General features: G+C 72.7%; 48 protein-coding genes (2 of these 48 only partly in view). 27 read left to right on the forward strand and 21 right to left on the reverse strand.

The genetic code is table 11. The features are described 5' to 3' along the window. Together QSK45_RS14155 and QSK45_RS14160 are read left to right on the forward strand one after the other, a co-directional pair. Window positions 1–965, forward strand: the 3' portion of a protein-coding gene (locus QSK45_RS14155) for an HTTM domain-containing protein (protein ID WP_285556658.1). The gene continues 349 nt to the left of window position 1, outside the view; only the last 965 of its 1,314 coding nucleotides appear in the window; its start codon lies beyond the left edge, outside the window; its stop codon occupies window positions 963–965. After that, window positions 962–1,714, forward strand: a complete 753-nt coding sequence (locus QSK45_RS14160) for a TrmH family RNA methyltransferase (RefSeq protein ID WP_285556660.1) — start codon at window positions 962–964, stop codon at window positions 1,712–1,714. Before QSK45_RS14155 ends, QSK45_RS14160 begins: the two co-directional genes overlap by 4 nt. 72 nt (window positions 1,715–1,786) lie before the next feature. Here the strand turns inward: QSK45_RS14160 and paaN are convergent, their stop codons facing one another. Further along, complete coding sequence (paaN, locus tag QSK45_RS14165; protein ID WP_285556661.1) at window positions 1,787–3,478, reverse strand: phenylacetic acid degradation protein PaaN; 1,692 nt, start codon at window positions 3,476–3,478, stop codon at window positions 1,787–1,789. Between the two features lie 159 nt (window positions 3,479–3,637). On the opposite strand from paaN, the gene QSK45_RS14170 reads away from it, so the two are divergent. Both QSK45_RS14170 and QSK45_RS14175 read left to right on the forward strand, forming a co-directional pair. After that, entirely contained in the window at window positions 3,638–5,152 is a 1,515-nt protein-coding gene (locus QSK45_RS14170) for a 3-hydroxyacyl-CoA dehydrogenase (protein ID WP_285556663.1), read from the forward strand. After that, entirely contained in the window at window positions 5,149–5,748 is a 600-nt protein-coding gene (locus tag QSK45_RS14175) for a TetR/AcrR family transcriptional regulator (protein WP_285556665.1), read from the forward strand. Before QSK45_RS14170 ends, QSK45_RS14175 begins: the two co-directional genes overlap by 4 nt. A 61-nt stretch (window positions 5,749–5,809) precedes the next feature. Here QSK45_RS14175 and QSK45_RS14180 read toward each other — a convergent pair whose 3' ends face one another. After that, window positions 5,810–6,307, reverse strand: coding sequence for an Lrp/AsnC family transcriptional regulator (locus QSK45_RS14180; protein ID WP_285556666.1), 498 nt, complete (start codon window positions 6,305–6,307; stop codon window positions 5,810–5,812). A 175-nt stretch (window positions 6,308–6,482) separates the two neighbouring features. On the opposite strand from QSK45_RS14180, the gene pdhA (QSK45_RS14185) reads away from it, so the two are divergent. Genes pdhA (QSK45_RS14185) through QSK45_RS14215 form a run of 7 tightly spaced genes read left to right on the forward strand, consistent with a single transcriptional unit; the run spans window position 6,483 to window position 14,553 of the window. Continuing rightward, window positions 6,483–7,637, forward strand: a complete 1,155-nt coding sequence (gene pdhA, locus QSK45_RS14185; protein WP_285556668.1) for a pyruvate dehydrogenase (acetyl-transferring) E1 component subunit alpha — start codon at window positions 6,483–6,485, stop codon at window positions 7,635–7,637. Further along, window positions 7,634–8,638: an alpha-ketoacid dehydrogenase subunit beta gene (locus tag QSK45_RS14190; protein WP_285556669.1), complete on the forward strand. Its 1,005-nt coding sequence runs from the start codon at window positions 7,634–7,636 to the stop codon at window positions 8,636–8,638. Before pdhA (QSK45_RS14185) ends, QSK45_RS14190 begins: the two co-directional genes overlap by 4 nt. Beyond that, window positions 8,638–9,966, forward strand: coding sequence for a dihydrolipoamide acetyltransferase family protein (locus tag QSK45_RS14195; protein ID WP_285556671.1), 1,329 nt, complete (start codon window positions 8,638–8,640; stop codon window positions 9,964–9,966). Before QSK45_RS14190 ends, QSK45_RS14195 begins: the two co-directional genes overlap by 1 nt. Before the next feature lie 60 nt (window positions 9,967–10,026). Beyond that, complete coding sequence (locus QSK45_RS14200) at window positions 10,027–10,974, forward strand: NTP transferase domain-containing protein (RefSeq protein ID WP_490993566.1); 948 nt, start codon at window positions 10,027–10,029, stop codon at window positions 10,972–10,974. Continuing rightward, window positions 10,971–12,398 carry a molybdopterin molybdotransferase MoeA gene (locus QSK45_RS14205; protein ID WP_285556673.1) on the forward strand — a complete coding sequence of 476 codons (1,428 nt, stop codon included), beginning with the start codon at window positions 10,971–10,973 and terminating at the stop codon, window positions 12,396–12,398. Before QSK45_RS14200 ends, QSK45_RS14205 begins: the two co-directional genes overlap by 4 nt. Next, a complete protein-coding gene (locus tag QSK45_RS14210) occupies window positions 12,386–13,516 on the forward strand; it encodes a potassium channel family protein (RefSeq protein ID WP_490993567.1) in 1,131 nt (376 codons plus the stop codon). Before QSK45_RS14205 ends, QSK45_RS14210 begins: the two co-directional genes overlap by 13 nt. A gap of 56 nt (window positions 13,517–13,572) precedes the next feature. After that, window positions 13,573–14,553 (forward strand): NAD(P)H-quinone oxidoreductase, encoded by a 981-nt coding sequence (locus QSK45_RS14215; protein WP_285556677.1) that lies wholly within the window; start codon window positions 13,573–13,575, stop codon window positions 14,551–14,553. Window positions 14,554–14,572: 19 nt separating this feature from the next. Here the strand turns inward: QSK45_RS14215 and QSK45_RS14220 are convergent, their stop codons facing one another. Next, window positions 14,573–15,271: a hypothetical protein gene (locus QSK45_RS14220; protein WP_285556680.1), complete on the reverse strand. Its 699-nt coding sequence runs from the start codon at window positions 15,269–15,271 to the stop codon at window positions 14,573–14,575. A 180-nt stretch (window positions 15,272–15,451) separates the two neighbouring features. Here QSK45_RS14220 and QSK45_RS14225 point away from each other — a divergent pair, with 180 nt between their 5' ends. After that, window positions 15,452–15,994, forward strand: a complete 543-nt coding sequence (locus tag QSK45_RS14225; RefSeq protein ID WP_285556683.1) for a bacterial proteasome activator family protein — start codon at window positions 15,452–15,454, stop codon at window positions 15,992–15,994. Between the two features lie 59 nt (window positions 15,995–16,053). Here the strand turns inward: QSK45_RS14225 and QSK45_RS14230 are convergent, their stop codons facing one another. Then, complete coding sequence (locus QSK45_RS14230) at window positions 16,054–17,694, reverse strand: protein kinase domain-containing protein (protein WP_285556685.1); 1,641 nt, start codon at window positions 17,692–17,694, stop codon at window positions 16,054–16,056. A gap of 344 nt (window positions 17,695–18,038) precedes the next feature. Between QSK45_RS14230 and QSK45_RS14235 the strand changes: the two genes are divergently transcribed. Further along, window positions 18,039–19,676: a protein kinase domain-containing protein gene (locus QSK45_RS14235; protein WP_285556688.1), complete on the forward strand. Its 1,638-nt coding sequence runs from the start codon at window positions 18,039–18,041 to the stop codon at window positions 19,674–19,676. A gap of 98 nt (window positions 19,677–19,774) precedes the next feature. Here QSK45_RS14235 and QSK45_RS14240 read toward each other — a convergent pair whose 3' ends face one another. Next, entirely contained in the window at window positions 19,775–20,821 is a 1,047-nt protein-coding gene (locus QSK45_RS14240; protein WP_285556689.1) for a phosphotransferase, read from the reverse strand. A gap of 569 nt (window positions 20,822–21,390) precedes the next feature. Between QSK45_RS14240 and pdhA (QSK45_RS14245) the strand changes: the two genes are divergently transcribed. From pdhA (QSK45_RS14245) to QSK45_RS14255, 3 genes are read left to right on the forward strand one after another with little or no spacing between them, the layout of a single operon-like run. Beyond that, on the forward strand, window positions 21,391–22,632 hold the full coding sequence (gene pdhA, locus QSK45_RS14245) for a pyruvate dehydrogenase (acetyl-transferring) E1 component subunit alpha (protein WP_285556691.1): 1,242 nt from the start codon (window positions 21,391–21,393) through the stop codon (window positions 22,630–22,632). Between the two features lies 1 nt (window position 22,633). After that, the gene (locus QSK45_RS14250) at window positions 22,634–23,611 is read left to right on the forward strand and encodes an alpha-ketoacid dehydrogenase subunit beta (RefSeq protein WP_285556693.1); all 978 of its coding nucleotides are present in this window, start codon (window positions 22,634–22,636) and stop codon (window positions 23,609–23,611) included. A gap of 11 nt (window positions 23,612–23,622) precedes the next feature. Continuing rightward, window positions 23,623–25,008 carry a dihydrolipoamide acetyltransferase family protein gene (locus tag QSK45_RS14255; protein WP_285556697.1) on the forward strand — a complete coding sequence of 462 codons (1,386 nt, stop codon included), beginning with the start codon at window positions 23,623–23,625 and terminating at the stop codon, window positions 25,006–25,008. 180 nt (window positions 25,009–25,188) lie between these two features. Here QSK45_RS14255 and QSK45_RS14260 read toward each other — a convergent pair whose 3' ends face one another. Further along, complete coding sequence (locus tag QSK45_RS14260) at window positions 25,189–26,034, reverse strand: calcium-binding protein (protein WP_285556699.1); 846 nt, start codon at window positions 26,032–26,034, stop codon at window positions 25,189–25,191. A gap of 357 nt (window positions 26,035–26,391) precedes the next feature. Here QSK45_RS14260 and QSK45_RS14265 point away from each other — a divergent pair, with 357 nt between their 5' ends. Beyond that, complete coding sequence (locus tag QSK45_RS14265; RefSeq protein WP_285556701.1) at window positions 26,392–27,195, forward strand: hypothetical protein; 804 nt, start codon at window positions 26,392–26,394, stop codon at window positions 27,193–27,195. A gap of 101 nt (window positions 27,196–27,296) precedes the next feature. Here the strand turns inward: QSK45_RS14265 and QSK45_RS14270 are convergent, their stop codons facing one another. Next, window positions 27,297–28,199: a D-alanyl-D-alanine carboxypeptidase family protein gene (locus QSK45_RS14270; RefSeq protein ID WP_285556702.1), complete on the reverse strand. Its 903-nt coding sequence runs from the start codon at window positions 28,197–28,199 to the stop codon at window positions 27,297–27,299. Between the two features lie 190 nt (window positions 28,200–28,389). Between QSK45_RS14270 and QSK45_RS14275 the strand changes: the two genes are divergently transcribed. Both QSK45_RS14275 and QSK45_RS14280 read left to right on the forward strand, forming a co-directional pair. Further along, entirely contained in the window at window positions 28,390–29,061 is a 672-nt protein-coding gene (locus tag QSK45_RS14275) for a GntR family transcriptional regulator (protein ID WP_285556703.1), read from the forward strand. Continuing rightward, complete coding sequence (locus QSK45_RS14280) at window positions 29,058–30,353, forward strand: MFS transporter (protein ID WP_285556705.1); 1,296 nt, start codon at window positions 29,058–29,060, stop codon at window positions 30,351–30,353. Before QSK45_RS14275 ends, QSK45_RS14280 begins: the two co-directional genes overlap by 4 nt. A gap of 25 nt (window positions 30,354–30,378) precedes the next feature. Here QSK45_RS14280 and QSK45_RS14285 read toward each other — a convergent pair whose 3' ends face one another. Together QSK45_RS14285 and QSK45_RS14290 are read right to left on the reverse strand one after the other, a co-directional pair. Then, window positions 30,379–31,131 (reverse strand): SAM-dependent methyltransferase, encoded by a 753-nt coding sequence (locus tag QSK45_RS14285; RefSeq protein ID WP_285556707.1) that lies wholly within the window; start codon window positions 31,129–31,131, stop codon window positions 30,379–30,381. A gap of 148 nt (window positions 31,132–31,279) precedes the next feature. After that, the gene (locus tag QSK45_RS14290) at window positions 31,280–32,104 is read right to left on the reverse strand and encodes a maleylpyruvate isomerase family mycothiol-dependent enzyme (RefSeq protein ID WP_285556709.1); all 825 of its coding nucleotides are present in this window, start codon (window positions 32,102–32,104) and stop codon (window positions 31,280–31,282) included. Window positions 32,105–32,286: 182 nt separating this feature from the next. On the opposite strand from QSK45_RS14290, the gene QSK45_RS14295 reads away from it, so the two are divergent. Continuing rightward, window positions 32,287–33,105, forward strand: a complete 819-nt coding sequence (locus tag QSK45_RS14295) for a carbon-nitrogen family hydrolase (RefSeq protein ID WP_285556711.1) — start codon at window positions 32,287–32,289, stop codon at window positions 33,103–33,105. A gap of 36 nt (window positions 33,106–33,141) precedes the next feature. Here the strand turns inward: QSK45_RS14295 and QSK45_RS14300 are convergent, their stop codons facing one another. The 4 genes from QSK45_RS14300 to QSK45_RS14315 form a co-directional block, all read right to left on the reverse strand. Continuing rightward, complete coding sequence (locus QSK45_RS14300) at window positions 33,142–33,636, reverse strand: LURP-one-related/scramblase family protein (RefSeq protein WP_285556713.1); 495 nt, start codon at window positions 33,634–33,636, stop codon at window positions 33,142–33,144. A 239-nt stretch (window positions 33,637–33,875) separates the two neighbouring features. Continuing rightward, window positions 33,876–34,136: a DUF6458 family protein gene (locus QSK45_RS14305; RefSeq protein ID WP_285556715.1), complete on the reverse strand. Its 261-nt coding sequence runs from the start codon at window positions 34,134–34,136 to the stop codon at window positions 33,876–33,878. A gap of 179 nt (window positions 34,137–34,315) precedes the next feature. Next, window positions 34,316–35,665 (reverse strand): M18 family aminopeptidase, encoded by a 1,350-nt coding sequence (locus tag QSK45_RS14310; RefSeq protein WP_285556717.1) that lies wholly within the window; start codon window positions 35,663–35,665, stop codon window positions 34,316–34,318. 123 nt (window positions 35,666–35,788) lie between these two features. Further along, the gene (locus QSK45_RS14315; RefSeq protein ID WP_285557094.1) at window positions 35,789–37,615 is read right to left on the reverse strand and encodes an acyl-CoA dehydrogenase; all 1,827 of its coding nucleotides are present in this window, start codon (window positions 37,613–37,615) and stop codon (window positions 35,789–35,791) included. A gap of 195 nt (window positions 37,616–37,810) precedes the next feature. On the opposite strand from QSK45_RS14315, the gene QSK45_RS14320 reads away from it, so the two are divergent. From QSK45_RS14320 to QSK45_RS14330, 3 genes are all read left to right on the forward strand, one after another. Then, the gene (locus QSK45_RS14320) at window positions 37,811–38,293 is read left to right on the forward strand and encodes an SseB family protein (protein WP_111583275.1); all 483 of its coding nucleotides are present in this window, start codon (window positions 37,811–37,813) and stop codon (window positions 38,291–38,293) included. Between the two features lie 130 nt (window positions 38,294–38,423). Continuing rightward, window positions 38,424–39,401, forward strand: coding sequence for a pirin family protein (locus QSK45_RS14325; protein WP_285556721.1), 978 nt, complete (start codon window positions 38,424–38,426; stop codon window positions 39,399–39,401). 138 nt (window positions 39,402–39,539) lie between these two features. Beyond that, entirely contained in the window at window positions 39,540–40,640 is a 1,101-nt protein-coding gene (locus QSK45_RS14330; protein ID WP_285556723.1) for an AI-2E family transporter, read from the forward strand. Here QSK45_RS14330 and QSK45_RS14335 read toward each other — a convergent pair. Continuing rightward, window positions 40,556–42,724 (reverse strand): SpoIIE family protein phosphatase, encoded by a 2,169-nt coding sequence (locus QSK45_RS14335; RefSeq protein ID WP_285556725.1) that lies wholly within the window; start codon window positions 42,722–42,724, stop codon window positions 40,556–40,558. The genes QSK45_RS14330 and QSK45_RS14335 overlap by 85 nt on opposite strands. 178 nt (window positions 42,725–42,902) lie before the next feature. Between QSK45_RS14335 and aspS the strand changes: the two genes are divergently transcribed. Further along, on the forward strand, window positions 42,903–44,666 hold the full coding sequence (gene aspS / locus QSK45_RS14340; protein WP_285556727.1) for an aspartate--tRNA ligase: 1,764 nt from the start codon (window positions 42,903–42,905) through the stop codon (window positions 44,664–44,666). Window positions 44,667–44,721: 55 nt separating this feature from the next. Here aspS and QSK45_RS14345 read toward each other — a convergent pair whose 3' ends face one another. From QSK45_RS14345 to QSK45_RS14360, 4 genes are all read right to left on the reverse strand, one after another. Then, window positions 44,722–45,441 carry a nucleotidyl transferase AbiEii/AbiGii toxin family protein gene (locus QSK45_RS14345; RefSeq protein WP_285556729.1) on the reverse strand — a complete coding sequence of 240 codons (720 nt, stop codon included), beginning with the start codon at window positions 45,439–45,441 and terminating at the stop codon, window positions 44,722–44,724. A 103-nt stretch (window positions 45,442–45,544) separates the two neighbouring features. Beyond that, window positions 45,545–47,161, reverse strand: a complete 1,617-nt coding sequence (gene metG, locus QSK45_RS14350; RefSeq protein WP_285556730.1) for a methionine--tRNA ligase — start codon at window positions 47,159–47,161, stop codon at window positions 45,545–45,547. A 109-nt stretch (window positions 47,162–47,270) separates the two neighbouring features. Continuing rightward, window positions 47,271–49,658: a VWA domain-containing protein gene (locus QSK45_RS14355; protein WP_490993568.1), complete on the reverse strand. Its 2,388-nt coding sequence runs from the start codon at window positions 49,656–49,658 to the stop codon at window positions 47,271–47,273. 99 nt (window positions 49,659–49,757) lie between these two features. Next, the gene (locus tag QSK45_RS14360) at window positions 49,758–50,546 is read right to left on the reverse strand and encodes an alpha/beta fold hydrolase (RefSeq protein WP_285556733.1); all 789 of its coding nucleotides are present in this window, start codon (window positions 50,544–50,546) and stop codon (window positions 49,758–49,760) included. A 100-nt stretch (window positions 50,547–50,646) separates the two neighbouring features. Between QSK45_RS14360 and QSK45_RS14365 the strand changes: the two genes are divergently transcribed. Then, entirely contained in the window at window positions 50,647–52,053 is a 1,407-nt protein-coding gene (locus QSK45_RS14365) for an aminotransferase-like domain-containing protein (RefSeq protein WP_285556736.1), read from the forward strand. Here the strand turns inward: QSK45_RS14365 and QSK45_RS14370 are convergent. Together QSK45_RS14370 and QSK45_RS14375 are read right to left on the reverse strand one after the other, a co-directional pair. Beyond that, the gene (locus QSK45_RS14370) at window positions 51,941–52,876 is read right to left on the reverse strand and encodes a hypothetical protein (RefSeq protein ID WP_285556738.1); all 936 of its coding nucleotides are present in this window, start codon (window positions 52,874–52,876) and stop codon (window positions 51,941–51,943) included. The genes QSK45_RS14365 and QSK45_RS14370 overlap by 113 nt on opposite strands. Window positions 52,877–52,954: 78 nt before the next feature. Next, complete coding sequence (locus QSK45_RS14375; RefSeq protein ID WP_285556740.1) at window positions 52,955–53,437, reverse strand: hypothetical protein; 483 nt, start codon at window positions 53,435–53,437, stop codon at window positions 52,955–52,957. Window positions 53,438–53,676: 239 nt separating this feature from the next. Between QSK45_RS14375 and QSK45_RS14380 the strand changes: the two genes are divergently transcribed. Both QSK45_RS14380 and QSK45_RS14385 read left to right on the forward strand, forming a co-directional pair. Then, window positions 53,677–54,816, forward strand: a complete 1,140-nt coding sequence (locus QSK45_RS14380; protein WP_285557096.1) for a PP2C family protein-serine/threonine phosphatase — start codon at window positions 53,677–53,679, stop codon at window positions 54,814–54,816. Window positions 54,817–54,966: 150 nt separating this feature from the next. Next, a complete protein-coding gene (locus tag QSK45_RS14385; protein WP_285556741.1) occupies window positions 54,967–56,253 on the forward strand; it encodes a hypothetical protein in 1,287 nt (428 codons plus the stop codon). A gap of 44 nt (window positions 56,254–56,297) precedes the next feature. Here QSK45_RS14385 and QSK45_RS14390 read toward each other — a convergent pair whose 3' ends face one another. After that, window positions 56,298–56,767 carry the final stretch of an amidohydrolase gene (locus QSK45_RS14390; protein WP_285556742.1) on the reverse strand. The gene runs 775 nt beyond the window's last position, so 470 of the gene's 1,245 nt are visible here — the last part of the coding sequence; the start codon falls outside the window, past its right edge — the gene reads right to left on this strand; its stop codon occupies window positions 56,298–56,300.

Genomic DNA, 56,767 nt, shown 5'->3' on the forward strand with positions numbered 1-56,767 from the left:
CGCTGCAGAACCGGAGCGTCTTCGTCGGCGACGGCGGTGACAACGTGCTGCACCTGATGGCCATCTACCTCGTGTTCACGCGCTGCGGACAGGTGTGGTCCCTCGACGCTCGGCGAAGAGCGCGCGGCGAGCGGGCCCCCTCCGACCGGTTCTCCTCCGACCGGGTCCCCACCGGCGACGCTCCCACCGACCGGACTCCGGCAGACCGGGTCGGCCCGCTCCTGTGGGCGGTCCTCGGCCTCGCGCTGATCACGGTGACGGCGACCGGCCGCCTCTTCGGCAACGCCTGGCTGATCCCGGTCCTGCTGTGGACCGTATGGGTGGCGCTCGGGCTGTGGTGGCTGGTCCAGCGCCTGGCGCGCTCGCCCGAGCCGCGAGTCCTGCTCGACGTGATCGCCAACGTCCTGCACAACGGCGCCCTCGTGGTCATCATGGCCGAGGCGTGCCTGATCTACGCCACCGCCGGGTGGTACAAGATCCAGGGCTCGCGCTGGCAGGACGGCACCGCCGTCTACTACCCGCTCCACCTGGACTACTTCACGCCCTGGCCCGGCCTCGCCGACCTGATGTCCACCAGCGGCACCATCCTGATGATCGTGGCGTACGGCACCGTGATGGTGCAGGTCGCCTTCCCCTTCACGCTGCTCGACCGGCGGGTGAAGAACGTGCTGCTGGTGCTGCTCATGCTGGAGCACTCCGTGATCGCGGTCGTCCTCGGACTGCCGTTCTTCTCCCTGGCGATGATCACCGCGGACGCGGTCTTCCTGCCGACCTCGTTCCTGCGCCGGGTCGGCGCCCTCGCCACTCGCGCGCGCGGCCGGTTCGTCGAGGACGACGACCACGGCGACGGCCGGGACATCGGCGGGGACACAGGCCGGGACATCGGCGGAGGCGAGGACGGCACGGTGCCGGCGCCGCGCTCCCCGGAGGACAGCGCGCCCGGCCCCGTAGGGTTCACGGCATGACCGACCCCCTGATCCGCTGGCGCGAGTACGCCGCCTCCGCCGTGCTGCTCGACGGCTTCCACGCGCTCAAGCACGCGCTGCGCTTCGGGGCCGAGGTGCCGGTGGCGGTCACCACCGACCGGCGGGCCGCGCTCGCCCTGGCCGAGGAACTGGCCGGGGACGTCCGGGAGACCCTGGCCGTGCTGCTCACCGAAGTTCCCGAACGGACGTACGCCGGTCTCGTACCGCGCCCGCATCCGACGGGTGTCGCCGCGCTCGCCGTACGACCGTCACGCGAGGCCCGTCTGGAGGCGCTCGCCCGGATGCCGCGCACCGCCCCGGTGGTGGTCCTCGACAACCCCCGCAACCTCGGCAACGCGGGCGCCGTGATCCGGCTGGCCGCCGGTTTCGGGGCGACCGGCGTGGTCACCACCGGCACGCTCGACCCCTGGCATCCGACCGTGGTGCGCGGCGGCGCGGGACTGCACTTCGCCACCGCCGTGGAGCGCCTGGACGTCGACGAGCTGCCGCCCGGCCCGCTGTACGCCCTGGACCCGGAGGGCGAGGACATCCGCGGCACCGAGCTTCCCGACGACGCCGTCCTCGCCTTCGGCTCGGAGCGCAGTGGGCTTTCCGCCGAGGTGCGCGCGCGGGCCGACCGTCTGCTGCGGCTGCCGATGCGCCCCCAGGTCTCCAGCTACAACCTCGCCACCAGCGTGGCGATGACGCTGTACCACTGGAGCGCCACCGGGGGCGCCCCCGCCGCCTAGCTGTATTGCCCCGCGAGTTTGGGGGACGCGGCCGGCGGGAGGACGGACCCGCCCTCCCGCCGGCCCCGGCCGCTAGCCTTCCCGGCGCACCTCGACCACCCGGAACCGGTTCGCCACGAAGGCGCCGTCGCACAGGGCCGCGTTCGCCGCCGGGTTGCCGCCCGAGCCGTGGAAGTCGGAGAAGGCGGCGGTCTGGTTCACGAACACCCCGCCGGTGAGGTTGAAGGACAGCTGGGCGGCCTCCTCCAGGCACACCTCCTCGATGGCCCCCTCCACCTCGCTGTCGGTGGTGTACGCGCCGACCGTCATCGCGCCCTTCTCGCGCACCGTGCGCCGCAGCAGCTCCACCGCGTCGGTCACCGAGTCGACCGCGACGGCGAAGGAGACGGGGCCGAAGCACTCGCTCATGTAGGCGGCCTCGGCATCCGGCTTGGCGCCGTCCAGCTTGACGATCACCGGGGTGCGCACCACCGCGTCCGGGAACTCCGGGTTGGTGATCTCGCGCGAGGCGAGGGCGACCTCGCCGAGTCCGGCCGCGGCCTCCAGGCGGGCCTTGACGTCGGGGTTGACGATCGCGCCCAGCAGCGCGTTGGCCCGCGCGTCGTCGCCGAGCAGTCCGTCGACCGCGCGGGCGAGGTCGGCGGTGACCTCGTCGAAGGTCTTCGGTCCCTGGTCGGTGCCGATGCCGTCGCGCGGGATCAGCAGGTTCTGCGGGGTGGTGCACATCTGGCCGCTGTACAGGGACAGCGAGAACGCCAGGTTGGACAGCATGCCCTTGTAGTCGTCCGTGGAGTGCACGATCACCGTGTTGACGCCGGCCTTCTCCGTGTAGACCTGCGCCTGGCGCGCGTTGGCCTCCAGCCAGTCGCCGAAGGACGTCGAACCGGTGTAGTCGATGATCCGGATCTCCGGGCGGGTGGCGAGCGACTTGGCGATGCCCTCGCCGGGGCGCTCGGCGGCCAGGGCGACCAGGTCGGCGTCGAAACCGGCCTCGGCGAGCACCTCGCGCGCGACGCGCACGGTCAGCGCGAGCGGGAGCACCGCGCGCGGGTGCGGCTTGACCAGGACCGCGTTGCCGGTCGCCAGGGAGGCGAACAGGCCCGGGTAGCCGTTCCACGTCGGGAAGGTGTTGCAGCCGATGACCAGGCCGATGCCGCGCGGGACGGGCGTGAAGTCCTTGGTCAGCACCAGCGGGTCGCGCTTGCCCTGCGGCTTGGTCCACTCGGCGGTCCCGGGGGTGCGCACCTGCTCCGCGTACGCGTACGCCACCGCCTCCAGGCCGCGGTCCTGGGCGTGCGGGCCGCCCGCCTGGAACGCCATCAGGAAGGCCTGGCCGCTGGTGTGCATGACCGCGTGCGCGAACTCGTGCGTCCGGTCGCTGATCCGCTTGAGGATCTCCAGGCAGACCACGGCACGCACTTCGGCGCCCGCGTCCCGCCAGGCCCGCTGCCCGGCCTTCATCGCGGGCAGCAGTGCGTCCAGGTCCGCGTGCGGGTAGCTCACGCCCAGCTCGATGCCGTACGGCGAGACCTCGCCGCCAACCCAGTCGTCCGTGCCCGCCTGGCCGAGGTCGAAGCGGGTGCCCAGCAGGGCGTCGAAGGCGGCCTTGCCCGCGGCCGCGTCCAGGCTGCCGTGGTCGCCGTACGCCTTGGGGTGCTCGGGGTGCGGGGACCAGTACGCGCGGGTGCGGATCGCTTCCAGGGCCTGGTCGAGAGTGGGCCGGTGCTTGGCGATCAGCTCGGGGGCGGTCAGTTCGGCGGCCATGCGGGACCAACTCCTCGTCTGGAGAACTCGTCTTCGAGTTCAGGACCTGGCAGAAAGAGCAGCGGGATGGGACGGTCAGGGCTAGAGTAACCGAACGATCGGTCGGTTCAAGGGGGTCCGCCGCATCTGTGGAAAACCCCGTGCGGGAGGATCGCGCACATGACAGCACTCGACCTCGGCAGCCCCGTGGCAGTCGTCGGCACCGGCACCATGGGCCAGGGCATCGCCCAGGTCGCACTGGTCGCCGGCCACCCCGTGCGGCTCTACGACGCCGCGCCCGGACGGGCCCGGGACGCCGCCGCCGCGATCGGCGCGCGCCTGGACCGGCTGGTGGAGAAGGGCCGGCTCGACGCCGCCGCACGGGACGCGGCCCGCGCCCGCCTGGAGCCCGCGGACGCGCTCACCGACCTGGCCGACTGCGGCCTCGTCGTGGAGGCCGTCCTGGAGCGGCTGGACGTCAAGCAGCAGCTCTTCGGCGAGCTGGAGGACGTCGTCGCCGAGGACTGTCTGCTCGCCACCAACACCTCCTCGCTGTCGGTGACGGCGATCGGCGGCGCCCTGCGCCATCCGGGCCGCTTCCTCGGCCTGCACTTCTTCAACCCCGCCCCGCTGCTGCCACTGGTCGAGGTCGTCTCCGGGTTCGCCACCGACGTCACGTCGGCCACCCGCGCCTACGAGACCGCCCGCGCCTGGGGCAAGACCCCGGTGGCCTGCGCGGACACCCCCGGCTTCATCGTCAACCGGATCGCCCGGCCCTTCTACGCCGAGGCGTTCGCGGTCTACGAGGCCCAGGGCGCCGACCCGGCCACCATCGACGCGGTCCTGCGCGAGTGCGGCGGCTTCCGCATGGGCGCGTTCGAACTCACCGACCTGATCGGCCAGGACGTCAACGAGGCGGTGACGCACTCGGTGTGGCAGTCCTTCTTCCAGGACGTGCGGTTCACCCCGTCGCTGGCCCAGCGCCGCCTGGTGGAGTCCGGGCGCCTCGGCCGCAAGACCGGACACGGCTGGTACGACCACGAAGAGGGCGCCGAGCGGCCCGAGCCGCACACCGCCGACAAGGAGCGGCCGCCCGCCTACGTCGTCGCCGAGGGCGACCTCGGCCCCGCCGCCGAACTGCTCGCGCTGATCCGCGAGGCGGGCATCCAGGTCCGCGAGGAGAACGGCGAGGAGGGCGGCCACCTGGAGCTGCCCGGCGGCGGCCAGCTGGTCCTCGCCGACGGCCAGACCTCGGTGGAGTTCCGCGACGTCGTCTACTTCGACCTCGCCCTCGACTACCGCGAGGCCACCCGCGTCGCCCTGTCCGCCTCCCAGGACACCGCACCGGCGACCCTCGCCGAGGCCGTCGGCCTGTTCCAGGCGCTCGGCAAGGACGTCAGCGTCATCGGCGACGTCCCCGGCATGATCGTGGCCCGCACCGTGGCCCGGATCATCGACCTCGCCCATGACGCGGTCTCCAAGGGCGTGGCCACCGAGGAGGACGTCGACACCGCGATGCGCCTGGGTGTCAACTACCCCCTCGGCCCCTTCGAATGGGACCGCAGGCTGGGCGACGAGTTCGCCTACGACGTCCTGGACGCGATGCACGAGCGCGACCCCTCCGGACGCTACGCGCCGTCCCTCGCGCTCTACCGCCACGCCTATGCCGACGACAAGCGGGAGGGCACCTCATGACCACGCCCAGGCGCGACACGTACACCCCCGAGACACTGCTCTCCGTCGCCGTCCAGGTCTTCAACCAGCGCGGTTACGACGGCACCTCCATGGAGCACCTGTCCAAGGCGGCCGGCATCTCCAAGTCGTCGATATACCACCACGTCAGCGGCAAGGAGGAGCTGCTGAAGCGGGCCGTCAGCCGCGCCCTGGACGGCCTCTTCGCCATCCTGGAGGAGCCGGGGGCGGGGGAGGGGCGGCCCGTGGAGCGCCTGGAGCACGTCGTACGGCGCATGGTCGAGGTGCTCATAGCCGAGCTGCCCTACGTGACGCTGCTGCTGCGGGTGCGCGGCAACACCGAGACCGAGCGGTGGGCGCTGGAGCGCCGCCGCGACTTCGACCACCGGGTCGCCGAACTGCTCAAGGCGGCGGCAGCCGACGGGGACGTACGCCCCGAGGTGGAGGTGCGGCTGGCGACCCGGCTGGTCTTCGGGATGATCAACTCCATCGTGGAGTGGTACCGGCCGGAGGCCCGCGGCGCCTCGGGCCGCGAGGTCTCCGACGCGGTCGTCCAGCTGGTCTTCTCCGGACTGCGCCGGGACCGGCCCGCCACGTGACACGGCAAGGGGCCCTCCGGCCACCGGGGGCGCGCCCTTGCGGTGTTCCGTGCCGCGCCACCTAGGCGTCGGGTTCCAGGTCCTCCTCCTCGAACACCAGCAGCGTGCGGGTGCTCAGCACCTCCGGGATCGCCTGGAGCCGGGTGAGCACCAGTTCGCGCAGCGCCCGGTTGTCGGGCGTGTGCACCAGCAGCAGCACGTCGAAGTCGCCGCCCACCAGCGCGATGTGCGAGGCGCCGGGCAGCTGGCGCAGCTGTTCGCGGACCGTGCGCCAGGTGTTCTGGACGATCTTCAGCGTGATGTAGGCCGAGGTGCTGTGCCCGGCCCGCTCATGGTCCACGCGCGCGCCGAAGCCCCGGATGACCCCGTCCTCGACCAGCCGGTTGATGCGCGCGTAGGCGTTGGCGCGCGAGACGTGGACGCGTTCGGCGACCGACCGTATCGAGGCGCGGCCGTCCGCCTGGAGGATGCGCAGGATGTCCTGATCGATGGCGTCCAGCGGTCGTGCCGGCAGCGGCACCGCGTCCTGCGCTGTCTCGGCCATTTGTTCAGGTGCCATGTCCCCCCGCTCCCTCACCGTGGACGTCCTGCGTTCATTCCAGGCTGTGCAGAACCGTTTGTCCACAGCCTGGAGGGGCCTGTAGCCAAAATGTGCCGACGACCGAACAATCGGTAGGTGAGACGGGTCACAGCCGACCCGTCTTCCGTAGCCGCTCCCACGAGGAGGTGCCGTCATGACGGTTCTGGAGCAGCGGGGCGCGTACCGGCCATCGCCGCCGCCCGCCTGGCAGCCCCGTATGGACCCCGCGCCGCTGCTGCCCGACGCCGAGCCCTACCGCGTCCTCGGCACCGAGGCGGCCGCCAAGGCCGATCCCGACCTGCTCCGCCGGCTCCACGCCCACCTGGTGCGCGGCCGCCGTTACAACACCCAGGCCACCGCGCTGACCAAGCAGGGCCGCCTCGCCGTCTACCCCTCCAGCACCGGCCAGGAGGCCTGCGAAGTCGCAGCCGCCCTGGCCCTCGAAGAGCGCGACTGGCTCTTCCCCAGCTACCGCGACACCCTGGCGGTCGTCGCCCGCGGCGTGGACCCCGTGGAGGCGCTGACCCTGCTGCGCGGCGACTGGCACACCGGCTACGACCCGTACGCCCACCGGGTGGCCCCCCTCTCCACCCCGCTGGCCACCCAGCTCCCGCACGCCGTCGGTCTGGCCCACGCCGCCCGCCTCAAGGGCGACGACGTGGTCGCGCTCGCGATGGTCGGCGACGGCGGCACCAGCGAGGGCGACTTCCACGAGGCGCTGAACTTCGCCGCCGTCTGGCGGGCACCCGTCGTCTTCCTGGTGCAGAACAACGGCTTCGCCATCTCCGTCCCGCTCGCCAAGCAGACCGCCGCGCCCTCCCTGGCCCACAAGGCCGTCGGCTACGGCATGCCCGGCCGCCTGGTCGACGGCAACGACGCGGTGGCGGTGCACGAGGTCCTCGGCGACGCCGTACGGCAGGCCCGCGCCGGCGGCGGTCCGACGCTGATCGAGGCGGTCACCTACCGCATCGACGCCCACACGAACGCCGACGACGCCACCCGCTACCGGGGCGACGCCGAGGTCGAGACCTGGCGCGCCCACGACCCGGTGCGCCTGCTGGAGACGGAGCTGACCGAGCGCGGTCTGCTCGACGAAGCCGCGCTGGAAGCCGTACGGGAGGACGCCGAGGCGATGGCCGCCGACCTGCGCGCACGCATGAACCAGGACCCCGAGCTCGACCCGATGGACCTCTTCGACCACGTCTACGCCGAGACCACCGCCCAACTGCGCGAACAGCGGGACCTGTTGCGGGCCGAGCTGGCGGCCGAGCAGGACGGGCCCGACCAGCAGGAAGGCGACCGCCGATGACCACCGTGGCCGTCAAGCCCGCCACCATGGCCCAGGCCCTCACCCGCGCGATGCGCGACGCGATGGCCGCCGACCCCAGCGTGCACGTGCTCGGTGAGGACGTCGGCACCCTCGGCGGCGTCTTCCGCGTCACCGACGGGCTCGCCAAGGAGTTCGGCGAGGACCGCTGCACCGACACCCCGCTCGCCGAGGCCGGCATCCTCGGCGCCGCCGTCGGCATGGCCATGTACGGCCTGCGCCCGGTGGTGGAGATGCAGTTCGACGCGTTCGCCTACCCGGCGTTCGAGCAGCTGGTCAGCCATGTCTCCCGGATGCGCAACCGCACCCGCGGCAAGATGCCCCTGCCGATCACCGTCCGCATCCCCTACGGCGGCGGCATCGGCGGTGTCGAGCACCACAGCGACTCCTCCGAGGCGTACTACATGGCCACCCCCGGCCTGCACGTGGTCACGCCCGCGACCGTCGCCGACGCCTACGGCCTGCTGCGCCGGTCCATCGCCTCCGACGACCCGGTCGTCTTCCTGGAGCCCAAGCGGCTCTACTGGTCCAAGGACACCTGGAACCCCGAGCAGCCGGCCGAGGTCGAGCCGATCGGGCGTGCGGTGGTCCGGCGCACCGGCCGCAGCGCCACGCTGATCACCTACGGCCCCTCCGTGCCCGTCTGCCTGGAGGCCGCCGAGGCCGCGCGGGCCGAGGGATGGGACCTGGAGGTGATCGACCTGCGCTCCCTGGTGCCGTTCGACGACGAGACGGTCTGCGCCTCCGTGCGGCGCACCGGACGCGCGGTCGTGGTGCACGAGTCCACCGGGTTCGGCGGGCCGGGCGGCGAGATCGCGGCCCGTGTCACCGAGCGCTGCTTCCACCACCTGGAGGCCCCCGTGCTGCGCGTGGCCGGGTTCGACCTCCCCTACCCGCCGCCCATGCTGGAGCGGCACCATCTGCCCGGCGTGGACCGCGTCCTGGACGCCGTGGCCCGGCTTCAGTGGGAGGCCGAGCGCTGATGGCACAGGTGCTGGAGTTCAAGCTGCCCGATCTCGGCGAAGGACTGACCGAGGCGGAGATCGTGCGCTGGCTGGTCCAGGTCGGTGACGTGGTCGCCGTCGACCAGCCGGTGGTCGAGGTCGAGACGGCCAAGGCCTCGGTCGAGGTCCCCTGCCCCTACGGCGGTGTGGTCACCGCCCGCTACGGCGAGGAGGGCACCGAACTCCCGGTCGGCGCCCCGCTCCTGACGGTCGCGGTCGGCGAACCCGCCGCGGAGTCCGGAGAGGGCTCGGGCAACGTCCTGGTCGGCTACGGCACGTCCGAGGCGCCGGGCCGCCGGCGCAGGGTGCGGCCGGTGGCGCCGGCCGGCGGCGGTGCGAGCAGGGGCGTGAACGGCAGCGCCTCGGCGCCCGCTCCGGGCCGGCCCGTCGACGCGGGCCTGCCCAGCGGTCCCGTGCCCGTGATCTCCCCGCTGGTCCGGCGGCTCGCCCGCGAGGGCGGACTGGACCTGCGGCAACTGGCGGGCTCGGGCCCGGACGGGCTGATCCTGCGCGCGGACGTGGAGCAGGCCCTGCGGGCCGGCTCCGGCCGGGACCGCGGTCGTACGGCCGAGGTCCCCGCCGTGGCCGCTCCCGCCCCCGCGGCGGCCCCGGAAGCGGGCGAGGTGCGTGTCCCCCTCAAGGGCATCCGCGGTGCCGTCGCCGACAAGCTGTCCCGCAGCCGCCGGGAGATCCCGGACGCCACCTGCTGGGTGGACGCCGACGCGACGGAACTGATGCGCGCACGGGCCGCGATGAACGCGGCCGGGGGCCCGAAGATCTCGCTCCTCGCGCTCCTCGCCCGTATCAGCACCGCCGCCCTCGCCCGGTTCCCCGAGCTCAACTCCTCCGTCGACACGGGCGCCCGCGAGATCGTCCGGCACCCGCATGTGCACCTCGGGTTCGCGGCGCAGACCGAGCGCGGTCTGGTCGTGCCGGTCGTCCGGGACGCCCACACCCGTGACGCGGAGTCCCTGACCGCCGAGTTCGCCCGGCTCACCGAGGCGGCCCATGCCGGGACGCTGACCCCCGGAGAACTCACCGGTGGCACCTTCACGCTGAACAACTACGGCGTCTTCGGCGTCGACGGCTCCACGCCGATCGTCAACCACCCCGAGGCCGCCATGCTCGGCGTCGGCCGGATCATCCCCAAGCCGTGGGTGCACGAGGGCGAGCTGGCGGTCCGTCAGGTGGTGCAGCTCTCGCTCACCTTCGACCACCGGGTGTGCGACGGCGGCACGGCGGGCGGCTTCCTGCGGTACGTGGCGGACTGCGTGGAACAGCCGGCGGTGCTGCTGCGCACCCTGTGACCGCCGGGTCCCGGTGATCCTTCGGTTTCCCCTGAACGGCCCGGACCGCATACTCGGGGAGTGACCGACCAAGCCACCGGCCCGACGACCACCCAGGCCGCCAGGGCCGCAGCGGCCCCCGGAGCCGACGCGGCCCCACCGCCGTACGACGCCGTCGTGCTGGCCGGTGGTGCCGCGCGGCGGCTCGGCGGAGCCGACAAACCCGGTGTCCGGGTCGGCGGCCGGGCGCTGCTCGACCGGGTGCTCTCGGCCTGCGCGGGCGCTCGTACGACCGTCGTCGTGGCCGCGCCCCGCACCACCGTCCGCCCGGTGCGCTGGGCGCGCGAGGAGCCGCCCGGCGCCGGACCGGTCGCCGCGCTGGCCGCCGGGCTGCGGCACACCACGGCCGAGCACGCCGTGGCCCTCTCCGCCGACCTGCCCTTCCTGCGCCCGGCCACGCTGCACCGCCTGTTGGCCGCCCTCGACGACACCGGCGCCGAGGGCGCGCTGCTCACCGACGCGGGCGGCCGCGATCAGCCCCTCGTCGCCGCGTACCGCACCGCCGCGCTGCGCCGCGAACTGGCTGCCCTCGCCGCCGCGCACGACGGTCTCACCGGGCTGCCGCTGCGCCGGCTCACCGGCGCCCTCCGCCTCACCCGCGTCCCGGACCCGTACGCGTCCTTCGACTGCGACACCTGGGACGACATCGTCAACGCCAGGACACGCATCAGGGAGCATGGGCACGTGTTGGATGAATGGATCTCCGCAGTCAAGGACGAACTGGGCATCGACCTGGACGTCGACACGAACGCCCTGCTCGACCTCGCCCGCGACGCCGCGCACGGCGTCGCCCGCCCCGCCGCCCCGCTGACCACCTTCCTCGTCGGCTACGCCGCGGCACGGGACGGGGGCGGCCCCGAGGCCGTCGCCGAGGCCGCCCGCAAGGCCGCCGCACTGGCCCTGCGCTGGGAGGAAGAGGCGGGGGAGACCAAGGGGAGCGGGGGCCCGAGCGCCCCGGACGCCGGATGACCGCGCCCGGCCTCCGCAACGGGGGACCCGTGGAGGACAGCGACGACCTCGACGTCGAGGAGGCCCTGGCCCTCGTGAGGGAAGCCAAGGACGACGGCACCGGCTTCGCACCCGCCCCGGCGCCGCACGCGCAGTCCGCCGCGCGGCACCGGCCCGCCCCGGCGGAGCGGCGCCGCGCCACCTCCTGGCCACAGGCCCGCGAGACCGCCGCCCGCGCCGCCCGCTCGGCCCGGACCGCCGCAGGCGCCGCGGGGACCGCCGGGGCCACCGGTTCGGCCGGCCTCCGCCGCGCCCCCGTCTCCGTACCCCTCGGCGACGCCCTCGGCCTCGTCCTCGCCGCCCCCCTCGACGCGCTCACCGACCTGCCCTCCTTCGACACCTCGGCGATGGACGGCTGGGCGGTCGCCGGACCCGGACCCTGGGCGGTACGCGAGGAGGGCGTGCTCGCCGGGCACGCCCGGCCCGCGCCGCTCACCGACGGCGAGGCGGTCCGCATCGCGACCGGTGCCCGCGTCCCCGCCGACACCACCGCCGTCCTGCGCACCGAGCACGGCCGCACCGACGCCCAGGGCCGGCTGCACGCCACCCGGGACATGGTCCACGGCCAGGACATCCGCCCGCGCGGCCAGGAGTGCCGCAGCGGCGACCAACTGCTGCCCGTCGGCACCCAGGTCACCCCGGCCGTCCTCGGCCTGGCCGCGGCCGCGGGATACGACACCGTCACCGTCGTCCCCCGCCCCCGCGTCGAGGTCCTGGTCCTCGGGGACGAGCTGCTGACCGAGGGGCTGCCGCGCGAGGGGCTGATCCGGGACGCGCTCGGCCCCATGCTGCCGCCCTGGCTGCGCGCGCTCGGCGCCGAGGTCGTCGCCGTGCGCCGGGTCCGCGACGATGCCGAGGCCCTGCGCAAGGCGATCACCGCCGCCACGGCCGACCTGGTCGTCACCACCGGGGGCACCGCCGCCGGACCCGTCGACCACGTCCATCCCACCCTGGAGCGCATCGGGGCCGAACTCCTCGTCGACGGCGTCGAAGTGCGCCCCGGCCATCCCATGCTGCTCGCCCGCACCAAGGACGACCAGCATCTCGTCGGCCTGCCCGGCAACCCCCTCGCTGCCGTCTCCGGCCTGCTCACGCTCGCCGAGCCGCTCCTGCGGACCCTCGCCGCCCGCCCGGCCCCCGAGCCGTACGCACTGCCGCTGACGGAGGCGGTGCACGGGCACCCGCACGACACCCGGCTCATCCCGGTGGTGCTGCGCGGCGACCGCGCCGTGCCGCTGCACTACAACGGCCCGGCCATGCTGCGCGGCGTCGCCGCCGCCGACGCGCTGGCCGTCGTACCGCCGGGCGGGGCCCGGCGGGGTGACGAGGTGGAACTGCTGGACCTGCCCTGGGCGAGCGCGGGGATCGGGGTATGTTTCACGTGAAACGTGCGGACGGCGATCGGTCCGACGATGCCGCCGTCCCCCGCGACGACGCACACCCGGTGGACGAACGCCCGGTCGTCCACCGGGTGAGGCTCCCGGTGAAGGTGGTGGAGCGCCCGCTCCGCCAGGTCGCCAAACGGCTGCTCATGGCGCTGCTGGTGCTGCTCGCCACCGCACTCGTCGTCTACGCCGACCGCGCGGGCTACCACGACAGCTCCGACGACTCCGTGGACCTGCTCGACTCGTTCTACTACGCCACCGTCACCCTCTCCACCACGGGATACGGCGACATCACCCCGGTCAGCGACAGCGCCCGGCTGACCAACATCTTCGTCATCACGCCCCTGCGCGTGCTGTTCCTGATCATCCTGGTCGGCACCACGCTGGAGGTCCTCGCCGAGCGCACCCGGGAGGAATGGCGCCTGAAACGCTGGAGGTCCGCCTTGCGCGAGCACACCGTCGTCGTCGGCTTCGGCACGAAGGGGCGGTCGGCCGTGCAGACCGTGTGCGCGACGGGGCTGAGGAAGGAACAGGTGGTCGTGGTGGACCCCAGCGCCAAGGTGATCGACGCGGCGACCGCCGACGGTTTCGCCGGGGTCATGGGCGATGCCACCCGCAGCGACGTCCTCAAGCGGGCCGAGGTGCACAAGGCCCGGCAGATCATCGTCGCCCCGCAGCGCGACGACACCGCGGTGCTGGTCACGCTGACCGCCCGTCAGCTCAACCGGGGCGCGAAGATCGTGGCCGCGGTGCGCGAGGAGGAGAACGCCCCGCTGCTGCGGCAGTCCGGCGCCGACGCCGTCATCACCAGCGCCAGCGCGGCCGGCCGGCTGCTCGGTCTGTCCGTCCTCAGCCCCGCCGCCGGCATGGTCATGGAGGACCTCATCCAGCAGGGCAGCGGCCTGGACCTCGTGGAACGGCCGGTGGTGCGCGCCGAGGCGGGCAAGCGGCCGCGCGAGGTCGACGACCTGGTGGTGAGCGTCGTACGCGGCCACCGGGTGCTCGGCTACGACGACCTGTCCATCGGCACCCTGCAGCTGACCGACCGGCTCATCACCATCGTCCGGGCCGGCCCCGGCACCCAGGTCACCCCGCATCGTCCGCTGCCCACGGACTGAGCGAGCCGTCGCGGGGCGCGAACACCGCGTGGGCCACGGGGAGTAGCGTCATCCGCATGCATGCGATCACGATTCCCGAACCTGGTGGTCCCGAGGCGCTGGTATGGGACGAGGTCCCCGATCCGGAGCCCGGCGAGGGAGAGGTGCTGGTCGAGGTGGTGGCCAGCGCCGTCAACCGTGCCGACATCCTGCAACGGCAGGGCTTCTACGACCCGCCGCCCGGCGCCTCCCCCTACCCCGGCCTGGAGTGCTCCGGCAGGATCGCCGCGCTCGGCCCCGGGGTGTCCGGCTGGGCCGTCGGCGACGAGGTCTGCGCGCTGCTCGCGGGCGGCGGCTACGCCCAGAAGGTCGTCGTACCGGCCGGTCAGCTGCTGCCCGTGCCGCGGGGCGTCGACCTCGTGCGGGCCGCCGCGCTGCCCGAGGTGGCCTGCACGGTCTGGTCCAACGTGTTCATGGTCGCCCATCTGCGGCCGGGCGAGACCCTGCTGGTGCACGGTGGCTCCAGCGGCATCGGCACCATGGCGATCCAGCTGGCCAAGGCCGTCGGCGCGAAGGTCGCGGTGACCGCCGGGACGAAGGAGAAGCTGGAGCGCTGCGCCGAGCTGGGCGCGGACGTCCTGATCAACTACCGGGAGCAGGACTTCGTCGCCGAGGTCAAGGAGGCCACCGGCGGCGCGGGCGCCGACGTCATCCTCGACAACATGGGCGCCAAGTACCTCGACCGCAACGTGCAGGCCCTGGCCGTCAACGGGCGCCTGGCGATCATCGGGCTCCAGGGCGGCGCCAAGGGCGAGCTGAACATCGGCGTGCTGCTGAACAAGCGGGCCGCCGTCAGCGCCACCTCGCTGCGGGCCAGGCCGCTGGACGAGAAGGCGGCCATCGTCGCCGCGGTGCGCGAGCACGTCTGGCCGCTGCTCGCCGGCGGTCATGTGCGTCCGGTGGTGGACCGCGAGCTGCCGATGCCGCGGGCCGCCGAGGCGCACCGGGTGGTCGAGGAGAGCGGCCACATCGGCAAGGTGCTGCTGGTGGCGCCGTAGCGGACCCTCCGAGAGGGGCTCAGCTCCGGCGCAGCCGCAGGCCCAGGAAGGCCAGGCCGAGGCCCAGGCCGATGAGGACGAGCCCGCTGCCGAGCGGCAGGATCCGCAGGACCGGTTCGCTCGCGTTCTCGCTCTGCCCGGCGGCGTTCCGCGCGGCCGACCGCCCCGGCGACCCCGTGGGATCGAGGCCCGCCTCCTCGGTCGGCGGTGAGGCCGTCGGGGTCTCGGCGGTCTCCGGCTCCGCGGGCTGTGCGGCGGCGGAGTCGGGGACCGCGTCGTCGTCGCCCTCCACCTCTGCCCAGGGTCCGTCCGGCCGCCCCGGGCGCAGCTTCCCCTCCCCGGCCCCGCTCCCCGCCCGGGACGGCTCGGCGGACGACGGGGGGTACGAGGCGGAGGCGGAGCCCGAGGGCGCCGGGTGCTGGGGATCGGCACCGGCGTGATCGTGACCCGGGCGGTCCTGGTGATCGTGCCCCGGGTGGCCGGGCCCGCCGGAATCGGCCGGGTGCCCGGAGGCGCCTCCCGAACCGCTCGTGCGGCCGGGGGGCGGGGCCGAGGACGTCGCCGAGGGCGAGGCGGAGGCCGGGTGACCCCTGGTGGGGAAGCGCGGGGCGCCGGCCTCGGCGGCGTACGCGGTGGTGGTGCCGTACACGGGCAGGGCCGTCGTGAGGACGAGCAGCAGCCGCAGACAGCGGTGGGTGAGTCGCAGCCATGGAGTCACGTCGGTGACCTCCCGGAGCCCAGCTGGCGTGAGCGCGTGATCGATGATGAACCGACGGGAACAGACTCACATTCGCGACTCTCCCGGGCATTCCGGGTTGGGCCGACGGGTCTAAACGGCGGTTCCGCCCCACCGGGGGGCCCGCGGTGGTGAGGTGGACGGGTGCGAGAGAATGACGGCATGGAGATGCCGAGGAACGAACGGTCGCCGGAGAAGCCCCAGATCCTCGTCGTGGGCCAGGACGGGATGGCGCTCGGCGGAGGTGGCGGGGAGGACGAGTCCCGCGAGATTCCGGTCACCGAGCAGGTCGAGCAGCCCGCCAAGGTCATGCGGATCGGCAGCATGATCAAGCAGCTCCTGGAGGAGGTGCGCGCGGCTCCCCTCGACGAGGCCAGCCGGGTGCGGCTGAGGGAGATCCACGCCAGCTCCGTGAAGGAGCTGGAGGACGGCCTGGCCCCGGAGCTGGTCGAGGAACTGGAGCGGTTGTCCCTGCCGTTCACCGACGACGTCACTCCGAGCGACGCGGAGCTGCGGATCGCGCAGGCCCAGCTGGTGGGCTGGCTGGAGGGACTCTTCCACGGGATCCAGACCACGCTGTTCGCCCAGCAGATGGCCGCGCGGGCCCAGCTGGAGCAGATGCGCCGCGCGCTCCCGCCGGGTGTCTCGGGCGCCGAGGGCGACGAGCAGCACCTCGGCGGGCGCTCGGGCGGCCCGTACCTGTAGGCCCCGCACACGCGAAAGGGGCCCGGCGGTGATGCGCCTGGCCCCTTCTCACACGCCCGTCACTGCGGCGGGTTACCCGTCGACACGCTCAGCTCGATGGTGCCCGGGTCCTTGGCGTTCACGTCCGTGCCCTCGGACGGGAACTGGTCGAGCACGGTCCCGTCGCCCCAGGTGTTGTCGTCCACCTTCTTGACGTGCAGCTGCCAGCCCGCGGCCTGGAAGCAGGCCTTCACGGAGTTGATGTCCTTGTAGCGGAAGTCGGGCAGCTGGATCTTGTTGGGGTCGCTGTAGGACTCGTCCGGCTCCGTGCACTTGGTCTTGTCGATCACCCGGGTGGTGTCCGGGCCCCGGTATCCGGTCTGGTGGGTGGGGGACGCCGAGACACTGGCGCCGCCGTGCCCGCCCGTGTCGTTCCCGCCGCCGCTGTTCACGGTCAGCGCGACGACCAGGCCGACGACGGCGGCGAGCGACACCGTGACGGCGCCGATGATCACACCCTTGTTGCCCTTGCCGCCGCCAGGGCCCGCGCCGTGCCCCTGCACGGCCGTCTGCGGCGCCTGCGCGTACGGGGGCGGGGTCTGCGGCCCGTAGCCCACCGGCGGCGTCTGGTAGCCCGCCTGCTGCGGATAGCCGTAGGACGGCGCGGGCGCGGCCGGCGCCGGGGTCTGGGGACCACCGTACGGACCCGGCTGGTACGGCGTCTGCACCGGGCCGGACGGCGTCTGCCGGACCTGGTCGACCGGGGGGAACACCGCGGAGCCGACGCCCGAGCCGCTCTGCCGCGGACCCGCGTCCGGCACGATGCTCGGGGCGGCGCCCTGGAGGGAGGCGGCGACCCGCAGGCACTCCTCGCGCATGGCGTCGGCGGTCGGGAAGCGCTCGTTCGGGTTCTTCCGCAGCGCTCGGGCGACCAGCGCGTCCACCCCCTGGGGCAGCGCGCGGTTGATGGAGGAGGGAGCCACCGGCTCCTCCTGCACGTGCGCGTACGCGATCGCCAGCGGGGAGTCCGCGTCGAACGGCAGCCGCCCGGTCACCAGCTGGAAGAGCATGATGCCGACCGAGTACAGGTCGGAGCGGGCGTCCACGCCGCGGCCGAGGGCCTGCTCGGGCGAGAGGTACTGCGGGGTGCCGACGACCATGCCGGTCTGCGTCATGGACGTCACGCCGGACTGCATGGCGCGCGCGATGCCGAAGTCCATGACCTTGACCACACCGCGCTTGGTCATCATCACGTTGCCCGGCTTGATGTCGCGGTGGACCAGCCCCATCTCGTGGCTGATGTCCAGCGCCGCCAGCACGTCCGCGGTGACCTTCAGCGCCTTGTCGGCGGGCATCGCGCCGTACTGCCGTATGTCCGCATCGAGGACCGAGCCCAGCGGGCGGCCCTCGATGTACTCCATGACGATGTACGGCGTCGCCATGCCGCCGAGGTCGTCCTCGCCCGTGTCGAAGACGGAGACGATGTTGGTGTGCGTGAGCTTCGCCACGGCCTGGGCCTCGCGGCGGAAGCGCTCGCGGAAGGCCTGCTCACGGCCGAGCTCGGTGTGGAGTGTCTTGATCGCGACCTGGCGGTCCAGCACGGCGTCGTACGCGAGGTGCACCGAGGCCATGCCGCCCTCGCCGAGCAGGTCGCGCAGCTGGTAGCGGCCGCCGGCCAGCGCCTGCCCCGTATACCGGCCGTGTGCGCCGTCCTGGCTCATCTCTCCCCGTCCCCCATCGGCCGTCCGGCACCCTGGCTCGTCGCGCAGGTCTTGATCGAATGTGTCATTCCCGGCCAAGTCTGCCCCAGGCCTCGGACACGTCAAGCTCGGTGCCCGTTCCGTGACCGTACGCGCAAGAAGCGTCGCGCAAGCGTTACAGGGGACCTACGACCAGCACACAGAATTTGCACGACGGCCTGTGCTGAGGGTTTCATGGCCGGTCCGTCGCAGAGCGGGCCCCGGTTCCGGTTCCGGACCGGTGGCCCCCACGGAGGCTGTAGCGTGGCCGACGGAGACCGTGACAACACCGCGCGCACCGCGGGCAGAAACGACGGCGAGGACCGATGGCACAGACGCAGCGCGCCCAGGGCCCGTCCGACCCCGAGGCGTCTGGCGGCGGCATGTCGGACGCGCCGGAGAACTGGGGCAACGCAGGACTGGTCGGTGACGGCCGGTACCGGCTCACCCATCGGCTGGGCCGGGGCGGCATGGCCGAGGTGTTCGCGGCCGAGGACGTCCGCCTGGGCCGTACGGTCGCGGTCAAACTGCTCCGCGCCGACCTGGCCGAGGACCCCGTCTCCAAGGCGCGCTTCACGCGTGAGGCCCAGTCGGTCGCCGGCCTCAACCACCACGCGATCGTCGCCGTGTACGACTCCGGCGAGGACGTCGTGGGCGGCCAGTCGGTGCCGTACATCGTGATGGAGCTGGTCGAGGGCCGTACCATCCGCGATCTGCTGATCAACGCGGAGGCGCCCGGCCCCGAGCAGGCGCTGATCATCGTCTCCGGTGTCCTGGAGGCGCTCGCCTACTCGCACCAGCACGGCATCGTGCACCGCGACATCAAGCCGGCGAACGTCATCATCACCGACAGCGGCGCCGTGAAGGTGATGGACTTCGGCATCGCCCGCGCCCTGCACGGCGCGCAGTCCACGATGACCCAGACCGGCATGGTCATGGGCACCCCGCAGTACCTCTCCCCGGAGCAGGCGCTCGGCAAGGCCGTCGACCACCGCTCCGACCTGTACGCGACCGGCTGCCTGCTGTACGAACTGCTGGCGCTGCGGCCCCCGTTCACCGGCGAGACCCCGCTGTCGGTCGTCTACCAGCACGTCCAGGACACACCGGTGGCGCCCTCGCAGGTCCTGGACGCCTGCCCGCCGGAGCTGGACGGCCTGGTCATGCGCGCGCTCGCCAAGGAGCCGGACGACCGGTTCCAGACGGCGGAGGAGATGCGCGGCATGGTCCAGTACGGCCTGCAGATGCTGTACGACCAGGGCGGCCACACCGGCACCTGGAACACCGGCCCGGTGGCGGCGCACGACGGTCGGCACACCCCCGCGGGCGGCTTCGCGAGTACGACCGCCATGTCGCACCCGATGGCCGGCGGCGGCACCACCCAGATCCCGCAGCCCCTGCTGCCGCAGGGGTACGGCAACGGTGACGACGGCGGCTTCGAGGGGCACGGCAACAAGGGCAGCGGCCGCGGCAAGCTGTGGATCCTCGCCGTGCTCGCGGTCATCGCGATCGCGGCGGGCGTGGCGCTGGCGCTCCAGGGGGCGGGCAGCGGTGGCGGCGCCGGTACCGACACCAAGCCCCCGGCCACGCACACCAAGAGCACCGGCGACGACTCCGCCTCCGCGAGCCCGACCGACGACAGCACCGGGCAGCCCACGGACACGCCCACCGGCGACGGGTCGGGCACCGGTTCCGGTTCGGGCTGGTCGCCGACGTACACGCCGTCGGACACCCCGACCCAGCCGGAGACCACCGGCCCCACCGACCAGCCGACGAATCCGCAGCCCTCGTCGACGCAGCCCACGGACCCGACGACCGGCGGCGGCACGGTCGGCGGCGGCACCGGCAGCGGCGGCACGAGCACCGGCACGACCGGTGGCGGCACGGACGGCGGCACCACGGGCGGCGGCACCACCACCGACGGCAACGCGGCGGCCGGCGGGGCGGCGGGTCTGCCCACCGGCTGAGAACGGACCCGGCGGGGCCGCTCGCCGGCTGAACCCCGGACGGGGCCCGGTCGTCCGGGCCCCGTTCCTCTTTGCCGGCGACGGCCGGTCGAACCCGCTCACCGGGTGAAGGCGTCGCACACCGCGTCGTACTCCCGCGTCCACCACACCACGAGCGCCGAGGCGGCCGGGAACTGGCAGTCCGCACGGGTGTCGTCGCGTTCGTAGTGCCAGCGCAGCATCCAGAAGTCGTTCAGGCGTTCCCACCACACCCGGTGCACGGCGGCGGCCAGTTCCGCGGGCGTGGCACCGGCCGCGCGCCGGTACGCGCGGGCGTACGCCCGCACCTTCGGCAGGTCCAGGGCGCCCGCCGGGCGCACGAAGAAGATCGCGGCGGCGCGTACCGCCTCCTCGGCGCGGGGCTGCACTCCGAGCCGGTCCCAGTCCACGATGGCCGCCGGGACGCCGTCCTTGTAGAGCAGGTTGAACGGGTGGAAGTCGCCGTGCACCCAGCCCACCGGTCCGCCGGGCGGCGGGCGCCGGTCCGCGTGCCGCTCCAGGAGCGACCGCCGCTCCAGCAGCCGGTGCCGGGCGAGTGCGTCGAAGGCGTCGGCGGGGCGGTGCCTGCGCACCCGGGCGAGCAGCTGGTCGATGAGGGCGGAGGTGTCGGCCGGGTCGGCACTCTCCACGGGATGGGGACTCGTGGCCGGGCGGGTGCGCCCCTTGGGCGGCATCACGCGCTCCAGGCAGGCGTGCACGGCGCCCAGCAGCGCCCCCAGGCGGGCGCTCTCGGAACGGGTGAGCTGGCCGCCGTGGCGGTGTCCGCCGTCGATCCAGGGGTGCAGGGCGTAGGCGTGGCCGCCGACGACGGCGACGGTGCGGCCCTCGCGGTGCGCGAGCGGCACGGCGACCGGCACGCCGAGGGCGGCCAGGCGCTGGGTGGCCCGGTGCCGGCGTTCGATGGCGGTCGGATCGGCGGTGTCGGGGTCGAAGTGGTGCTTGAGGAAATAGCGGCCGCGCGTGGTGCACAGCCGGTAGCCGCGGTTGAGCAGCCCCTGGTCGACCGGTTCGCAGGCGAGGGCGGTACCGGCGGCGTCGTACAGGCGGAGCAGAGCGCCCAGAGGGGGCGCGTGGGGTACGGGGGGTGGTACACAAGGGCGCGGCACGCGGCAGATGCTAGGGCACCGCAAAGGCCCCGTGAGCTGCGGCTTGTCACAGAAAGTCGTCGGCAATCACAATCGGTCACAGAGTGAACCGGGACGAACGCTTGCGCGCTTCCCCGAAGAAGCGACCCAAAGGTGCGACAAAAATACGGTCGGTTCAAAGCTGTTCGACTTCGGTGTCCGGACTTTCTCCGGGCCGGTCCCGAAGCACGTCCGGGGTTTCGGGTGTTTCCTCCCGCCGAGGGCCCAGGGCCGGTCCGCCCCCACGAACTCTTCCCGTCGCCTGGGTGACCGGGATAACGTTCGGGTGCTCCGGCCTTGCCGCAAGGCTGTGACCAGCACGCTTCCGCATCCCCTCGATTTACTTGGATATCCAAGCAAAATCGCAGGTCAGGTGGGGTTTCACAGAAATGTGGAGCACTGGGTAACGTAATGGTCGCAGGGCGCTCGCCGGGGCACCTGTCACGCCTGTTCCCGGCCGAGTGGCACCCACCCCGTGCCCGGTGGTCGGAACAGGTGAGCCGCACTGGCCTACCGGCAACCCCGGGGGCCGGAACGACGGAGGAGCACACGTGACCGTGGACAGCAGTGCCGCGCGCAAGCGCAGCGCCGCAGGCAAGGCCGGCACCACCGGCAGCAAGGCCGGTTCGGCCGGGACCAAGTCCGGAGCCACCGGCGCCAAGCGCACCACCAGCACGACCCCCGCGCGTGCCGGCGCGAAGAAGAGCAGCGAGCCCGCGCTCGTGCAGCTTCTGACGCCGGAGGGCAAGCGGGTCGAGAACGCCGAGTACGACTCCTACGTCGCCGGCATCACCCCCGAAGACCTGCGCGGCCTCTACCGCGACATGGTGCTCACCCGTCGCTTCGACGCCGAGGCCACCGCCCTGCAGCGCCAGGGCGAGCTGGGCCTGTGGGCCTCCCTGCTGGGCCAGGAAGCCGCCCAGATCGGCTCCGGCCGGGCCCTGCGTGACGACGACTACGTCTTCCCGACGTACCGCGAGCACGGCGTCGCCTGGTGCCGTGGCGTGGACCCGACCAACCTGCTCGGCATGTTCCGCGGTGTGAACAACGGTGGCTGGGACCCCAACGGGAACAACTTCCACCTGTACACGATCGTCATCGGCTCCCAGACGCTGCACGCCACCGGCTACGCGATGGGCGTGGCCAAGGACGGCGCCGACTCGGCGGTCATCGCGTACTTCGGCGACGGCGCCTCCAGCCAGGGCGACGTGGCCGAGTCGTTCACCTTCTCCGCGGTCTACAACGCGCCCGTGGTGTTCTTCTGCCAGAACAACCAGTGGGCGATCTCCGAGCCGACCGAGAAGCAGACCCGGGTGCCGCTCTACCAGCGTGCCCAGGGCTACGGCTTCCCGGGCGTGCGCGTGGACGGCAACGACGTGCTGGCCTGTCTCGCGGTCACCAAGTGGGCCCTGGAGCGGGCCCGCAACGGCGAGGGCCCGACCCTGGTCGAGGCGTTCACCTACCGCATGGGCGCCCACACCACCTCCGACGACCCCAGCCGCTACCGGGGCGACGAGGAGCGCCAGGCATGGGAGGCCAAGGACCCGATCCTGCGCCTGCGCCGCCATCTGGAGGCATCGAACCACGCGGACGAGGGATTCTTCGAGGAACTCGAGGCCGAGTCCGAGGCGTTGGGCAAGCGGGTGCGTGAAGCGGTCCGCGCCATGCCCGACCCGGACCACTTCGCCATCTTCGAGAACGTGTACGCGGACGGGCACGCGCTCGTCGACGAGGAGAGGGCCCAGTTCGCCGCCTACCAGGCGTCGTTCGCGGACGCAGAAGGGGGTCACTGAGATGGCCGAGAAGATGGCGATGGCCAAGGCCATCAACGAGTCGCTGCGCCGCGCCCTGGAGGCCGACCCCAAGGTCCTGGTCATGGGCGAGGACGTCGGCAAGCTCGGCGGCGTCTTCCGCGTGACGGACGGGCTGCAGAAGGACTTCGGCGAGAGCCGGGTCATCGACACCCCGCTCGCCGAGTCCGGCATCGTCGGCACCGCGATCGGCCTGGCGCTGCGCGGCTACCGCCCGGTCGTGGAGATCCAGTTCGACGGCTTCGTCTTCCCGGCCTACGACCAGATCGTCACCCAGCTCGCCAAGATGCACGCGCGCTCGCTCGGCAAGGTCAAGATGCCGGTCGTCGTGCGCATCCCCTACGGCGGCGGCATCGGCGCGGTCGAGCACCACTCCGAGTCCCCCGAGGCGCTGTTCGCGCACGTCGCCGGCCTGAAGGTCGTCAGCCCTTCGAACGCCTCGGACGCGTACTGGATGATGCAGCAGGCCATCCAGAGCGACGACCCGGTGATCTACTTCGAGCCCAAGCGCCGCTACTGGGACAAGGCCGAGGTGGACGCCGAGGCGATCCCCGCCCCGCTGCACAAGGCCCAGGTCGTCCGCGAGGGCACCGACCTGACCCTCGCGGCCTACGGCCCGATGGTGAAGCTCTGCCTGGAGGTCGCCGCCGCGGCCGCCGAGGAGGGCAAGAGCCTGGAGGTCCTGGACCTGCGCTCGGTCTCCCCGCTCGACTTCGACGCCGTCCAGGCCTCGGTGGAGAAGACCCGCCGCCTGGTCGTGGTCCACGAGGCGCCGGTGTTCTTCGGCTCCGGCGGTGAGATCGCCGCCCGGATCACCGAGCGCTGCTTCTACCACCTGGAGGCCCCGGTGCTCCGGGTCGGCGGCTACCACGCCCCGTACCCGCCGGCCCGCCTGGAGGAGGAGTACCTGCCTGACCTGGACCGCGTGCTCGACGCCGTCGACCGCTCGCTGGCGTACTGAGGGAGAGGGTCGTGACGACGATGACGGACGCGTCCGTACGCGAGTTCAAGATGCCCGACGTGGGCGAGGGCCTGACCGAGGCCGAGATCCTCAAGTGGTACGTCCAGCCCGGCGACACGGTCACCGACGGCCAGGTGGTGTGCGAGGTCGAGACCGCGAAGGCGGCCGTCGAACTGCCCATCCCGTACGACGGCGTGGTGCGCGAACTGCGGTTCCCCGAGGGGACCACGGTCGACGTGGGCACGGCGATCATCGCGGTGCAGGTGGCGGGCGGGGCTCCGGCCCCGGCCGCGGCGCCCGCGCGGCCCGAGGCGGCGGAACCCGCGGCACCGGCGGCTCCGGCCGAGGAGCCGAAGGCCGAGGGCCGTCAGCCGGTCCTGGTGGGCTACGGCGTGTCGACCTCCGCGACCAAGCGACGCCCCCGCAGGGGCCCCGAGGCCACCGCCGCGGCTCCGGCCGCCCAGCCCGAGCTGAACGGCCACGCCCCGGTGGCGGGCGCCCCCCGCCCGCTGGCCAAGCCTCCGGTGCGCAAGCTGGCCAAGGACCTGGGCGTCGACCTGGCCACGGTCACCCCGTCCGGTCCGGACGGCGTCATCACGCGTGAGGACGTCCATGCGGCGGCCACGCCCGTGGCCGCGCCCGAGCCGGTGACGGCGGCCCCTGCCGCGCCGACCCCCGTGGTGGCGTACGACGGTGCCCGGGAGACCCGCGTCCCCGTCAAGGGCGTGCGCAAGGCGACCGCGGCGGCGATGGTCGGCTCGGCGTTCACGGCGCCGCACGTCACGGAGTTCGTGACGGTGGACGTGACCCGCACCATGAAGCTGGTCGAGGAGCTGAAGCAGGACAAGGAGATGCAGGGCAGGCGGGTCAACCCGCTGCTGCTGATCGCCAAGGCCCTGCTGGTCGCCATCAAGCGCAATCCGGACATCAACGCGGCCTGGGACGAGGCCAACCAGGAGATCGTGGTCAAGCACTACGTCAACCTGGGCATCGCCGCGGCCACCCCGCGCGGCCTCATCGTCCCGAACATCAAGGACGCGCAGACCAAGACGCTGCCCCAGCTGGCGGACGCGCTCGGCGACCTGGTGTCCACGGCCCGCGAGGGCAAGACCTCCCCGTCCGCCATGCAGGGCGGCACGGTGACCATCACCAATGTGGGCGTCTTCGGCGTCGACACCGGCACGCCGATCCTCAACCCCGGCGAGTCGGCGATACTCGCCATCGGCGCGATCAAGCTCCAGCCGTGGGTCCACAAGGGCAAGGTCAAGCCCCGCCAGGTCACGACCCTCGCCCTGAGCTTCGACCACCGCCTGGTCGACGGTGAACTGGGCTCCAAGGTCCTGGCCGACGTGGCCGCGATCCTGGAACAGCCGAAGCGACTGATCACCTGGGCGTGACCGACCGGTCCTGACCGGGACCGCTTCCGGGGGAGCCGCGCAGCCCGCTCGACGGGCCGCGCGGCTCGGTCTTTCCCCCGGGAAGTCCACGGGGGCGCCGGTCCGCCGGCCTCGTCCGCGAACACGAAGGCCCTGCGGAGTGGTCCGCAGGGCCTCGGTCATGCCGTCGCCGGCGAAGGGTCAGCGCACGTCGACGTAGTCGTAGGCGTCCGCGGCGGAGGAGGTGCTGTTACCGGCGTAGTGGAAGCGCCAGGTGCCGTCCACCGAAGCGGTGACGGTGGTCTTCAGGTAGCCGGTGGACGAGCTGTTGATCGTCTTCACGGTGCTGTAGGTGCTGCTGCCGGCCTTCTTGAACTGCAGCTGGACCGGCTGGCTGCCGTAGCCGTAGTACTTCAGGTAGGTCCAGCTGGCGCGCTTCAGGGTGCCGGTGACCGTGATGGTCTGGCCCTTGGAGACGGGCTCCGGCGAGGCGTTGAAACCGCTGAAGCTGGCGGCACGCTTGACCCAGCGGTTCTTGTAGACGTCCGTCTCGACGTAGTCGCCGTCGTTGGCCACGGCGTAGACGGCGACGTTCCACTTGCCGCTCAGGGCGCTGTCGTAGAGGTCGGTGCCGGGCGTGGCGGTGATGGTGATCTTGCAGGTGGCGGACGTGGCGCTCCAGTTGTCGCAGGTCGCGTCGGTGTCCGAGACGAGCGCGCCGTCCACGTCGCTGTCCAGGCTGGTGCCGTGCCACAGCATGGCGTCGGCGGAGTAGATCCCGGACGGGTCGGTGGCCGTGACGTAGACGCTGAAGGTCTTCGGGCCGACACCGACGACGAGGTCCTTGTTGCCGTTGTCGGTCACCTTGGTGATCTGGGTGTCGCCCTGGGTCTCGTCGGCCGGGGCGTTGAGCGCGGTCGACGGCTTCGAAGTGAACACCTTCGGGATCTGCGGGCTGTCCGCCGCGTGTGCGGCAGGAGCGAGGAGCGCGGTGAGCGCCACGGCGCCGGACACCGTGCTGGCGGCCAGGCTGGCACGAATACGCATCTATGTTCCCCACGTGGAGAGAGAGCCGCGCGCAGGGCGCATGGGGGGTGTGCGGGCTCTGAACGTTGTAGTGAGCCTTTTGACTCGCAAGGGAGACTCACGACACCTGAGAACGGTTGTACGTCCCGCCGACTTTTTCTGAACCCCGCGTGTCCTGCGTCTCAACACCGTGCGGGCATGGCTCGGACGGACCGTGAACCGGGGAGGAACGGCGCCCTTTTTCATGGTCCGCCCCCCCTGGGGTCACGGAAGAACGGTCTCCGGTCCGGTCCCTGATGGGTCATCAGGGATGGGTCAGGGTCGAGCCAGGGGTGTCACGGATGGTGAGTGTGTGGTCGCGGGCGGCACGCTGGCGGCATGACGAATTCCGCTCCCGCCGGGCCCGGTCCGGGTCCCGCTCGCCGTCCCGACTCCCTCCGGCGGTCCGCCGCGGGTCGTGCCGCCGCCGTCGCGGGCGCCACCGTCCTCGCCGGTACGGCGGCCGTGTGCGCGCCGGGTGTCGCGTACTCCGCGCCCCGGGCCGCCGCGTCCGCACCGCCCGCGACCGGCTTCGGCGACTGCCCACCCCTGCCCGGCGGAGCCGACCCGGCTCGCTGGCGATGCGAAGTGCACAGCGCCGCCCCGGTGCTGACCATGGGCAAGGTGACGGTGCGGCTCGCTCCGATCACCATGACCCACGCCGAGGGCCCCCTGCCGGGCGGTGGCGACGGCCAGGTGTGGGGCGCGATGCACAGCGCGCCGACGACCGTGCCGGGAGGGCTCACGGGGGCCGGCACCACCACGGCCGCGGACGACCGCGCGCCGGTCCGGGACCTGTCGATACAACCCGAGTACGGCGGCCGATCCGACTTCTACACCGGCACGTTCAGTCTCCGCTTCCGGCTCCTCGACCCGCTGCTGGCCCCCGGCTGCACCATCGGCGCCACCGCGCCGGTCGACTTCCGGCTGAAGCGCTCGGGCCCCTCCGTCTGGGTCTCCCAGGACCCGCCGCTGATCGAGTTCTCCGCCTACGACGACACCTTCACCGTCCCCGCCGCCGAACACTGCGGCCCGCTCAGCCCTCTCCTCGACCGGCGCCTCGGCCTGCCGGCCGCCGAGGGGAACCTGATGACGTACGACGCGTCGTACACCTTCAAGACCTACGACCACCTCCCGCGGTAAGGAGGCGGGCGGGAACGCCAGAGGCCCGCCACGGGATGCGGCGGGCCCCTGGTGCGAGGACCGTGAGCGGCCGCCGGACGGCGGCCGCCGGACGGCACATGTCAGCCGAGCCTGGCGAAGCCGTAGCTGAGGAGCTTCGTGGCGTCCGACTCGCGCTGGGGGATGGAGGTGGAGGAGAGGACGGTGCCGATGACGGTCCTGCCGTTGCGGGTGGCGGCGAAGACCAGGCAGTAGCCGGCCTCGGGACCGGAGCCTGTCTTCACGCCGATGGTGCCGCTGTAGCTCCTGAGGAGCCCGTTGGTGTTGGTCCAGGTGCCCATCGTGCGGGTGCCGCCGGACTTGGTCTTCGTCCTGGCCGTGTACGACCTGGTCTTGACGATGGTGCGGAACGTGGAGTTCTTCATCGCGCTGCTGGCGATCTTCGTCAGGTCGCGCGGCGTCGAGTAGTTCTTGCCGTTGCCGATGCCGTCGAAGGAATCGAAGTGCGTGTTCTTCAGGCCCAGGTTCTTCGCGGCGCTGTTCATCTTGCCGATGAAGTTGGACACGCGGGCGGCGCGGCTGGAGCCGGAGCCGTACTTGTCCGCGAGGGCGTAGGCGGCGTCGCAGCCGGACGGCAGCATCAGGCCGTACAGCAGCTGGCGGACGGTCACCTTGTCGCCCACGATCAGGTGGGCCTGGGAGGCGTTGTTCCTGACGACGTAGTCGCTGTACGCCTTCTGGATCGTCACCGTGGCGTCGAGGTTCAGGTTCTTCTGCGCCAGCACGACCTTGGCGGTCATGATCTTGGTCGTGGACCCGGTGGATCTCTTGGTGTCCGCGGCCTTGGTGTAGAGCGTCGAACCGCTCGCGTTGTTCATCACGTAGCCGCCCTTGGCCACGATCGAGGGCGTCGTGACGGCCTGTGCGGGAGCCGCGGTGAGGGCGCCGGTGGCGAGCAGCGCGCCGGAGGTGATCGCGACGGCGGTGGCTCGGCGGAGGCGGAGGCCCTTGATGCCGGTAATCAAAGTGGTATACCCCGATTGTCTGGAATGCCCCTGGATGCGGCCGAGTTGAGGTGGTCAAGAGAGAGGGGCCGCATCTGTCTGACACGTAGGTAGCACAGAAGGTTGTGTGGCCATCCGGAGAGGGGGGTGATCGTGTCCGCATCGTGGACGCCGACGTGTGTTGCGTACCTGTTGTATCTATGCTGTAGACATGCAAACGGCCGTCCCGCAGTCCGCCCCGCCCGCCAAGCAGCCACCCGCCGCCGATCGCGTCTACGCCCACGTCAAACAAAGCGTCCTCGACCGGAGCTACGAGGGCGGCACCCTCCTCACCGAGGGCGAGCTGGCCGAGGCCGTGGGGGTGTCGCGCACACCCGTGCGGGAGGCCCTGCTGCGGCTGGAGGTCGAGGGCCTGATCCGGCTCTACCCCAAGAAGGGCGCCCTGGTGCTGCCCGTCTCCGCGCAGGAGATCTCGGACGTGGTGGAGACCCGGCTGCTGGTCGAGGAGTACGCGGCGCGCAAGGCCGTACCCGCCCCGCCGGGCCTGGTGGAGCGGCTCACCGAGCTGCTGGAGCGGCAGAAGGCGCAGGTCGCCGCCGGGGACCTGGCCGAGGCCGCGGTGACCGACCGCTGCTTCCACGCCGAGATCGTCCGCTGCGGGGGCAACGAGATCCTGGCCCGGCTCTACGACCAGATGCGCGACCGCCAGTTGCGGATGGGCGTCGCCGTCATGTACTCCCAGCCCGACCGGGTGGCCAAGACGCTCGCCGAGCACGAGGAGATCCTCCGGGCGCTGCGCGCCGGGGACGCGGAGGCGGCCGTCGGTGTCGTGCACCGGCACGTGAGCCGGGTGTCGCTTCTCGCGCGGGGTGAGGTCCGATGAGCAAGCTCACCCTCCCGGGGGACCCGCCCGGCGGCGTCCGGGCCGTCGGCGTGTGGTCCATAGGCGTCGCGGTCTACTTCGTCGCCGTCATCTTCCGCACCTCGCTGGGCGTGGCGGGCCTCGACGCGGCCGACCGCTTCCATGTGAACGCCTCCGCGCTGTCCACCTTCTCCATACTCCAGCTGCTGGTCTACGCCGGCATGCAGATACCCGTCGGCCTGATGGTCGACCGGCTCGGCACCAAGAAGGTGCTCGCCCTCGGCGCCGTGCTGTTCACGATCGGGCAGCTCGGCTTCGCCTTCTCGCCGTCGTACGGCACCGCGCTCGCCTCCCGGGCGCTGCTGGGCTGCGGTGACGCGATGACGTTCATCAGTGTGCTGCGCCTCGGCACCCGCTGGTTCCCGGCCCGGCGCGGGCCGCTGGTCGCGCAGCTCGCGGCCCTGGTCGGCATGGCGGGCAACCTGATCTCCACCCTCGTCCTGGCCCGGCTGCTGCACAGCATCGGCTGGACGCAGGCGTTCGCGGGCAGCGCGCTGGCCGGCGTGGTCGTGCTCGTCCTGACCGTACTGTTCCTGAAGGACCACCCCGAGGGACACGAGCCCGAGCCGTCCCGGCACCACGGCTCCGCCTACGTCCGCCGGCAGATCGCCGAGGCATGGCGGGAGCCCGGCACCCGGCTGGGGATGTGGGTGCACTTCACCACCCAGTTCCCGGCGATGGTCTTCCTGCTGCTGTGGGGCCTGCCGTTCCTGGTCGAGGCGGAGGGCCTCAGCCGGGCCACGGCCGGTGAGCTGCTGACCCTCGTCGTGCTGTCCAACATGGTGGTGGGCCTCGTCTACGGCCAGATCATCGCCCGGCACCACAGCGCCCGGCTGCCGCTCGCGCTGTGCACGGTGGCGGCGACGGCGCTGCTGTGGGCCGTGACGCTGGCCTACCCGGGGGCGCACGCGCCGATGTGGCTGCTGATCGTCCTGTGCGCGGTGCTCGGCGCGTGCGGACCCGCCTCGATGATCGGATTCGACTTCGCCCGCCCGGCCAACCCGCCCGAGCGCCAGGGCACCGCGTCCGGGATCACCAACATGGGCGGTTTCATCGCCTCCATGACGACCCTGCTCGCGATCGGCGTGCTGCTGGACGCGACGGGGGACGACTACACGGTGGCCTTCAGCGCGGTGTTCGTCCTCCAGGCGATCGGCGTCGGCCAGATCCTGCGGCTGCGGGGCCGGGCCGCCCGCCGCGAGCGCGAGCGGCTGGTGGCCAGCCGGGTGGAGACGGTGCACGTACCGGCGTGAGCCCGGCCGCCCCGGACCGCCCGTGTCAGCGCGTATCCGGTACGAGGGTGAGGTACGCGATGCCGAGGACACCGCGGTAGCTCATCCACTGGGCGCGGTGCCGGTCCAGGCGGGCGCGGGTCTCGGGCGCCAGCGGATGGTCCGGGTTGCGGGCGAGCCAGACCTCCAGGTCGGCCTGGTAACCCGACTCGAACTCCTCCCACTCCCGCGGGCTCGCCGTCTCCGTCCACTCCGGACGGAAACCGGCCCCGACCGCGAGGTCGAGCAGCGTCCCGAGGTCGTAGTGATCGTCCTGAGCCGCGCCCGGCCACATGCCGGACAGCTCGGCGTCGGTGGGCGGACGCTGCCAGAAGCCCTCGCCGAGCAGCACCCGGCCCTCGTCGGTCACCAGGCGCCGCAGTGCCCGCAGCGCCTCGGCGGTGGGGGGTTCGGCCTCGCTGAGGGCCTGGGTCGCGCCGAGACAGAGCACCAGGTCGGCGGGGCCCCGCCGGGTTCCCACGGCGGACTCCTCGGCGAACTCCACCCGCCGGCCGAGGCCGCGTTCCTCGGCGTTCCGCCGGGCGCGGGCGAGGTCCTCGCCGTTCAGGTCGACGCCGGTTCCCGTGGCGTCCGGCACGGCGTCGAGCACGCGCAGCAGCAACTCGGCCCAGCCGCAGCCGATGTCGAGCACGGTGCGGGGGTGGTTCGCCGCGAGCCGCCGGACCATGGCGGTCGCGCGGCCCTCCGAGAGGGGGCCGTGGAAGGTGAGCCGGGTGAGCCGGGGCAGGGCGGTGGTCATACCCGGCACGCTAGAAGGCCGTTCCCGCAGGCACCACTGATTTGCCGGCGGCCCGGACCCCGGCCGGCGCAAGGGCGGCACGGCGTCACGGCATACGCGGTCACGCGGTCGGGGCACCGCGCAGCCACCGCGTCACGACGTCACCGGGTCACGGCGTCACGGCGAAGTTGTGCAGGATGGCCTTCGTCAGATCCTGGTCGCCCTCGGCCTTGACGCGGTCCGCCACCGCCTCGGGGGCCACCCGTCCGCAGGCCAGCCGCACGTAGGTCTCCCAGTCGAGGCTGAGGGAGGCCACCGGGCCGAGCGCCGGGGCGGTCTCCAGGGTGCCGCGGCCCTGGATGTCGACGCGGATGGTGCGCAGGAACTCCACGGGGCCGTGCACATCGAAGACGACGGCCGAACTGCGCGGCGCGTTCGCGTCCTTCGCGACGACCTTCGGCAGCACCTCCAGCAGGAAGTCGCGGGTGACGTGCGCGCCGGGCGAGTCGAGGTTGCCGGGGCGGCCGAGCGCCGTACGCAGGTCCTGTTCGTGCACCCAGACGTCGAAGGCGCGCATGCGGTGGGCGTGTTCGAGGGTGATGTCCGTGCCCAGCGGCCCGCGCACGATGGCGTCGGGCGCGCGGTTCTCGTTGCGCATCTGGCGGTTGCGGCGGATGACCGTGTACTCCAGCTCGGACGTCATCTCCGGCGCGGTGTGGTGGCGGCGGACGTCGACCTGCATCTCCATGTAGCGCTGGTGCTCGTTGGCGACGTGGAAGAGGTCGCGCGGCAGGGAGTGGATGGGGCGCGGGTCGCCGAGCAGTTCGCAGTCCATGCCGATGACGTGCGACACGATGTCGCGCACCGACCATCCCGGGCACGGTGTCCGCCGGTTCCACTCGGCCTCTGCCAGGGGCTGCACCATCTCGGATATCGCGTCGACGGAGTGCGACCAGGCGTCGGCGTAGGGCTGGAGGGTGGGATGCAGACTCACGGAACGGGACCCCTCGGCGGTCGGTACACGGGCAGGTTGCGGCGGCGGTGCCAGCGGGCGGCGGCTGCGCGTCGGCGGGTGTCTGAGAAGCTAAGTTACGCTGCTGGCAGGCACCCCGGCAGTGCTTTCGCGTGACGATCGTAGGCCCGTATGGACGACTCGAATGCCAGGACGGTGGTAGTGTGCGCGCCTCTCTGATCCAGATGGCCGTCGACGAGGGGGAATCGGTCTCCTCGCGCAGGCTGCGCGCGGCCGCCCTGGTCCGCGAACAGGCCGGGGCCGACCTGGTGGTGCTGCCCGAGCTGTGGACCACCGGCGCCTTCGCCTACGAGGACTTCGGCCGTGCGGCCGAGCCGCTCGAAGGACCGACCTACGAGACGATGGCCGAGGCGGCGGCGGATGCGGGCGTGTGGCTGCACGCCGGCTCGATCCCCGAGCGCGCGGCGTCCGGCGACGGCTCCGCGCAGGACGACGGGACCCTCTACAACACCTCGCTCGTCTTCTCCCCCTCCGGCCGACTCGCCGCCGCCTACCGCAAGATCCACCGCTTCGGCTTCGACCGGGGCGAGGCCGTGCTGATGGGCGCGGGGCAGGATCTGGTGACGGTCCCGCTGCCCGGGGCGACGCTGGGTCTGGGCACCTGCTACGACCTGCGGTTCCCCGAGCTGTTCCGCGGACTGGTCGACGCCGGGGCCGGGGTGCTGGTGCTCCCCGCGGGCTGGCCCGAGCGACGTCGCGCGCACTGGACGCTGCTGGCTCGGGCGCGGGCGGTGGAGAACCAGGCGTTCGTGCTCGCCTGTGGAACGGCGGGGACCCACGCGGGAGTTCCACAGGCCGGTCACTCGATCGTGGTGGACCCGTGGGGTGAGGTGCTGGCCGAGGCGGGCCCCGGCGAGGAGGTCCTCACGGCCGACTTCGACCCGGCGAAGGTGGCGGCGACCCGGGAGCAGTTCCCCGCGCTGAAGGACCGCGTCCTCGGGCTGGCGCCGCCCCGGCGCTAGCGGGGACCGCCCGGGTGCGGCCCGGCGGACGGCACGTCAGTCGTCCTCCCGCTCCTTCTCCGCGAGATGGATCACGCACACCGCCACCGCGATGAGCAGCGCCGGGTCCGCGTCCTCGCGTACGACGTCCACGCCGTACGTCTCCCGCAGGTGCAGCCAGCGCCGGGAGATCACGGCCAGCACCTCGCCGTCGTACTCGACCACGAACTCGCGGTCCAGGATCCTGCCGCTGACGTCCAGTTCGGAGCCCCCGGCCAGTGCGACGCGGTAGTGGTTGCGCAGCAGGGACAGGCGTTTGCGCCTGATGGTGGCCAGGCCCTCGCCGTCCCGTTCGATCACCATCGTGTCGCGCAGGGCGAACATCTTCCGGTGGATGTCGATCAGGACCCGGCCCCCGGCGTCCTTCAGCTCGAAGGTGTCCCGCAGCCGCATGGCCTTGCCGTCGACGAGGAACACCTTGCGGCCGTGCTCGTCCTCGATCCAGTAGTCCTCGCCGATGCCGAGGAGCCGGTCGCGTACCAGGAATCTCATGCCCTGAGCCCTTCCCCGGCCCGGCCGGTTCATCACGGCGGGAGCGGTGCGACCCGCGGCGGGAGGGAGCGGACACCGGCCCGAGCCGCGGGCCCGAACCCGCCCCGGCCGTCGGGGAGGGGGTGTCGTGGATGTCCGCGACGGCCGCGTGCCGCGACGACGGCCAGGACATCGCGTACCCCGCCCGGCACGTCCCCCGGCGGGGCTGGGGCGTCCCGGTCCGCCCCGCCGAGGGGTGCTCAGACGCCGTAGCCGTCCGTGTAGCCGTCGCCGGTGTGGTGGTGACGGTGGTGGGGTTCCTCCTCCACGACCGGCGTCGTCGGTGGCACGACGACCCGCCGGCGCCGGGCGATACCGCTGAACGTGGCGACGCCGATCAGACCGACGGCCATCAGGATCAGGCCGACGACGGTGAGGTTGACGCCGTGCATGTGCCAGTCGGTCGCGAACGTGAGTATGGCCCCCACGGCGATGAGGATGATGCATCCGCCGAGCCCCATGAGGCTTCGCCTCCCCTTTCGGTTCCGGAATCTCCGGTCCCGTGCGGGTACCCGGCGCCGCCCCGCCTAGCCCTCCCGAAGGCCGCCCCGCCACGGGGACGTTCCACGCGGGGCAGCCCGGCGGGACGCCCGTCCTCCGGGAGGCCGGTGGCGGCCGGCCCTCCGGAGGACGGGCCCGACTAGGCCGCCAGGAAGGCCGTCAGGGCGTTCGCGAGGAGGAACGGGTCGTCGGCGCCGCAGAGTTCGCGGGCGCTGTGCATGGAGAGGATCGCCACGCCGATGTCGACCGTGCGGATGCCGTGCCGGGCCGCGGTGATGGGGCCGATGGTGGTGCCGCAGGGCATGGAGTTGTTGGAGACGAACGACTGGAAGGGGACACCGGCCTTCTCGCAGGCGGCGGCGAACACGGCACGGCCCGAACCGTCGGTGGCGTAGCGGTTGTTGACGTTCACCTTGAGGATCGGGCCGCCGTTGACGCGCGGGTGGTGGGTCGGGTCGTGCCGCTCGGCGTAGTTGGGGTGCACGGCGTGACCGGTGTCGGAGGACAGGCACACGGTGCCGGCGAAGGCGCGGGCGCGGTCCTCGTAGGAGCCGCCGCGGGCGAACACGGAGCGCTCCAGTACGGAGCCGAGCAGCGGGCCGTCCGCGCCCGTGTCGGACTGCGAGCCGTTCTCCTCGTGGTCGAAGGCGGCCAGCACCGGGATGCGGGTGAGGGCCGCGCCGGAGGCCGCGGCGGCGGCCAGCGCGGCCGCGCCGGCGTGCACGGACAGCAGGTTGTCCATGCGCGGCCCGGCGACCAGCTCGCGGTCGCGGCCGAGGTAGGCCGGGGGCTCCACCGGGTGCACCATCAGGTCCCAGCCGGCCACCGAGTGTGCCTCGAGACCGGCCTCCTGCTCCAGGAAGGAGATCAGGTCACCGTCGAGCACCTCGTCGCCGAGACCCCACACCGGCTGCAGGTGCCGCTGCTTGTCCAGCTTGAGGCCCTCGGCGCTGACCGAGCGGTCCAGGTGGATGGCGAGCTGCGGCACCCGCAGCAGCGGCCGGTTCACGTCGACCAGGACGCTGGAGCCGTCGCGCAGGGTCAGCCGGCCGGCCAGGCCCAGGTCGCGGTCCAGCCAGGAGTTCATGAGCGGGCCGCCGTAGATCTCCACGGCGACCTGGCGCCAGCCGTGCGCGCCGCTGTCGGGGCGCGGCTTGATCCGCAGGTTGGGCGAGTCGGTGTGGGCGCCGACGATGTGGAACGGCGTGTGGGGCGCGGCGCCCTCGGGGACGTACCAGGCGATGATCGCGCCGCCGCGCAGCACGTACCGGCCGCCGCTGGTGCCGTCCCAGGCGTCCGTCTCGGCGACCTGCCTGAAGCCGGCCTTCTCCAGCCGCTCGGCGACGTTCGCCACCGCGTGGTACGGCGAGGGGCAGGCCGCCAGGAAGGACATCAGGTCGTCGGTGTGGCCGCGGTCGAAGGTGAGGGGTGCGCGCGCAGCGCTCGCTGGAGGGGTGGCGGCGGGCGACGGGCGGGATGGTGCGCTCATGGGATTCACCTTAACGACGGGCACGGGCCCGCTCCCGGTAAGAGGAGCGGGCCCGTGCGCGGAAAGGACGGGGACGTCCGTAACGTCCGGCACCTGCGTCCCGGAAGGACGCCGGTCCGCGGTCTAGAACGCGGCCTCGTCCAGCTCCATCAGGTCCAGCTCGACGCCCGAGGCGATCTTGCGGGCGAGGGTGACGCCCGGCAGGACGTTCGCGGCGAAGAACTTCGCGGCGGCGATCTTGCCGGTGTAGAACGCCTTGTCCTTGGCGGAGGCCGTGGCGAGCTTCTCGGCGGCGACGGCGGCACCCTTGAGCAGCAGGTAGCCGACGATGACGTCGCCGGAGGCGAGCAGCAGGCGGGTGCTGTTCAGGCCGACCTTGTAGATGTTCTTGGCGTCGCTCTGGGTGGCGGCGAGGTCGGTCAGCATCAGGCCGACGATCGCCTCCAGCTCCACGGCGGCCTTGGCCAGGTGTTCGCGGGCGCCCGCCAGCTCCTCGCCGCCGGTGCCGAGCGCCAGGAACTTCTTGATGTCCTCGGCGAGCGAGTTCAGCGCGGCGCCCTGGTTGCGGACGATCTTGCGGAAGAAGAAGTCCTGGCCCTGGATCGCGGTGGTGCCCTCGTAGAGGGTGTCGATCTTGGAGTCCCGGATGTACTGCTCGATCGGGTACTCCTGGAGGAAGCCGGAGCCGCCGAAGGTCTGCAGGGACTGGGCCAGCTGCTCGTAGGCCTTCTCGGAGCCGTAGCCCTTGACGACGGGCAGCAGCAGGTCGTTGAGGGCGTGCTCGGCGGAGGCGTCCTCGCCGCCCGCCTCCTTGATCTGGATCGCGTCCTGGATCGAGGCGGTGTACATCACCAGGGCGCGCATGCCCTCCGCGTACGCCTTCTGCGTCATGAGCGAGCGGCGCACGTCGGGGTGGTGGGTGATGGTGACCTTGGGCGCGGCCTTGTCCATGAAATTGGCCAGGTCCGGGCCCTGGACGCGCTCCTTGGCGTACTCCAGGGCGTTCAGGTAGCCGGTGGACAGCGTGGAGATCGCCTTCGTGCCGACCATCATGCGGGCGAACTCGATGATGCGGAACATCTGGCGGATGCCGTCGTGCTTGTCGCCGATCAGCCAGCCCTTGGCGGGGTGCTGGTCGCCGAAGGTCATCTCGCACGTGTTGGAGGCCTTCAGGCCCATCTTGTGCTCGACGTTGGTGGCGTAGACGCCGTTGCGCTCGCCCAGCTCGCCGGTCTCGAAGTCGAACAGGTACTTCGGCACGAGGAAGAGGGACAGGCCCTTGGTGCCGGGGCCGGCGCCCTCGGGACGCGCGAGCACGTAGTGGAGGATGTTCTCCGACATGTCGTGCTCACCGGAGGTGATGAAGCGCTTCACGCCCTCGATGTGCCAGGAGCCGTCCTCCTGCTGGACCGCCCTGGTGCGGCCGGCGCCCACGTCGGAACCCGCGTCGGGCTCGGTGAGCACCATCGTGGAGCCCCACTGCTTCTCCACGGCGATCGAGGCGATGTGCTTCTGGACCTCGTTGCCCTCCTCGAAGAGGATGCCGGCGAACGCCGGGCCGGAGGAGTACATCCACACGGCCGGGTTGGCGCCCAGGATCAGCTCGGCGTAGGCCCAGATCAGGGAGCGGGGCGAGGTGGTGCCGCCGATCTCCTCGGGCAGGCCGAGCCGCCAGTACTCGGAGTCCATGAAGGCCTGGTAGCTCTTCTTGAAGGAGGCCGGGACCGGCGCCGTGTTGGTCTCCGGGTCGAAGACCGGCGGGTTGCGGTCGGCGTCGGCGAAGGACTCGGCCAGCTCGTTCTCCGAGAGGCGGGTCATCTCCTCCAGGATGCTCTTGGCGGTCTCGACGTCCATCTCCTCGAACGGGCCGGTGCCGTACACCTTGTCGCGCCCGAGTACTTCGAAGAGGTTGAACTCGATGTCGCGGAGATTCGACTTGTAGTGCCCCATGGCGACGGCTCCGTTGAGGGATCGGCGAGGCACTGTCTCCTCGCATCTGGTTCACGTACCAACAAGTAGCTACGATGATGCTACCCGTCGGTAATAAGACGCAACCCCGGTTCGGCCAAGTGTGAGAAGGGTCTACTCCTGTGGTCCGTTCGGGTCCATCCCTGCGGCGGGCTCGATCTCGGTACGCTTGCGCCCATGTACGGATACGGCCAGCCCATGGACGGCGGCGCCGCGCAGCAGCAGTACACGTCGGGGCAGCAGCAGATGGCGGGCGGGGCCGGCGGGTACGGCCAGCAGCCGCCGCTCTATCCGGAGCCGTCCCCGCCCTCGCTCGCGGACGCGGTGCGCGCGTTCACCACCGGGCAGATGTCCCCCGAGGACTTCCAGCAGATCTTCGCCACGTCGAAGGTGTACTGCCCGCGCGGGGACACCCCCGGCTTCCTCGCGCTGCACAACACCCAGCAGCCGGTGATCCCGATGTTCACCTCGCTCAAGGAGCTGCGGAGGTACGCGGGCAAGGAGTCCAAGTACTTCGTCATCACCGGCGCCGAGGTGATCGACCTGCTGCCGACCGGCTACGGCTTCGTCCTCGACATGGAGGGCGAGCACCGGATGGTGTTCGACGCGAAGGCGGTCGAGCAGATGGTCGATTTCGCGATGCGCCGGATGTACGGCTGACCGCTACGGCCGATCGGCTGATCGTCGCCGCCGCGCGGGCCCGGAGGGAATTACCTCCGGGCCCGTCCTGTTGTGGGTGGCAAGAAGTTCAACGCTCAACTAAAGTGAGCGTACGAAGGAGGTAGCCACCATGCCTGCAGTGACCGTCGAGAACCCGTTGACGCTGCCCCGTGTGACCGCTCCCGCCGACGCCGTGGCCCGCAAGGTGCTCACCGTCACGACCGCTCCGAGCGGGTACGAGGGCGAGGGCTTCCCCGTGCGCCGGGCGTTCGCGGGTATCAATTACCGCCACCTCGACCCGTTCATCATGATGGACCAGATGGGAGAGGTGGAGTACGCGCCGGGCGAGCCCAAGGGCACCCCCTGGCACCCGCACCGCGGCTTCGAGACCGTCACCTACATCATCGACGGCATCTTCGACCACCAGGACAGCCAGGGCGGTGGCGGCACCATCACCAACGGCGACACCCAGTGGATGACGGCGGGCGCGGGTCTGCTGCACATCGAGGCGCCGCCGGAGCACCTGGTCGTCTCGGGCGGGCTCTTCCACGGGCTCCAGCTGTGGGTGAACCTCCCCGCCAAGGACAAGATGATGGCCCCGCGCTACCAGGACATCCGGGCCGGCAGCGTCCAGTTGCTGACCTCGCCCGACGGCGGCGCGCTGCTCCGGGTCATCGCCGGTGAGCTGGACGGCCACGAGGGTCCCGGCATCACCCACACGCCGATCACCATGGTCCACGCGACGCTCGCGCCGGGTGCGGAGATCACGCTGCCCTGGCGGGAGGACTTCAACGGCCTGGCGTACGTGCTGGCGGGCCGCGGCTCCGTCGGTGCGGAGCGCCGCCCGGTGCACATGGGCCAGACGGCGGTCTTCGGCGCCGGCTCCTCGCTGACCGTGCGCGCGGACGAGCGGCAGGACGGCAACACCCCGGACCTCGAGGTCGTCCTCCTCGGCGGCCGGCCGATCCGCGAGCCGATGGCCCACTACGGCCCGTTCGTGATGAACACCAAGGACGAACTGATGCAGGCCTTCGAGGACTTCCAGAAGGGCCGTCTGGGCACGGTCCCGGCCGTCCACGGCATGTCCGACGAGGGCCCCGGCGCCTGACGCCTCCTCGTCGAGGGCGCCCTTTCGGCCGACGGAGTCCGAAGGGGCGCCCTTTCGGCCGACGGGGCCCGCGGGCGGCTCACCCGCCCGGACCCGCACGGCGGGACAGCGCGCGGCCCGCGTGATCCGCTGGGGGACGTGCATCTGTTGCCCGAGCCCGTTCGGCGGCTCGCCGCATGGTGTGCCGTGCTGCTGCTGGCCGCCGGGGTCGGATGGGTCGGGGTGCGGTTGTGCGGGGAGTTCCGCACGGCCGTCACCGCGGTGCTGCTCGCCCTCCTCGGCACCGCCCTGCTCGGCCCGCTGCACCGGCAGCTCGTACGCGCCGGCGTGCAGCGCTCGGTGTCGGCCGGGCTGACCTGTGTCGCCGTGGTGGCCGTCGTCGGCGGCGCCGTCTACATCGTCGTCGCCGCCCTCGTCGACAGCGGCGACGAGATCATCACCTCCCTCCGCAACGCCGCGCGGAGCGTCTCCCGGCACTTCGGCGCCGCCGGCACCGGCCTGGACGACCTCGCCACCAACTCCCGCGAACTGCTGCGCCGCTTCGGCGGCACGGCCGCGTCCAACGTCATCAGCGGCGTGAGCGTCGTCGGGGAGAGCATCGCCCTCGCCGTCCTTGCCCTGGTGCTGGTCTTCTTCTTCCTGCGCGACTCCCACCTCGTCGCGGGCGCCCTGCGCTCCCTCGCGCCCCGGGGCGCCGCCGACACCCTCGAAGCCGTCGCGCGGCGGGCCTTCCAGGCGGTCGAGGGGTTCATGCGCGGCACCACCCTGATCGCCCTGATCGACGCCGTGTGCATCACCGTCGGCCTGCTGATCCTCCAGGTGCCCGGCGCCCTGGGGCTCGGCGCGCTGGTCTTCGTCGGCGCTTTCATCCCCTACCTCGGGGCGTTCATCTCCGGCGCGGTCGCGGTGCTCGTCGCCCTCGCCGACCGGGGTTTCGTCATCGCCCTGTGGGTGCTCGGGGTGGTGCTCGCCGTGCAGGTGCTGGAGGGGCATGTGCTCCAGCCGGTGATCCAGAGCCGTACCGTGCAGATGCACCCCGCGGTGGTCATGGTCACCATCACGGCCGGTGCCTCCGTGGCGGGCATCCTCGGCATGCTCCTGGCCGTCCCGCTGACCGCGGCCGCCTTCGGGGTCGCACAGGAACTGCGCCGCCGTTACGCGTCCTCGACCCCGTCGGACGCGCCCCCGCCGGACCCGCCGCCCGGCTTCGGGCCGCCCCGCTCCCCCGACCGTTCGTAGAGCTCGAACCAGATGCTCTTGCCCTCCCCCCTCGGATCCACCCCCCAGGTGTCCGCCAGGATCCCGATCAGCAGCAGGCCCCGCCCCGAGGAGGCCAGTTCGCCGGGGCGGCGCTTGTGCGGGAGGTCGTCGCCGGAGTCGAAGACATCGACCCGCAGCCGGCGCCGGCCGCTCTCCTCGATCACCTCGGACAGCAGCAGCGCGTCGGCGTCCGTGTGCACCAGGACGTTGGTCAGCATCTCGGAGACCAGCAGCTCGGCGGAGTCGACCTGGTCCGGGGAGCCCCAGTCGTGCAGCAGGTCCCGTACGTACCGGCGCGCCTCCGCGATCCGCTCGGGCTCGTCCTGCCCCACCGACAGCAGCATCCGCCGCACCCGGGGCCGCTCCGCCGTGTCGTGCCCCGGCACCGCGCGGCGCAGCAGCAGCAGCGCGATGTCGTCCTCGCGCCGGTCGGCCAGCGGCCCCGTCGTGTGGTGCGAGGACGGTCCGTGCACGCCCTGCACCAGCACGTCCGCCAGCGACTCCAGGTCGCCGTCGTGGTCCTCCAGGATCGCGCGCAGCCGCTGCCAGCCGCTGTCCAGGTCGTGCCCGCCGGTCTCGATCAGCCCGTCGGTGCACAGCATCAGCGTCTCCCCGGGCTGGAGCACGAACCGGGTCGTCGGATAGTCCGCGTCCGGGTCGATGCCCAGCGGCAGACCGCCCGCCGTCGGCCGCAGCATCACCGTGCCGTCGGCCATCCGGATCACCGGGTCCGGATGGCCCGCGCGGGCGATCTCCAGCCGCCCGGTCACCGGGTCGACGGCCACGTACAGGCAGGTCGCGAAGCGCGGGTCGGACATCTCCTCGTCGTGCGTGATCCCGTGCAGGAAACGGGAGGCGCGCGAGAGCACGGCGTCCGGGCGGTGCCCCTCGGAGGCGTAGGCGCGCAGCGCGATCCGCAGCTGCCCCATCAGCCCGGCCGCCCGCACGTCATGCCCCTGCACATCCCCGATGACCAGCGCGAACCGGTCGGCGGGCAGCGGGATCACGTCGTACCAGTCGCCGCCCACCTGGAGCCCGCCGCCGGTCGGGATGTAGCGGGCGGCGATCCGCACCCCCGGGACCTGCGGGCCGAGCGAGGGCAGCATGGAGCGCTGGAGGCCCTCGGTCAGCTCCCGCTCCGACTCCGCGGTCGTCGCCCGGGACAGCGCCTGGGCGAGCATCCGGGCCACCGTCGTCAGCACCGCGCGCTCGTCCGGGGTGAACGCCACCGGATAGGCGAACCCCGCCATCCACGCGCCCATCGTGCGCCCGCCCACCGTCAGCGGCAGGAACGCCCACGAGCTGCGCCCGAAGGGCCGGGCCAGCGGCCAGGTCACCGGATAGCGGTCCTTGTACTCCTCCGGCGAGGACAGGTACACCGCCCGCCCGGTGCGCACCACCTCGGCCGCCGGATACTCCATGGCCAGCGGCATGTTGGTGAACGGGCCCATCTCGTCGGGCTGGTGCCCGTGGTGGCCGATCATCGTCAGCCGGTCGCCCTCCACCCCGAACACCACCAGCCCGTCCGGGGAGAACCCCGGCATCGACAGGCCCGCCGCGACCCGCAGCACCTCCGCGGTGGAGCGCGCCTCGGCCAGGGCCCGGCCCGCGTCCAGCAGGAACGCCTCCCGCGAACGCCGCCAGGGCCCGGTGACCGTGGTGGCGCGCCCACCCGCCGGCTCCGGGCCCGGCTCGGCCACCTCCTGGAGGGTGCCGGTCAGCACATAGGCGTGCCGCTCGGCGTCGTACGACGGCTTCGAGCGGCTGCGGACGACGCGCAGGACGGTGCCCCGCTCGTCCATGATCCGCACCCGTACCTCGGCGAGTGTGCTCCCCGCCACCGCGAGCTGCACCACCGCGGTGATCTCGTTCCAGTCGGCCGGATGCAGCCGGGCCCGGGTCTGGGCCTCGGTGAGGGTGGTCGGCGCGGCGCGCAGCCCGAGCAGCCGCGCCGCCTCCGCGTCCACGGTGACCAGCTTGTCCGCCGTGTCCCAGTGCCACAGCCCGGTCGCGAGGGCGGCGAGGACATCCCCCACGGCCGGGAGCGGCTCACCTGTGCGCATTGCCCCAATTTAAGAAGATGCGCTCGGTGCGTGCCACCGTAGGAGCGCGGGAGTCCCGCGGGCGGCAAACGGTGGGGAGCCGATCTTGGGGTGGCCGGTACCCTTGGTTCAGTTGGGGGCGGCTACCCCGGCGATCACCGCGAAGACCAACTCAATCCGCGAAGGACGATGAACGACGATGCATCGGTACAGGTCCCACACCTGCGGCCAGCTCCGCGCCTCTGACGTCGGCACCGACGTCCGGCTCAGTGGCTGGCTGCACAATCGGCGCGACCTGGGCGGCATCCTCTTCATCGATCTGCGCGACCACTACGGCATCACGCAGCTGGTCGCCCGCCCCGGCACCCCCGCCTACGACGCCCTGGACAAGATCTCCAAGGAGTCCACGGTCCGTGTCGACGGCTCCGTCGTCTCGCGTGGCACCGAGAACGTGAACCCGGACCTGCCGACCGGCGAGATCGAGGTCGAGGTGAGCGAGGTCGAGCTGCTCGGCGCGGCCCAGCCCCTCCCGTTCACCATCAACGCCGAGGACGGGGTCAACGAGGAGCGGCGCCTGGAGTACCGCTTCCTCGACCTGCGCCGCGAGCGCATGCACCGCAACATCATGCTGCGTACGGCGGTCATCTCCGCCATCCGCCACAAGATGACCGCCCTCGGCTTCAACGAGATGGCGACGCCGATCCTGTCCGCGACCTCCCCCGAGGGCGCCCGCGACTTCGTCGTCCCCTCCCGGCTGAACCCCGGCAAGTTCTACGCCCTGCCGCAGGCGCCGCAGCAGTTCAAGCAGCTGCTGATGATCTCCGGCTTCGACCGGTACTTCCAGATCGCGCCCTGCTTCCGCGACGAGGACGCCCGCGCCGACCGCTCCCCGGGCGAGTTCTACCAGCTCGACGTCGAGATGAGCTTCGTCGAGCAGGAGGACGTCTTCCAGCCGATCGAGCGGCTGATGACGGAGCTCTTCGAGGAGTTCGGCGGCGGCCGCCACGTGACGTCCCCCTTCCCGCGGATCCCGTTCCGCGAGGCGATGCTGAAGTACGGCTCCGACAAGCCGGACCTGCGCGCCAAGCTGGAGCTGGTGGACATCACCGATGTCTTCGAGGGCTCGGAGTTCAAGGCGTTCGCGGGCAAGCACGTGCGCGCCCTGCCGGTGCCGGCGGTCCAGGACCAGCCGCGCAAGTTCTTCGACCAGCTCGGTGACTTCGCGGTCTCGCTCGGCGCCAAGGGCCTGGCCTGGGTCCGCGTCGGCGAGGACGGCGCCCTCTCCGGCCCGATCGCGAAGTTCCTCACCGAGGAGAACGTCGCCGAGCTGACCAAGCGCCTCTCGCTGGCCCCCGGCCACGCGATCTTCTTCGGCGCGGGCGAGTACGACGAGGTCTCCAAGATCATGGGCGCGGTCCGCGTCGAGGCCGCCAAGCGCGCGGGGCAGTTCGAGGAGAACGTCTTCCGCTTCTGCTGGATCGTCGACTTCCCGATGTACGAGAAGGACGAGGAGACCGGCGCGATCGACTTCTCGCACAACCCCTTCTCGATGCCGCAGGGCGGTCTGGAGGCCCTGGAGACCCAGGACCCGCTGGACATCCTGGGCTGGCAGTACGACATCGTGTGCAACGGCGTCGAGCTGTCCTCCGGCGCGATCCGGAACCACGAGCCGGACATCATGCTGAAGGCCTTCGAGATCGCGGGCTACGACCGCGACACCGTCGAGGAGAAGTTCGCGGGCATGCTCCGCGCGTTCCGCTTCGGCGCCCCGCCGCACGGCGGCATCGCCCCCGGCGTGGACCGCATCGTGATGCTCCTCGCGGACGAGCCCAGCATCCGCGAGACGATCGCCTTCCCGCTCAACGGCAACGCCCAGGACCTGATGATGGGCGCCCCGACCGAGCTGGAGGAGTCGCGCCTGCGCGAGCTGAACCTGAGCATCAGGAAGCCGCAGCCGAAGTAGCCCGGCCGCTTCCGCCGAACGCCCGGAGCCCCTTGGGGCTCCGGGCGTTCCGCGTTCACTCGGCGTCGTGCGCGTCGTCGGGTTCTCCGGCGTCTCCGGTGGCCTCCGCGTCCAGGGGGGCGCCGTCCTCCAGCAGGCGTTCGGCGATGTCGTCCGACCACCGCTGGGCCCAGGCCCGCAGCTCGCCGATCGCGACCTCGTCCAGTCCGTACCGGGTGAACTGGGCGTCGGAGTAGAAGTCCGTGCCGGTCAGCCGGGACTGGAGGGTGGGCAGGTCGAAGACGTCATGGGCGTGCCGGCGGCCCAGTTCCTCCAGGTCGGGCAGCGAGAAGCGGCCCGCCGCGGCCCGCGCGTCGATCAGGTCGACGGCCGCGCCCCGGTCGTACAGCGCGCGGATCTTCGTACCGACGGCGTCCTCCAGGCACAGGGCGGGCCCGTACGCGGTGAGGTCCGGCGGCCCCCACAGGCTCTCCTTGTGCAGGGCGAGCACGCAGGAGCCGCCGGTCGGCGGATCGGTCACGGCCAGCTGCGCGGTGCGCGCGGTCACGGCCCCGACCCGGGCGCCGCGGCCACGCGCCTCCAGCGCGGCCGCGACCGCACCGGCGATCCGTTCCATGTCCTCGCCGCTCTCCGTCGCGAGGTCCACGTCGCCGTGCGGTCGTTCGACCAGCCCGTGCGCTTCGAGGGCGTACCCGCCGGCGAGGACCAGACCATGGGCGCCACCCGCCGTGACGGCGTCCGCGAGCAGCCGCCGGTGGGGTTCGGGAAGGTTCACGGGACCGGTACCTTGCCAGAGGGGACGGGGGCGGTGGGGGATATGGGCAGGGCCCGGGAGCCATGATGGCGCCCCGGGCCCCTGTGTGCCGTACGACCGTGACTCAGGCGGTCGGCTTCTCCTCCAGGCGGGGGAAGAGCACCGCGCCCTTGGTGACGGTGGAGCCGGCCGGGAGCCGACCCCAGTCGGCCGCGTCCTGGACCCGCTGCTCGGCGAGCGCGCCGAGGGAGGTCTCCGCGCCCAGGGAGTCCCACAGCTTCTGCGAGGTCTCCGGCATCACCGGGTTGAGCAGGACGGCGACCGCGCGCAGCGACTCGGCGGCGGTGTACAGGATGGTCGCGAGGCGGGCGCGGCCCTCCTCGGACTCGTCCTTGGCCACCTTCCACGGCTCCTGCTCCGTGATGTAGCCGTTGACCTGCTTGACGAAGTCGAAGACGGCCAGGATGCCGCCCTGGAAGTCCAGCTCCTCGCCGATCCTCCGGTCGGCCTCGGCGACCGCCTTGGCGAGCCCCTCGTGGACCGCCGCCTCCGCCGGACCGTCGGCGGTGGCCTCGGGCAGGGTGCCGCCGAAGTACTTGCCGACCATGGCGGCCACGCGCGAGGCGAGGTTGCCGTAGTCGTTGGCCAGCTCGCTGGTGTAGCGGGCGGAGAAGTCCTCCCAGGAGAAGGAGCCGTCCTGGCCGAAGGCGATGGCGCGCAGGAAGTACCAGCGGTAGGCGTCGACGCCGAAGTGCGTGGTGAGGTCCTGCGGCTTGATGCCGGTCAGGTTGGACTTCGACATCTTCTCGCCGCCGACCATCAGCCAGCCGTTCGCGGCGATCTTGCTGGGCAGGGGCAGGCCCTGGGCCATCAGCATGGCCGGCCAGATCACCGCGTGGAAACGGAGGATGTCCTTGCCGACGAGGTGGACATCGGCCGGGAAGGTGGCCTCGAACTTCTCCTGGTTCTCGTTGTAGCCGACCGCCGTGGCGTAGTTCAGCAGGGCGTCGACCCACACGTAGATCACGTGCTTGTCGTCCCAGGGGATCGGGATGCCCCAGTCGAACGTCGAGCGGGAGATGGAGAGGTCCTGGAGGCCCTGGCGGACGAAGTTCACGACCTCGTTGCGGGCGGACTCGGGCTGGATGAAGCCCGGGTTGGCCTCGTAGTGGGCGAGGAGCTTCTCGCCGTACTCGCTGAGGCGGAAGAAGTAGTTCTCCTCGCTGAGGATCTCCACGGGCCGTTTGTGGATGGGGCACAGCTTCTGGCCCGCGTACTCGCCCTCGCCGTCGAGGAGCTCGCCGGGGAGCTTGTACTCCTCGCAGCCGACGCAGTACGGGCCCTCGTAGCCGCCCTTGTAGATCTCGCCCTTTTCGTACAGGTCCTGCACGAATTCCTGGACGCGGTCCGTGTGCCGCTTCTGGGTGGTGCGGATGAAATCGTCGTTCGCGATCTCCAGGTGCTCCCAGAGCGGCTTCCAGGCCTCGGTGACGAGCTTGTCCGCCCACTGCTGGGGCGTCACCCCGTTCGCCTCGGCCGTGCGCATGATCTTCTGACCGTGCTCGTCCGTGCCGGTGAGGTACCACACCTTCTCACCGCGCTGGCGGTGCCAGCGCGTGAGCACGTCGCCTGCGACGGTCGTGTAGGCGTGGCCCAGGTGAGGAGCGTCGTTGACGTAGTAGATGGGCGTGGAGACGTAGTACGCCTTCCCCGCCTGCTTCTCGGATCCAGTGGCCGCCATAAGGCGAAATCCTACTGGTCCCGCGGAGATCGCCTCACACGTGTTTCGGGGGGTGGACGTGTCGGTCCACCCCCCGGGCACGTGCTCATCGGATCATCCGGTTGTCGCCTTACGGCCGCCAGGTGGCGAGGACGCCCTCGTACAGCTCGGTGTCCGTCAGCTCGCGGGGGGTGGGCCCGGCGTGGAAGAAGGCCGTGTTGGGGGTCTTCAGCTTGCGGAGGTAGTCGAAGGCCTTGTTGTCCGGCTCGCCGAAGGCGACGAAGGAGAAGAAGACCGTGGGGTGGGTGTCCGCGGCGGCGGTCAGGGCCTGGGTCGCGGGGGTCTTGGCGTCCGGGGCGCCGTCGGTCTGGAAGACGACGAGGGCGGGGGTGCCAGGGGCGACGTGCGCGTCGTAGTGGGCGAGTACGGCCTCCACGGCGGCGTGGTAGCTGGTACGGCCCATCCGCCCCAGGCCCGCGTGGGCGTCGTCGATCCTCGTCGTGTGGTCGGGGGTGAGGGTGAGGTCGGTCGTGCCGTCCACCTCCGTGGAGAAGAAGACGGTGTGGACCGTGGCCTCGGGGTCCAGGTGGGCGGCGAGGGCGAGGGTCTGGTCGGCGAGGGCCTGGGCGGAGCCGTCCTTGTAGTACGGCCGCATGCTCGCCGAGCGGTCCAGCACGAGGTAGAGCTTCGCCCGGGTGCCGGTGAGGTCGGTCTTGGCGAGGGGGGCGGTGGCCGCCTCGTAGGCGGTGGTGAGGGCGGGGGCGGTCGCGGCGAGGGTGGCGAGGGGGGTGGCGGGGGTGCGGGCGCCGGGCTCGCCGCCGGCGGGCGCGCCGTCCGTGCGGGGGGCGTCGGGGGCGGGGGCCGCCTGCGGGGCGGATCCGCCGTCGGCGGGGGCGGCCGCTTCCGGCCCGGATTCGGCCGGCCCGGATTCGGCCGTGGCCTTCGGGGCCTCCACGAGCGCCGTCGCCGTTTCCCCGGCCGTCTCGCCGGCGGTGGCCGGTTCGGAGTCCTCCGCCGTCTCCACGGTCGGCTCGGCCTCGGGGACTTCGGGGGCCTCGGCGGGCCCGGTCGTCGTGTCCGGGGTCGGTTCGTCCGTGGAAGCCGACGGGTTCGAGAGGTCCTCGTCGGTGGGGGCGGCCTCCGCCGGCTCCTCGCCCTTCGGCTCCTCGCCCTTCGGCTCGGTGACCGTCCCGGGCGTCTCCTCGGCCTCTGCCTCGGCGGGTGCCTGCGGCTCCGTGGCCGTGGGGTCCGGGGAGACGGGCCCGGCCTCCGCCGTTTCCGTCACCGCCGAGTCCGGGGAGGGAGCCGGGTCCGGTTCCGTCCGCTCCGCTGCCGCGACCTCGGTGCCGGCTTCCTCCGCCGCGGACGCTTCGGCCTCGACCGTCGCCTCCGGCTCGGCCTCGGTCGCCGTCTCGGGCTCGGTCTCGGTGTCCGTCTCGGTGCCGGCTTCGGGCGTGGTGCTCGGCTGGGTTTCGGCCGCGGGTTCGACCTCGGCTGCTGTCTTCGGCTCGGCCTCGGTGTCGGTCGCCGTCTCGGTCTCGACCGTCGCCTCCGGCTCGGCCTCGGTCTGGGCCTCGGGCTCGGTGGCTTCCTGCGTTTCCGGGTCGGCCTCGGCCGTTGCCGTGGGCTTGGTCTCCGCCTCGGTCTGGGCCTGGGGCTCGACGTCCGTTTCGGTGTCGGCTTCCGGCGTGGTGCTCGGCTCGGTTTCGGCTGCGGGTTCGGCCTCGGCTGCTGTCTTCGGCTCGGTGTCGGTCGCCGTCTGGGGCTCGGCCTCGGTCGCCGTCTGGGTCTCGGCGTGGGCTTCCGGCTCGGTCTGGGCCTCGGGCTCGGTCGCTTCCTGCGTTTCCGGGTCGGCCTCGGCCGTTGCCGTGGGCTTGGTCTCCGCCTCGGTCTGGGCCTGGGGCTCGACGTCTGTTTCGGTGTCGGCTTCGGGCGTGGTGCTCGGCTGGGTTTCGGCTGCGGGTTCGGCCTCGGCTGCTGTCTCGGGCTCGGTGTCGGTCGCCGTCTGGGTCTCGGCGTTGGCTTCCGGCTCGGTCTGGGCCTCGGGCTCGGTGGCTTCGTGCGTCTCCGGGTCGGCCTCGACCATCACCTCGGCCTCGGCCTCGGTCGCCGTCTCCGGGTCGGCCTCGGTCTCCGTCTCGGGTTCGGTCTTCTCCTGGGGCGTCGGCTCGGCCTCGGCCTTCGGCTCTTCCCCGGTCGGGACGCCGTGGCCGGGTGCTTCCGGCTCCGTCGAGGGGCGGGAGACCCGCACGTTGTCGAAGGCGGCGGCCACCAGGTCGTGTTCCCCGGTGGTCGCGTCGTCGTGAGCGGCGGAGGCCGAGTCGCGGGGCTCGGGGACCGTGGGAGTCGCCTCCGCGGGGGCCGGCTCGCGGGGCTCGGGGATCGACGGGGTCGCTTCGGGCTCGGGGGCTGCCTCGGGGGTGGTCGGTTCCGCTTGGGTCGTCGCACCCTCCGCCTCGGCGGCCCGGTGCTTGCGTGAGCGGCCGAATGCGTTTCGCAGGAGAGTGAGAATGCCCATGTGTGCAACCCTTCGCGTGAGGTGACACCGTCAATCGCTGGCCAGGACGGACACGTAAGGTTAGCGGCCCTGGATGCGGTGCCCGGTCCGCGTCCGTGCCTACGCGGTGCCGTCCACGCGCAGCAGGAACGCTTCCAGCGCGCGGTTGAACTCCTCGGGACGTTCCAGATTCGGCAGATGCGCCGCGCCCTCGATGACCTCGACGGTGGAGTCCGGCAGGGCCGCGTGCAGGGACTCGGCGTCGGAGACGGGGGTGTAGGTGTCGTCGGCGCCGACCACGATCAGGGCGGGAACCCGGACGCGGGTCAACACCGGGCGGTAGTCGGGACGTTCGGCGCGGCCGCGCAGCGAGGCCGCGGCGCCCTCCGGCGGCGTGGCCGTCATCATGCCGTGGACGTGGGACTTCACCTCCGCGGGGGCGTACGGCGCGACCATCCGTTCCAGCACCTCGTCGGCGTAACCCCGCATGCCCTCGGCGAGCAGCCGTTCCGCCGTCGCGTGCCGCCCCCGCCGGCCCTCGGGGGTCTCCGGGTCGGCGAAGGTGTCGGCCAGGACCAGACCCCGGACCCGGTCGCCGAAACGGTCCTGGCACTCCATCGCGATCTGGCCGCCCATCGACAGTCCGGCCAGCACGAACGCGTCCACGCCCAGGAAGTCGAGCAGCTCGGCCAGGTCCTCGGCATGGCGGGCGAACGGGACCGTCCCCGGCGTCACCGGTGAGGCGCCGTAGCCGCGCAGGTCGGGGGCGATCACCCGGCGGTCGGGGGAGAACTTCGCCAGCTGCGGGTCCCACATCGTGCGGTCGAAGGGGTGGCCGTGGAGGAGGAGCAGGGGCAGCCGATGGGTGGAGTCGGGGGATTTGTCGGTGTATGCGAGAAAGGGGGGCATGCGAGTGACCCTAGGGTGCCTCAACTGCTCGGTGCAATAAGATCTTTGCCCTCGGTGCAATCCACGGCCGTGCGGAGACGGCAGGACATCAGGGGGACTTGTGAACGACTTCCGGCGTATCGCCGACCGGATAGCCGCCGACATCGCGAGCGGGCGGCTGAGGGCCGGCCAGCGGTTGCCGCCGCAGCGCGCGTTCGCGCGGCGGCACGGACTGGCCCCCTCCACCGCGGGCCGGGTGTACGCCGAACTCGTGCGCCGGGGGCTGGTGGTGGGGGAGGTCGGGCGCGGGACGTTCGTACGGGCCGGGGCGCCGGACGGGCAGCCGGGGCATGCCCTGACCGAGGCGGCCGGTGACGAGCCCGTGAACCTTGAGCTGAACTACCCGTATCTGCCGGGTCAGTCGGAGTTGCTGCGCCCCGCCCTCGCGTCGCTGACACGGCCCGACGCGCTCGGCGACGCGCTGCGGCCCGCCGCGGCCGCGGGGACGCCGGCCGCGCGGGAGGCGGTCGCCGAACTGCTCGCCCGGACAGGCGTGCGAACGGGCCCCGAGCGGATCCTGTTCACCGGCAACGCCCGGCAGGCCATCGCCGCCGCCCTGGCCTCCCTGGTGCGGCCCGGCGGGCGGGTCGGGGTCGAGCCGCTGACGTATCCGCTGGTCAAGGAGATCGCCGTCCGGCTCGGCATCACCCTGGTGCCGCTCGCCACGGACGAGGAGGGCCCCCGGCCGGAGTCCGTCGCCGCCGCCCACCGCACCGCCCCGCTCTCGGCCCTCTACCTCCAGCCGACGCTGCACAACCCGACCGCGCTGACCACGACGGCGGCCCGCCGGACCGGGCTGGCCGACGTCATCCACAGGCTGGGGATACCGGTGGTGGAGGACCGGATCTGGTCCTTCCTGCACCCGTCGGCCCCCTCCCACCCCGCGACCGCGGTACCCCGCACCCCGCCCACCCCCTCGCCCCCGCCCCTCGCCGCCCTCGCCCCCGCCCTCGTCCACCTCGTCGACGGCCTCTCCAAACGGGTCGCCCCCGGTCTCACCGTCGGTTTCGTCGTCGCACCCGAAGGGCGGGTCGAGGCGGTGGCGCGGGCCATCAGGTCAGGGGGGTGGGGGGCGGGCGGCTTCGCGCTGGAGGCGGCCGTGCGGTGGCTCGCCGACGGGACCGTGGAGCGGCTCGTGGCGGCGAAGCGGCGGGACGCGGCGCGGCGGCAGCGGCTCGTGGCGGAGGAACTGGCCGGGTTCGTCGTGAGGTCCGATCCGGCCTCGTATTTCGCCTGGTGGGAGCTGCCGGCGCCGTGGCGGGCCGACACCTTCACGGCGGCGGCGCGGGAACGGGGGATCGCGGTGACGCCGGGGACGGCGTTCGCCGTGGGGCCCGGCGGGGCACCGGGCGCGGTCAGGCTTGGACTCGGGTCGGCTCCTGAGCCGGAGCTGGCGCGGGCTCTTTCGGTCCTCGCAGCCGTCGCACGAGGCGGGCCGGGCGCAGGTTCCGGGTCAGCCAGGTGGTGAGGGCCACCGTGAGGCCGAGGCCGAGCAGCAGCCAGGAGACCGTGCGCAGGGTGCCGGTCAGGGCGTCGTAGACCGCCCCGGCGGCCGGGCGGGGCACGTCGGCGGGCAGTCCGGTGAGGGTCAGGGCGCGGCCGACGGCGACCGCGAGACCGAGCAGCGCGCCGCCGAGGGCGGTGCCCAGCGCGGTCGCGGCGATGGCCCGGCGGCGGCGCACGGCCAGGGCGGTCCCCGCGGCGGCGAAGGCCACGGCCGCGAGCGGCAGCCAGAATCCGGCGACTTCGAGCACGTGGAACCCCTTTCGTAGCGAGGTCAGTTCGTCGGCCGGGAGCACGGCCACGGCGGTGTGCTGCACCGGGATACGGGCGGCGAGCGGTATGTGCTCGTCGCTGAGCTGGCGTTTGACCTGGGCGGTGACGGGGGCGAAGTCCACGGTGACCGGCCCGGCGGCCGCGTCGTCGCGGTCGTCGCGCAGGGCCCGCAGCACCGCGTCGTGGGTGACCCGGTTGCCGGCGTCCCAGGCCAGCCGGAAGGCCCGGGTCTGGGTGAAGGAGCGCACGGCGTCGTGCAGGAAGGGGCGTACGGAGCCCCGCAGCGGGCCGACGTCCAGCCGCTGGTCGGCCTCGCGGAGCAGGCTGTCGCCGACGGCGTCCGCGACGGCGTCCCGCACGTCCGGGTCGGTGGCGAGCGGGGCCATCGTGGTGACGTACCGGCCCGTGTCCGTGAGCCCGTACGCCGCCCAGACCGCCAGCGCGCCGAACGGCACGAGCAGGCAGGACAGGGTGAGCAGTACGGCCGACAGGGCGCTCCTCAGGCGTGGCGGCACCCTCTCAGGCAACGGCCCACGGGGCCCGAACGCGACCCGGGAGCGTCCGCTCGGGCGATCGCGGCGGATCGCGCCGGCCTAGCGGATCCGCCGTCCGAAGGCGTCCTCGCGGGTGTAGTACCGGTAGAAGAAGACGACGAAGGTGGCCCCGGCGACCAGCAGGGACATCAGGACGGAGCGCCAGACCGACTGGTCGCTCTGGCTGTAGAGGAAGCCGAAGGCGATGCCGACGAACGCCGTCCACAGCAGCGCGTGCACCTCCCGGATCATCCGCGGGGCCAGCCTCAGCAGGGCGATGGCGACCACGGCGAAGACGAGGGCGCTGGCGAAGCCGAGCAGCAGGTTCCAGCCGGTGATGGGGCCGCCGCCGCGGTTGTTGGCCGCGACCCAGTAGCCGTAGACCAGCGCCAGGACGACGGGGACCGCGATCTGGGCGACGCGGTGGGTCCGGGCGCCGAAGACGTCGGGTGTCCGGCGCCGGTCGGGGGAGGTGCCGGCCCGTACCTCGGGCGCCGGGGCGCGCCGGGGGATTCCGCCGGGTGCGGGTGCCGCATGAGCCATGAGAGCACTCCTCTCTCCTCGTCCCCGTTCGCTATCCAATGCACACCTGGGCGCACGCACCGGCAAGTCGGCCGACGGCCGGCCCTGGGATTCCGGGGATTTCCGGCGGTCGGGGGGCCCGCGTGGCCGGATGCGGGGCGCTTCCCCCGTGTTTCTCCGCGGAACATGGAGACTCGGTCGGCGTGACCGGGACGAGGTACGAGCGGTGGCGTCCGCTGCGGATCCACGGGCGCGGCTACATGTGGCTGCTGCCCGCGGTGCTGCTCGTCGGCATCGCGGCGCTGGACCTCAACACCGCCGCGGAGTTCCGGGTCGCCTCCTGGATCGTCCTGGTGCCGGGCCTCGCCGCCGCGGTCTGCGGGGTGTGGACCACCGCCGCCTTCGGGGTGGTGTCCCTGGTGACGTTCGTCCTCGTGGACAGCGCCTTCCACGACCGGTACCGGGCGGGCCTCGCCGATTTCATCCTGGTCGCGCTCGGCGGCGTGCTGGCCACGCTGGTGGCGGTGCTGCGGGTGCGGCAGGAGCGGCGCATGCTGCACATGCAGGACATCACCAAGACCACCGTACGGGCCGTGCTGCGGCCGTTGCCCGACCGATGGGCCGGCCTGGAGCAGGCGGGCGTGTACCTCGCCGCGGACGTGGAGGCGCAGGTCGGGGGCGACTTCTACGACATCCAGCCGAGCCCGTACGGCACCCGGGTGCTCGTCGGCGATGTGCAGGGCAAGGGGCTCGGCGCGGTGGAGACGGCGGCCGCGCTGCTCGGCAGTTTCCGGGAGGCCGGGTACCACGAGAAGGATCTCGGGACGATCGCCGAGCGCCTGGAGATCCGGATGCTGCGGCACCGGGCGCACACCGCCGCGACCGACCGCAGCGGCGAGGACCGGTTCGCCACGGCCGTGCTGGTCGCCTTCTCCAAGGACGCGCCCGGGATGGTCGACGTCGTCGACTTCGGGCACGTGCCGCCGCTCGCGGTCGGCCCGCACGGGGTGCGCGAGCTGTCCTGCGGGGAGGGGCTGCCGCTCGGGCTGTGCGACCTGGCCGGCGGGCTGCCGCCGCAGCACCGGGTGACGCTCGTGCAGGAGGAGACACTGCTGATCGTCACCGACGGGGTGACCGAGGCCCGTGACCGCGGGGGCGAGTTCTACGACCTGGTCGGTGACGTCGCCGAAGCGGTCGCCGCCGACCCGAGCCGCGTGGAGCCCCGACGCCTGGTCCGCCTGGTCCGCGACGGCGTGCTGCGGCACAGCGGGGGCCGACTGGCCGACGACACCACGGTCTTCGCCGTCCGCCGCCTCCCGGAGACCGAGGAGTGCCCGGGGACGGGGCCGTTGCCGGGAGCGCTCGGCAGGGGGCTCTCCGACAGGGAGGGGTACGCCTGAGGGGCAGCCCCGACGGGACCCGGGGGCAGGCGGAGGCGCCCGAACGGGGATGTTCGTCGGCCTGAGGCGCGTCGCGGGGGTCCCAGCGGTTACGGTGCTGACGGGAGAGAGCGGATCCACAGGACCGCAGGGCCTACAGGGGGAGGGACCATGCCCGGAACCGTGCTGCTGCTCGCGGCCGCGCCGCTGGGCCGGGGACGCCTGGTGGACGCGGCCGCCGTGCTGCCGGTGCTGGCCGCCGTCGCCCCCACCGTGCTGTCCGGCGCCGACACCGCCAACGTCGTGGAACTCGCGGACCCGGTGGACCCCCAGGGCGTCCTCACCCGGCTGCGCGCCGCCGCGGCCGCGCCGGGGCCGCTCACCGTCTACCTCACCGGCCAGCTGCACCTGGACCGCCGCCAGCGGCTGCCGCACCTGGCGCTGGCCCGCACGGCCCCGGCGACCGTCCGCTACACCGCGCTGCCCTGGCACTGGATCCGCGAGGAACTGCGGCTGCGGCCGCCCGGACGGACGGCGCTCGTGGTCGACCTGCACGCGGACGCGGAGGTGTGGCGGCACCTGCACGAGCACCCGCTGGACTCCGGCCGTACCACCGCCGTCTACGGCCGGATCGCGCCGCCGGCCGGCCGCCGCGGGCCGGCCGAGCCGACGTACATGAGGACGGTCGCCACCCTGCTGCGCAGCGGCCACCGTCCGCCGCTGGACGAGCTGCACCAGCAGGCCCTGGCCCGGATCCCGGAGGAGGCCCCGACCAACATCCTCCTGGCCCCGGCCCCGCAGCCGTATCCGGTGATCCCGCACCCCACGCCCGGCGGCTCCCCCGGGACCGCCCCGGCGGCGGTCCCGCGGGAGACGTACGGCGGCCCCGTCGGCGTCGCCGCCGGCGCCGCCACGGGCGTCGGCGCGGCCGGGGTACCGAGCGCCTCCGCGGGCGTCCCGCCGCGGCTCCACACCTCCGACACCTCCGACACCCCTCGCACCTCCGACACCCCCAGCACCTCCGACACCTCCGACACCTCGGATCCCCACGCCGCCATCAGCGCCGCCGTCCAGGCCGGGCGGCACGACGAGGCGGACGCGATCGCCGCGCGGCACCAGGAGGCGGCCGTCGCCGCGCACGGACCGGCGTCCGAGGACGCGCTCCACTGGGCCGAAGTGCGCGCCGACCTCGCGATGTTCGCCGGGGACGCGGCGCGCAGCTGCCAGGTCTGGATGGAGGTGGCCGGAGCCCGGCTGACCGCGGGGCAGGCCGTGGACGCGCCCGCCGTGGAGGCCGCCGTGGACCGGGCGCACCACCAGTGGGGCCGGATCGGCGAGACGGCGCGGGCCCGTGAACTCGGTCCGGTGCTCGCGGAGCTGCGCGCCAGGGTGCCGGGCCGCCGGCGCGGCGCGCTGGAGGACGTGCGGCGGCAGCTCAGGGAGCTCCAGCGGACCTGAACCGCCCCCGCGCGAGGAGCGGTTGACGTCGCCGGCCGGTCGGGTCATGCCTCCGGCAGCAGGGCCAGGGCCCCCGAGACCAGTGTGCGCACGCCCGGGGCGACGGTGGCCGGGTCGGGGGCGAAGTGGGGGCTGTGGTTGCTGGGGACGGCGGCGAGCTTCTCCGCGAGGGTGTCGCCCGGGGCCTCGTCCCAGATGGCGGCGGGGGTGGTGGTGACGAACCAGTACGAGTAGGGGATGGCGCCGTCCAGGGCGAGTTCCGGGAAGTCCTCGCTGCCCATCGCCGGGCCGGGGTCGAACACCGTCGCGGCGCCGAAGAGTTCGCCGTGCACGGCGGCCACGGTGGTGTCGGTGCCCGCGTCGTTCACGGTGACCGGGAAGGTGTTGCCGATGGTCACCTCCGGCTCACGGGGGCAGCCGGCGGCCAGGCACTCGCCCCGGGCGATCCGGCCGATCGCGGCCAGCATCCGCTGCCGTACGGGCTCGGACCGGGTGCGCAGGTTCAGGGCGATGC

The sequence above is a fragment of the Streptomyces hygroscopicus subsp. hygroscopicus genome (assembly GCF_030269125.1).
GTDB classification, from domain to species: Bacteria; Actinomycetota; Actinomycetes; order Streptomycetales; family Streptomycetaceae; genus Streptomyces; species Streptomyces hygroscopicus_C.

Bases quoted from the DNA above. Each gene is read 5' to 3' on its own strand.
- QSK45_RS14160 (WP_285556660.1), top strand. From the start codon at position 962: ATGACCGACCCCCTGATCCGCTGGCGCGAGTACGCCGCCTCCGCCGTG.
- paaN (WP_285556661.1), bottom strand. From the start codon at position 3,478: ATGGCCGCCGAACTGACCGCCCCCGAGCTGATCGCCAAGCACCGGCCC.
- QSK45_RS14170 (WP_285556663.1), top strand. From the start codon at position 3,638: ATGACAGCACTCGACCTCGGCAGCCCCGTGGCAGTCGTCGGCACCGGC.
- QSK45_RS14175 (WP_285556665.1), top strand. From the start codon at position 5,149: ATGACCACGCCCAGGCGCGACACGTACACCCCCGAGACACTGCTCTCC.
- QSK45_RS14180 (WP_285556666.1), bottom strand. From the start codon at position 6,307: ATGGCACCTGAACAAATGGCCGAGACAGCGCAGGACGCGGTGCCGCTG.
- pdhA (WP_285556668.1), top strand. From the start codon at position 6,483: ATGACGGTTCTGGAGCAGCGGGGCGCGTACCGGCCATCGCCGCCGCCC.
- QSK45_RS14190 (WP_285556669.1), top strand. From the start codon at position 7,634: ATGACCACCGTGGCCGTCAAGCCCGCCACCATGGCCCAGGCCCTCACC.
- QSK45_RS14195 (WP_285556671.1), top strand. From the start codon at position 8,638: ATGGCACAGGTGCTGGAGTTCAAGCTGCCCGATCTCGGCGAAGGACTG.
- QSK45_RS14205 (WP_285556673.1), top strand. From the start codon at position 10,971: ATGACCGCGCCCGGCCTCCGCAACGGGGGACCCGTGGAGGACAGCGAC.
- QSK45_RS14210 (WP_490993567.1), top strand. From the start codon at position 12,386: ATGTTTCACGTGAAACGTGCGGACGGCGATCGGTCCGACGATGCCGCC.
- QSK45_RS14215 (WP_285556677.1), top strand. From the start codon at position 13,573: ATGCATGCGATCACGATTCCCGAACCTGGTGGTCCCGAGGCGCTGGTA.
- QSK45_RS14225 (WP_285556683.1), top strand. From the start codon at position 15,452: ATGGAGATGCCGAGGAACGAACGGTCGCCGGAGAAGCCCCAGATCCTC.
- QSK45_RS14230 (WP_285556685.1), bottom strand. From the start codon at position 17,694: ATGAGCCAGGACGGCGCACACGGCCGGTATACGGGGCAGGCGCTGGCC.
- QSK45_RS14235 (WP_285556688.1), top strand. From the start codon at position 18,039: ATGGCACAGACGCAGCGCGCCCAGGGCCCGTCCGACCCCGAGGCGTCT.
- QSK45_RS14250 (WP_285556693.1), top strand. From the start codon at position 22,634: ATGGCCGAGAAGATGGCGATGGCCAAGGCCATCAACGAGTCGCTGCGC.
- QSK45_RS14260 (WP_285556699.1), bottom strand. From the start codon at position 26,034: ATGCGTATTCGTGCCAGCCTGGCCGCCAGCACGGTGTCCGGCGCCGTG.
- QSK45_RS14265 (WP_285556701.1), top strand. From the start codon at position 26,392: ATGACGAATTCCGCTCCCGCCGGGCCCGGTCCGGGTCCCGCTCGCCGT.
- QSK45_RS14275 (WP_285556703.1), top strand. From the start codon at position 28,390: ATGCAAACGGCCGTCCCGCAGTCCGCCCCGCCCGCCAAGCAGCCACCC.
- QSK45_RS14280 (WP_285556705.1), top strand. From the start codon at position 29,058: ATGAGCAAGCTCACCCTCCCGGGGGACCCGCCCGGCGGCGTCCGGGCC.
- QSK45_RS14285 (WP_285556707.1), bottom strand. From the start codon at position 31,131: ATGACCACCGCCCTGCCCCGGCTCACCCGGCTCACCTTCCACGGCCCC.
- QSK45_RS14300 (WP_285556713.1), bottom strand. From the start codon at position 33,636: ATGAGATTCCTGGTACGCGACCGGCTCCTCGGCATCGGCGAGGACTAC.
- QSK45_RS14305 (WP_285556715.1), bottom strand. From the start codon at position 34,136: ATGGGGCTCGGCGGATGCATCATCCTCATCGCCGTGGGGGCCATACTC.
- QSK45_RS14310 (WP_285556717.1), bottom strand. From the start codon at position 35,665: ATGAGCGCACCATCCCGCCCGTCGCCCGCCGCCACCCCTCCAGCGAGC.
- QSK45_RS14315 (WP_285557094.1), bottom strand. From the start codon at position 37,615: ATGGGGCACTACAAGTCGAATCTCCGCGACATCGAGTTCAACCTCTTC.
- QSK45_RS14320 (WP_111583275.1), top strand. From the start codon at position 37,811: ATGTACGGATACGGCCAGCCCATGGACGGCGGCGCCGCGCAGCAGCAG.
- QSK45_RS14325 (WP_285556721.1), top strand. From the start codon at position 38,424: ATGCCTGCAGTGACCGTCGAGAACCCGTTGACGCTGCCCCGTGTGACC.
- QSK45_RS14335 (WP_285556725.1), bottom strand. From the start codon at position 42,724: ATGCGCACAGGTGAGCCGCTCCCGGCCGTGGGGGATGTCCTCGCCGCC.
- aspS (WP_285556727.1), top strand. From the start codon at position 42,903: ATGCATCGGTACAGGTCCCACACCTGCGGCCAGCTCCGCGCCTCTGAC.
- metG (WP_285556730.1), bottom strand. From the start codon at position 47,161: ATGGCGGCCACTGGATCCGAGAAGCAGGCGGGGAAGGCGTACTACGTC.
- QSK45_RS14355 (WP_490993568.1), bottom strand. From the start codon at position 49,658: ATGGGCATTCTCACTCTCCTGCGAAACGCATTCGGCCGCTCACGCAAG.
- QSK45_RS14360 (WP_285556733.1), bottom strand. From the start codon at position 50,546: ATGCCCCCCTTTCTCGCATACACCGACAAATCCCCCGACTCCACCCAT.
- QSK45_RS14375 (WP_285556740.1), bottom strand. From the start codon at position 53,437: ATGGCTCATGCGGCACCCGCACCCGGCGGAATCCCCCGGCGCGCCCCG.
- QSK45_RS14380 (WP_285557096.1), top strand. From the start codon at position 53,677: ATGTGGCTGCTGCCCGCGGTGCTGCTCGTCGGCATCGCGGCGCTGGAC.
- QSK45_RS14385 (WP_285556741.1), top strand. From the start codon at position 54,967: ATGCCCGGAACCGTGCTGCTGCTCGCGGCCGCGCCGCTGGGCCGGGGA.